This is a genomic window from Paenibacillus soyae, assembly GCF_024623455.1.
Taxonomy (GTDB): domain Bacteria; phylum Bacillota; class Bacilli; order Paenibacillales; family Paenibacillaceae; genus Pristimantibacillus; species Pristimantibacillus soyae.
This window is the reverse complement of sequence record NZ_JANIPJ010000005.1, coordinates 288,358-330,791: the sequence shown is the minus strand read 5'-3', so window position 1 is coordinate 330,791 and position 42,434 is coordinate 288,358. Positions and strand designations below refer to the sequence as shown.

Sequence of the window (42,434 nt, the reverse complement as noted above, 5' to 3'; positions counted from 1 at the left end):
GACCTGCCGGACCGACTGGCGCGGACGGCGCGACTGGCGCGACTGGACCTGCCGGACCGACTGGAGCCGACGGTGCGACTGGCGCGACTGGACCTGCCGGACCGACTGGCGCTGACGGTGCGACTGGACCTGCTGGACCGACTGGCGCTGACGGCGCAACCGGACCTGCTGGACCGACTGGCGCTGACGGCGCAACCGGACCTGCTGGACCGACTGGACCTGCTGGACCGACTGGTGCGGACGGTGCGACCGGACCTGCCGGACCTACGGGGCCTGCTGGCGCAACTGGTCCTGCCGGACCGACTGGCGCGGACGGCGCAACCGGACCTGCTGGACCAACTGGACCGATTGGCGAGACCGGACCTATTGGACCGACTGGCCCTACCGGCCCGAACTTCGCGGATGAAGGCTTCTCAGCCGTAACTACGGCTGCAGGAGTCGTAGGTTCTACCCAAATCGTTGGCTGGTCCGTTGCAGCACCATACTATGGCAGCCCTAACTTCGACCCAGCTACCGGCATTTACACGGCGCCGGAAACAGGCAGATACGCGATTTCCGCTACCATCAACTATCAAACGACTGCCACAATTACAGTCGACCTCGGTGCCGGCGTAGACCCCGCCTTTGTTGTAAGAAGAACTACACCAGTTGTTACTGATTTAATTACGGGACTATTCCCTGTGCTAAATGTCGATATCCTCCTTCTTCTTACTTTAAGAGCGGTGTTAGGAAACGGCACCGTCACCCTGTCCGGCGAAGTCGAGCTCACAGCAGGAGATACCGTTGGTTTGTTCTACGAAGCCGACGGCTTGATCATCGCCCTGGATCTTGGCGGAGCCGCGGGAGAAGGCATCTACTGGTCGATCCATCAAATCGCATAACACTAAGAAAGAGGCTTGGCGCTTGCGCCCAGCCTCTTTCTTCTTATCTGGCCATTAGAACGGCATATTTATCTTAAACAGTACCCTCACCTGATCCCCCTCGAAACGAACCTCTTTCACGGATATCATATCACCCGTCGGTAAATCCAGCGGCACGATGATCGTTTCTAGCGAGCTGAACGGAAGCTCGAGCCCCTTTACGAACAATCCTCTCGGATGCAGCGTCAAATTCGGATCCTGCCATTCCATCCGGTATTCGGCCTTAACCTGAGCTGGAATACGCTCCATGTAGGTCACGTTGAGATCGGCGATGAGCCGGTTGCCCTGAAGGCTGAACCTCGCTCCGTCGAGCCTGACGTTTTCCGCGATGTCTCGTTCCAGGTGTTTTTTGATCAGATCGTTAATATCCTGCTCCGTCAGGATCAGCTCCGGCTTCAAGCTCGTCGCCATATCCAGCGCCTTCTGCTTCAGATCGATAGGCTCATAGTTGAGATCTAGCGTCTCTTCGGGCGCGATATAAGACATCAGACCCCATGCAGCTCCCGCCAACAACACGGCCAACACGACAAGCGTGAGAAACAACCTTTTGACAAATCTCCCCATCAAGCAACCTCCTCCCTCTCTTTCCCACTCTTACACCATACTATATTTTCTGACTCGTCCCTACATTCTCTCTGACTTAATGGTATAATGAATCATCAAAAATTCAAAGCTTTAACGTTCCCGGAAGGATGGTTGCAGTATGGGAGTAGGTTCGCAATCCTATCATCGAATTGGTCTGGAAGAAATCGTGCAGGCGCAGATGCATCTGAAGGATGTCATTTCCCGCACGCCGCTTCAATATAACCGCGTTTTGTCGGAGCGCTACAACTGCCAGGTCTGGCTCAAGCGAGAGGATCTGCAGGTCGTGCGTTCTTTTAAAATAAGAGGAGCCTACCACCTCATGCGCTCCCTCACCCCGGAGGAAATGGCCAAAGGCGTCGTGTGCGCGAGCGCGGGCAATCACGCCCAAGGCGTTGCTTATTCCTGCCAGACGCTCGGCATTCCGGGCAAAATTTATATGCCCAGCACGACGCCTAGGCAAAAAGTGAAGCAGGTGTCCTTCTTCGGCGGGGACATGGTCGAAGTCATCTTGACCGGCGATACGTTTGACGACGCCTATGCGGAGGCCGTTGCGGAGAGCAAACGGAGCGACATGCCGTTCATCCATCCGTTCGATGACCGCAAAATCATTGCGGGCAACGGTACCGTCGGCCAAGAGCTGATGGAGAAAGCGGAGGCGGCTCCCGACTTTATTTTCCTGACGGTCGGCGGCGGCGGGCTGGCGGCCGGCGTCGCTTCTTACGTCAAAACCGTCGCTCCGGAGACGCAGATCATCGGCGTGGAGCCGGAAGGCGCTCCCTCACTGCGCGTATCGATCGATGCGGGCGAAGTCGTGCCGCTTGAGCATATCGACAAATTCGTGGATGGCGCGGCCGTCAAACGAATTGGCGATCTCACTTTCGCCATATGCCAAGAGCTGCTCGACGACGTTGTTGTGGTGCCCGAAGGCAAAGTGTGCACGACGCTGCTTGATCTCTACAACGAAAACGCGATCGTCGCCGAGCCGGCCGGCGCGCTGCCGATCGCCGCTCTCGATGCCTACCGCGATCAAATCGCGGGCAAACGCGTTGTCTGCGTCGTAAGCGGCGGCAACAATGACGTGGATCGGATGCAGGAAATCAAAGAGCGCTCGCTTATTTACGAGGGGTATAAGCATTATTTTATGGTCAGCTTCCCTCAGCGCGCCGGCGCGCTGAGGGAGTTTCTCGATCAGGTGCTCGGTCCGAACGACGATATTACGCGGTTCGAATATACGAAGAAATCGAACAAAGACAACGGTCCTGCGCTCGTCGGCATTGAGCTGAAGCATCGCGAGGATTACGCCCCGCTCGTCGATCGGATGCAGAAGAAGGGCTTTCAGTTCGTCGAGCTGAACAAAGACCCGGTACTCTTTAATTTGCTTATTTGATCCACCCTTCCCATATAAACAGCCCGAGCTGCTTGTCAGCTCGGGCTGTTTCGTTTTGCTGCTTAGTAGTATTTTTAATAGATTCATAGCGTTTTTCATAGTTCTTTCGCCGGGACAACCACTTGATCCGCTTCATATAATGCAGAGAAAACACTCAAAGGAGATGATCACTATGTCGGATTGCTGTGATTGCGTGAAAGGAATGGCGGAGCAGTTAAAAAGATTTGATAACTTTTTCAGTACGGTTTTTGAAGGGGAGAATAATCAAACTCAGGTATTTGGAACGATTAGAAGAGTCATAGACGACGAAATCCTTCATATGGAGAATGGCACCAAACAAATTGCTACGAATTTTGGATTTATTTCTTTTGGATTTACTGATATATATATAAGTATTTGCAAAATTAACGAGTTTATCCCTCAGTTTGAAGTAACGGCGGCAAATTCTGCACAAGTAACAGAAACACTTAATGCCGTAAGTCAGAATACCAATCCAACAGTCGTGCTATAAAGAGTTTCAGCCACTCCCTTAGAGTGGCTGTTTTATTTCTACACGCCATTGAAAAAAACTATAGCAGAGATCGTACGCCCAACTTGAGCCACCCCTCCCCGCTCACCCTACCAAGCATAAGCCTTCGGAGCGTCGCCTCCCGGTCCCGGGAAGATCTCGTCGATGCGCTCCAGCGTCGCTTCGTCCAGCTTCAGCTCGACGGCGCGGAGGGAGCGCTCGAATTGCTCCAGCGTCCGGACGCCGATGATCGGAGCCGTAACTGCCGGTTGATGCAGGAGCCACGCGAGCGACACCAGATCCTCCGGCTCGCCAAGCTCGTCGCACAGCTTGGCGTAAGCTTCGAGCTGGCCGCGATGCTTCTCGATGCGCTTCTCGTCCCCGCTTCGGCGGCCGCCGCCGCTGCGGCGATGATTGCCGGCGAGCAGTCCGCCGTCGAGCGGGCTCCACGGGATGACGCCGAGTCCGAGCGCCTCCGAAGCCGGCAGCACCTCGAGCTCCGGCAGTCTGCAGAGCAGATTATATTTATGCTGCTCCGACACGAGACCGATCGAGCCTCTCGCCTTCGCCTCGCCTTGAGCCACGGCAATGTCCCAGCCCGCGAAGTTGCTGGATCCTACATAACCGATCTTCCCTTGCGTCTGCGCGGTTTCGAAGGCGCTCCACAGCTCGTTCCAATGGACGTTGCGGTCCACGTGATGCATCTGGTACAGCTCGATGTGGTCCGTCTGAAGCCGCTTCAGCGAGCCCTCCAGATGACGGCGGATCTTGTAAGCGGACAGTCCCTGCTCCCTGTTCGGACCGTCATATGGATCGTGCATGTCGCCATACACTTTAGTAGCCAACACCGTTCTTTCGCGGCGCCCGCCGCCTTCCTTGAACCAATTGCCGATAATTTCTTCCGTGCGGCCGGCGTTCTCGCCCCAGCCGTAGATATTCGCCGTATCGAAGAAGTTGATGCCCGCGTCCAGCGCCGCATCCATGATGCGGAACGCCTCCTTCTCCTCGGTATCGACGCCGAAATTCATGGTGCCTAGGCAAAGCTTGCTTACTTTCAGGCCGGATCGGCCCAGAAACGCGTACTTCATTTCCTCATCTCTCCTTCATCGGAATATTACAATTCCTCCACAAAAATAATATAAAGGATTCAAATCAAAATCACATCCGTTTTACAAAACATAATTAAACTAGGGCCAGGAGGTGTGGCATGCTTCAACAACCCCATTACCGCTCGCCTAAGCTGCTGATCGTGTACGCTTCTTACGGCGAGGGGCACATTCAAGCCGCCAAAGCGCTGCAAGAAGCCTATTCGGACTTCGGTCATGACAAACAGCACATCGTCACGTACGATCTGATGGCCGAATCCCATCCCTGGATCAACGAGATGACGAGACGATTTTATCAGAAGAGCTACACGCATCTCCCTTATCTGTACGGGTGGATGTACGACATCACCAAGCCGATGAAGCATAACTCGCTGTTCGGAAGCTGGCTCCATTCCTTCGGCAGACAGAAGGTTCGGCAGCTCCTCGCGAAGGAGAAGCCCGATGCCGTCGTGTACACCTTCCCGCTATTCGCGCCGCAAGAGCTGCAGAGGCAAGGCCATCGTATCCCTTCCTATGTCGTGATGACGGATTTCGACCTGCACTGCCGATGGGTACACCCCGGCATCGACCGTTATTATGTCCCAACGCAGGATTTGCGGGCCGAATTGAAGCAGCTTGGCATTTCCCACAACAAGATCAAGGTCAGCGGCATCCCGCTCAAAAAAGGCTTTAAGGAGGCAAAGCCTTCGCCGGAGCTGTATGTCAAATACGGGCTCGACTCCAGTAAGCCGACGATCCTGATCATGGCGGGCGCTCAAGGTGTAATGCCTCATATCCAGGAGATGTGCGAGAACATACTTAGCAGGTCGTCCGTCGCCCAAATCACTTTGGTATGCGGTCACAACGATGAGCTGAAGACAGCCGTCGACGATTCGATCTCGGGCGAGCACTCCTCTCGGATTCGCACGTTCGGCTATGTGAACGAAATCCATGAGCTAATGGCTCTCTCCGACAGTCTTGTTACGAAGCCCGGAGGCATTACGCTCGCCGAGGCGATCTCGGCAGAGCTGCCTGCCTTCATCTACCGTCCCGTCCCTGGCCAAGAGAAGCGGAACGCGTTATATCTGCAGTCCAAAGGCGCCGCTTTCGTGGCCAGTCAGCTTGATACGCTCGTCGACCGCATGCTCGAGCTCGTTCACGACCCTTTGCGCTTGATGAACAGCCGACTGCACATCCGCAGGCTCCAGCCGAGCGCGAATCCGTCATCGGCCACGGCAGCTCAAACCATTATTTTGGATATTGTATCCAACTTGCGTATAATAAATCATGCATCACTCTTTTAAGTCCAGTCCGTTTCGACAAAGGAGTTTCATACGTGAGCATACGTCAGAAACATTGGATGGGAGCCGATATGAGGCTCCTATCGTTCATTCTGTTCATCGTCGAGTTTGTGCGAGGCGCCGTTCTAGCCAGCTTGCTGCCGATTTACGGTGCCAAGACGCTGGGCCTATCTCCGGATGTAATCGGCGTCGCGATCTCCGCGCATTACATTACCGATACCTTGCTGAAGATCGCGATCGGTTATTTGCTCGACCGCTTCTCTCCCCGGCTCATCGTGCAGAGCAGCCTGATCATCGCTCTCGCCGGCGTCTATGCCCTGCAGTTCGCCGACCTTCCTTGGATGTTCATCGGCGCGGCCGCCATCTATGGAATCGGCATGTCTCCGATCTGGATCGTCTGCCTGACCAAAGTTTCGGAGGAGCATCGCGCGACCCAGATGGGTTATCTGTACACGATCTGGCTGTTCGGTCTCGGAAGCGGCCCGATCCTATGCAATATTTTGCTCGATTACAGCTCGGACCTTACCTATCTGCTGCTCATCCTTCTCTCTGTGCTCGCCGTCGTGCTTTCCTTCTTCATGCGCAAAGGCCAAATGGCCTCCATTCAGCGAATTCCGTTCAGGGAGCAGCTGTCTGCCCTGAAGGATAGAATCGGCGCCATGAGGAAGCTGCTGCCGGGCATGATCCTGCAAACGACGGGGGCCAGCATGCTGATCCCGATATTGCCCACCTTCGCCAGCGAAGAGCTCGGCATGTCGGGCGCGCAGTACTCCATTCTGCTAACCGCGGGAGGAGTATTCGCCGTCGGAGGCATGATTCCGATGGGCAAGCTATCGGATCGATTCGGAGGCAGCCGTTTGTTCCTTGTGCTCGGATTTGTTTCTTTCGCCGCAGGTCTGTATCTACTGGCGTGGGGGCTTTCCTTTTGGTATTGTTTAGTTATTGCGGCAGCACTTGGTTTGTCTTATGCCGCGATTCTGCCAACCTGGAACGCCATGCTGGCTACATACGTACCACCTAAGCAAGAAGGCATCGGATGGGGGCTCCTGTCCACCTTCGAAGGAATCGGCGTTATGATCGGCCCCGTTATCGGGGGCGTCATCGCGCTATGGGGCGGCGAAACGTCGGTATTCTGGACGAGCGCCATTCTATTCGGCTTAATCGGCTTGTATTATTCGACACTTAAGCAGAGCGGGGTACACTAATTCATGAGTCAACTGCAAGACTGGATTACGAATTTGAAAGAAATGGATGTAGACAGCATTCAGCGGACGCTCGAGAGCTACTCGCAATTCGGACCGCTGCCCGGTCTCCTTCTTCCTTTTGTGGAATCGTTCCTGCCGTTCCTGCCGCTGATCCTCATTATTGCGGCGAACGCCAACATTTACGGACTGGGCTTCGGCTTTCTGTTCTCATGGATCGGAGTTACGGCCGGCGCCATCTGCGTCTTTCTCATCTGCCGATCGCTCGGCCGTAACTTCAAGACGCGTCTAATGAGAAGGTTCCCGAAGTCGGAGCGATTCTTCAATTGGATCGAGCGCAAAGGGTTCACGCCCTTGTTCCTGCTCGCCTGCTTCCCGTTCACGCCATCCGTCGTCATTACGGTCGTCTCGGGGTTAAGCAAAGTGCCTTTCCACACGTTCCTCCTCGCGACCGTCCTCGGCAAGGCGGTCATGATCTTCGTGATCGCCCTGATCAGCTTCGATATCGGCAATCTGGTCGACGAGCCTTGGCGCATCTTCGTCTCCATTACGGCGGTGCTCGTCATGTGGTTCGGAGGCAAGAAGCTCGAGAGCCGTTACCAGATTAACGGGTGAGGTGTTGACGGATGCCCCATCATTCCCTGATTGCCGCAGCCGTACCACTTAACGCCTGGGTCGATATCGGGGCGACGACGCTTGTCCTGCTGCTGGCCGCCGCGCTTATTGGCGTCATGTTCCTCTTCATCCGAGCGGCCTCCAGCGATAACGAAGAGTCCCGCATGCTGCGGGATATCGTGGAGACGATCTTCGGCACGCCGGCCCATCTTCGCGCCGGCGGCTCGCCGAATGAATCGACTCCAGCCTCGTCACATAACGACGCCTCATCGGCGAGCAAGCCTCCGGCCGCCTTCCGCGAGCCTTGTCCCGGCTGCGGCGCCGAGGTCACGGAGCAAGACGCGAATTGTCCTTCCTGCGAGCTTCGTTTACTGTAACGCAACGCACTCATAACTTCCTTCCTCGCGTGGCACACTAATGCCGATCTTCCAAGCGCAAGATCATCATTATTCCCGCAAAAAAAGGAGCGATAGCCCATGTCCGGCAAACATGCATCCGATCGCCAGAGGGCGGCAAGCAAGGCTCAATCGCTGGCCGATCAGCATCTCGCGAGCAAAGAGAAAGCCAGCGCGCTGCAATCGGAGGCCGATCGCGCAGCGGTACCGAAGCACGGCTTGTGACGGCAACCGCTTTTCCGAAGACAGTGTGAGGAGGAAATTGGCATCATGAGCGAAGATAAACGAATGGAACCTATCTCAGGCGAGCGCGTCGAAGCGGATGGCGTCTACCGCAACGAGTGGGGCCGCGACGAACGGCTGGAGCGCGGAGACGTATTCCCGGCGGACCCTATTCTCGGGAATACCGAGTGGAAGCAAGTCGAGCTTGAATTCGATAATCACCACGAGGGACACACGGACCCTCGCCTTACGCCGCATGACGATGACGACGATCCGGAAGCTCATATGCAGCATCCGCGGCGTCATAAAGGCAGCAATAAAGAGTAACAAGCAAGAAGGGGCTGGCCTTCAGTCATCGTTCGATGACTGAAGGACGCCCCTTCTTCCATTTAACAAACAAATAGCTAGCTTTCCGTGCCCGCGCGGACGAGTGTCAACTCTGTTCTCGCAACCTCTACGCCGTTAACCCATATCGTAACGGCATGTCGTCCCTCGTAATGCTTCCTTGTCGTCAAGTCCGCAAAACGGTGAATCCGGGTCCCCTTCACGAGCTCTCTGATCGCGAATTCGCGGTCCGACAGGAGAAATCGTTTTAACGACGTTTTGCCCCCGGCCTTCACGAAATCGATGCCGTATTCAATACGGAGCTTCAGCTTCTTATCTCCGATTAAACCTGGCTCTCCAGCCAACTGAATACGATACTGGAGCTCGGCTTCGCCGCCCATCGGCAATTCATGGGCGGACAGCAGCAAATCCGCGCTATCGACCAAAGCTTGGCCTTGCTTGTCATCGGGCAGCGCCTCCGAATATCCGAACAATGCCATCACGCGGGGATCCGCCCTCTTGATCAACGTTCGGCACGCATGCCGGACAATCCAATCCGTCAGCGGACTCGTTCCCTTCCACTTCTCCGCCAGCTCGACCACAAGATCGGGATGATCCTTGGCGATGTCGTTCAGATGGTTCGCCACGCTCTTGCGAACGTAAAGCGACGGATCCGCCTTCAGCTTCTCGAGCAGCGGAAGCATCGGCGACGGGTCGCGTTTGAATATCGGCAAAGCCTGTCCCCACGGAAGGCGCGGCCGGGAGCCTTCGCTCGCGAGTCTCCGCACATGCTCGTTAGGATGCTCCGCCCATTCGAGAAGCTGCGGAATCATCCGCTCGGGACGTTCCAGAATGAACGGCCTGACGGCGAATTCCGCCGAGGAGCGCTGCGTGAATCGGGCCAGCGCCTCCATGGAGCGCTCCCAATCCTGCTCCCCTCTCCCGTAGACTTCCACGAAATCCGGGAAAAACAAGTACGGAAAACCTATACACTCTTCATCGATCCGGTACAAGATATCGAGCGCTTCCCGGTAATTTGTCGGCAAGGACGCGCCAAGCGCCTCCGTAATTCTGCGGATGCGCGGCTTCAGCTCAAGCTGCTCCCAATCGTCCCTGCGCGCTCTCTCCACGAACGCTGCCGGATCGAACGGCGGCCAAGCTCCTTGCACCCGCGCGCCGAACTGCTCCAGAAACGTTCCGTCGTACATCAGCTTAAGCGGTTCTGCCATCTCTATTTCCTCCATGACGCCCATTATCAAGAACGTATGTTTGTATAATAGAGATATAACATAATGAATCGGACTTCGCAACTGAATGAGTTATCCGAGCAGCTTCCGGTTAAGGCTATGCGAGATGCCCTGCTCCCCCGTCGGCTTCCGATTAGGCAGCCTGATGCTGAATGTCGTGCCAATGCCCGGCTCGCTCTCCGCCGTAATCTGTCCATCGTGATTCTCGATGATCTTGTAAGTCACCATGAGGCCAAGCCCCGTCCCCTTCTCCTTGGTCGTATAGAACGGCTGGCCGATCCTCGCGAGCTGCTCCTGCGGAATGCCGATCCCTTCGTCCTGTATGCGGATGACGATCATGCCGTCGTTCTCCAAGAGCAGCCGAATGCGAACGATTCCTCCGCTATGCATCGATTCAATGGCGTTTTTTATGAGATTAGAGAGCACCTGACGGAGCTGGATGTCGACTCCCAGCACCCACAACGAAAGCTGCCCCCCATCCTGCGCATAGTCGATGCGAACGTGATGCTGCTTGGCGAGCATGACTAAGCCTGCTACGGATTCCTTCATCAGCTTGCGGAGATCGATGTACGCATAGTCGTAAGCTTGCGGCTTGGAGAGCATGAGCAGCTCGCTGACAATCGTTTCGATCCGGGCAAGCTCGGCGTTCATGATGCCGAAGTAGCGGTTATTTTGGACGCGCCCGGTCGCTATTAACTGCATAAAGCCTTTGAGCGACGTCAGCGGATTCCGGATTTCGTGAGCGATGCCCGCGGCCAGTTCTCCCGCTATGGACAGCTTCTCGGCTTGGATCAGCAGCTCTTCGTTTTTCTTGCGCTCGGAGATATCCCGGATAATGACCTGCTCGATCGGCGAGCCGCTTAACGCGGTGAGCGTCCTCACCGTTTCCGTAAAAATGCGCTTCCCGCCCAATGTCGTCCATTCCAGCTCCACGGGCTTTACCGCCTCGATTTCCGGCATGTCAGCCTGACACAAGCGGCTGAACGTCCCGCGATGCTTCTCCTCCAACCGCTCGAACACGCAGCGTCCCAGCAGGTCGCTTTCTCCGGCCGCCTCGAACATGCGGATGCCCGACGGGTTCACGTATTCCCATTTGCCATCCTTGATCAGGGCAATCGTATCCATCGAGTTCTCGACAAGCAGCTTGTATCTGCCGTCCATGTCCGCCAGCTTCTTGGCGCTAAACCAGGACGTCAGGCTAAAGCTAATAATCAATAGCGTCGCTAGTCCCAGCACGAAAGCCAGCAGCAGCAAATATTCGTTGAAACGCTCCGTTGTCATTAATTCGCGATACTGAATCGTAATCGAGTGAATGCTAATCTGGTGCATGACTAAATTGGATACGCCAAATATAATGCTGCCGAGAATTTTAGAATAAGCGAGTTTTTTGCGAAGCAGGACAATGACGGCAAAAGCTCCCGCGATGCTTACTGCAAATGAAAGAATGGCCCCTTGCGTCTGGACGTCATAATATTGGATTTGGCCAGACAGAATGGTTATATGGTGCATGGATAGAGAAGCGCTAGCGTATAAAACGGCGGTGATTCCTTCGTTGATTAAGGTTTTTCGAGGAGCTAGATGAAAGACGCATAGTGCCCCGAACGTCATCAGAACGCCGGCGACAAACGCGGCGACCGTCGTCCAATCCAAGGTTAATATACGATCCGACGCGAGCAGCGAGACGACATGCATCGTCCAAAGTCCCAGACTGAACACCGAAGCGGCACTCAGCATAGAAAGTTTGGCATGGCGTGGTACTTTAGCACTCAGAGGCTCGACCATGCTCAGCGCCGTATAGGAAGCAAAGCACATAACCGCTAGGGATAGCAGCAGATAGTAGGGGTTGCCGTATACGCTATGATCCATTTTCTTCTGACCCCTCCCCCACTTAATAGTCCAACGTATAAGGGAGTTCGACAATTTACCAAAAAATCCTTTTTTATTCGAGCTGGATTCTGTTGTTTTTTGTAAAAACATGAAGTAGTTCCAAAGTCCTTGAGACTTGCGATTCTCGTATATCCGTGCTAGATTGGGTTCATAATAGAGATCATAGGGTAAGGATTGAAAAACGGAGGCCTCATACGATGAAAATGCTGCAAGAGTTCAAAGAGTTTGCCGTGAAAGGAAACGTTGTCGATCTGGCCGTCGGCGTCATTATCGGCGGCGCATTCGGAAAGATCGTCACTTCGCTTGTCAACGACGTGATTATGCCGCCGATTGGGGCTTTGCTTGGCGAGGTGAACTTTAAAGATTTGAAGTTTTACTTGGTGGATATAAGCACATTATCAGATGCTGACAAAGAAACCGCAGCCGCGATCAAATACGGCCAATTCATTAACGTCGTATTGGATTTCATGATCGTCGCGTTCTGTATTTTCATGCTCGTTAAGGTGCTTAACTCTTTGCGCCGCAAGAAAGAAGACAAGGATGAGACGCCTGCCGAGCCGACGGAAAAAGAGTGCCCGTACTGCTTGTCCCAAATTCCGATCAAAGCAACCCGCTGCAAGCATTGCACCTCTCAGCTAGAGGCCGCGGCCGATGTCTGACGAAGAGCTGTTCGACATCTACGACGAGGAGCTGCGCCATCTCGGCACCGCGACGCGGGCGGAGACGCACGCCAAGGGCTACTGGCATCGTTCGTTCCACTGCTGGCTGGCGCATCGCGATGGCGATCGCCAGCTGGTGCGGTTCCAGCTGCGCCAGCTCGTCAAGGACACGAATCCCGGTTGCTTCGACATCACGGTCGCCGGGCATCTGACCGCGGGAGAGACGCTCCGTGACGCCATCCGCGAGCTGGAAGAAGAGATTGGCGTGACGGCGGACTTCGACGAGCTGCTTCCGCTCGGACAGATAAGGGAGGAAGACGAAGGCACCGTAAACGGTAAGCTCTTCATCGACCGGGAGGTCAGCGACGTGTTCGCCCTCGTCCGCGATGTGCCTTTAACAGCCTTACGCTTGCAGCCGGAGGAAGTGGCCGGCGTGTACGAGGCGGAGATCGCGGAGCTTCTCGCCTTATTCGATGGTAAGCAGGAAGAGCTGCTCGCTCACGGCATCGAGTTGACGGACGAGCCGATGGAGACGGGAGCCCCGGATTCATCGGGGGCGATCGGGCTTCGTCCGAGCACGCGCGTGGTGCGAGCCAGCCTGTTCGTGCCGCGGGATAACCGGTACTACATAGACGTCATGAAGAAGCTGCTCCAGCTTGTATGAGAAATACTCTACCCTCGGCCTTTCAGAGATGAGCGACCTGAAAGTTTGCTAAGCAAACTCGCTTCGTAAGCATGAGGTAGGATTTATCGCCAAATCGAATTTCGGTTTTCGAATACTTGAAAACTTATAAATTCGATTGTGGTGAGAAAAAACAGTCCGCGCTGTCGATAACAGCGCGGACTGTTTTTTTGATGAGCGGCTATTTTCTATTGATTAAAAACCGCAGCCGCAGCCGCATCCCCTGTTCAAGCTTCTCACGCAAATGTCGAACGTCACAACCGCAGCGCCTCTGTCGAAGCTGCAGCTTAGCTTCACGCAATCGTAGCCTGGTCTTTTGAAGAAACAAACCACTCTGCAATGATGGCCGAACAAATCATGGATGGTTCTGGCGTCGCAATGGCGAATCGCGGCTACGAGTCTGCGAGCTTTGCAGCGCTTCCGAAGATCGTTGAACCTCGCTCCGAGCACGCGACCCGCATCTTGAATCCCTTCTACGGCGAAATCGTCTCTTCTATGATGGTGATGATGATGATGCTTGCGGCGGCCGTTCATGGCTCCGGCTACGTTGTTCCCTCTGCGTCTGTTATGGCTGACTTGTAAGTTGGCGGACATGTGGATCCTCCTCTCTATCTTGCATACTCTAGTTTATGCACGTCTAGGAGAGAAGTATGGGTAGATGCAGAGCGTCAAACGCTGAAAATATAGACCAGCTGTGGGGATCAGGCCAGAACGTAATTCGCCAATTCCCCTTACCGCGGAAGGCTCCCAGCTCTGTCAAAACCGGTTTTTCGGCTATCATTTCCCAGGTAATTTTGTCGAAACGCCTATTAATAAAGCTCTTCGCCAAGAATATCCTCTCTTCTGGTCGTCAACCTTCGATTGCGTAATTTCCCTCCTTGTCTTTTTCGACAATGTCGAATATCTTTTAGGTTACACCATTAATTATAAGCTGGTTTAACGTCGCTAGCCCCCTTTCAGAATAAACGAGATGATGGCCGCTACTACCCCGCCGATCACAACGCGCCATAACCACTTTTGGTTGTCCTGCACATCAAGCAGCATTTGCTGTGCGGCCTTTACGCTCTGCAAAGCTTCCGCCGCTTCTCTTGCTGCCAATTTGGCTATCTCTTTGGTTTCGGTTATGTCATCCATTTTCGTTTCTACCCGGACAACCCGTTCACGGATTTCCGAAAGTACAGGTCCCGCATTTCCTGACATGTTTCCACCCTCTCTCTTGTCGCTGTAAATTCGTATAAACTTGGAATGACTCCACCTGCTCTTGAAATTGTTGTACAAGATTCTTGTACTCTTGATCCTCATTTTAGGGACATGCTCCGAACATGTCAAGAAGAAAATACAAAGAACTTGTACATACTTGGCAATATCGCGATCGTAAAGTACAATAAACTTGTACTAGCAACGAAGCCTACGCTTTCGAAGTAAGTTTTGCTTACGCAAAACTTAAGCCTATGCTTTCGAAGTGTTTTACTTCGTAAAACTAAGCCTATGCTTTCGAAGTGTTTTACTTCGTAAAACTTAAGGAGAGATCAACGTGTTCAGAGCCGATCGGTTAACGGAACGCCGAAAGCATCATAAGCTCACCCAAGAGCAGCTCGCGCTGAAGGTTAACCTGACGAAGGCCGCGATCAGCAATTACGAGCAAGGGCGAAGCGCTCCGCCGCACGAGACGCTGGCGGCGCTCGTCGACGCGCTGCATACGAACGCCGATTATTTGCTGGATCTCTCGGATAACCCCGAGCAAGCGGGCAGCCAACCGGCGGCCGGCGAGCATGGCCTCCCTGCCGAATCCCGCTCATCCGCATCGGCGCCGCGCGATCCCGAAGCCGGCGTTTATATCGCTTATCTCGGCGGACCGCCGGAGGAAATCGACGAGGAAGAGGCGGAGCACTTGAAGCGCGAGCTCGAGATGTTCCGCGCTTTCAAGGAGAAACGGCGCAAGGAGCGCGAAGCGCTCAAGGAGAAGGAATAAAACCCTCGAAGGGTTTTATTTTTCAGCATAAACACGAACGTACATTCGACAAATGGAGGTCGAGGATGGAGCCCTTAAACTTCGAGCTGTATCGGCCATCGGATTTGGAGCTATGGATTCAGGATAAATTCCAGGGGGATGGGCTTAATCTGCCTGGGGACTTGGAGGATTGGGACCGCATCGCCGCCCTATTCGGCGCGCATATCGCTTATACGGAAGGCGAGACGAAGGTGATGTACGATGAAGATGGCGACTGCTTGATTTTCTTGAACATCCATATGGACAAGCTTCAGCAGAAGCTGGCGTTTTTCCACGAGCTCAGCCATCCCGCTCTTCACGCCGGCAATCAGCTGCAGATGCCTTCGTCCTTCGTCGCACTGCAGGAAACGCAAGCCGGGCTGTTCCAGCTGTACAGCGCCATGCCGCTCCATATGCTGCGTGCCTTCGCCCATCTTCAGCAGCAGCCGCATGATTTGCGGCTAGTCGCCGAAGCCTTCGATGTTCCGCTTTCCTTCGCTCGGAGAAGGCTTGATCGCATTGCCGGACGAATCCGTCAAGAACATGAGGACCGCCGTCTCCGCGCAAGGCTTGCGGACCGCAGCTCCCTCGGGCAGGATTCGGCATACTCGGAGCTGACAAGCCGCTTGCTTCATCAGCTATACCAGCAGACCCGAAACGCATCACCCAAGAAAGGATCGATCCGCCCGTGAACAAAATATCCGTCTACTATTCGCAGAATGACGAGACCGGTGAATTATTCCCTGACTGGCTCCTATTGACGGGAATCCAAGGCGCCGACTGGAGCAAGACCCTGTTCCTCCAGCTGGACGCCCCGTTCGAACGTTATTTGGCGGACGAGCTCGAAGAGGACGCGATGACGCTGGCCGTGCCGGATTCCGTCTATGTGCGCGATCGAACCGGCAAGACGCTTCTGGGCTTGCATTTGCCTTCTTTGAAGACTTACGTCGAGCGGATCGCGAGCGTGTCCGGCACCCCCTTCTCCTATCTGGAGCTCACAAGGCTGCTGCTCCGCTTCTCGGATATCGAGGACACGCTGCAAGCCGCGGTCCGGCACCGGTACCCTTGGGTCCGCGAGGCCAACGAATCGGATTGAACGCCATCGCGGCGCACATTTCTACGACATGGGCGCTTTTTCGAATAGTTTTCCTTTTTTAGGGAAGAAAAGAAAGGATAAACAATTGCGGAAGGAGCATACGCATGGCCAACATTCCATCATTACCTACATATCCCGAGCCCTATTGGACGCAATCCATTGGGGGACTTCCCTCCTATCCGAAGCTCGAGGAGGATGCGGATACCGATATCGTAGTGGTCGGGGGAGGCATCTCCGGCATCACGGCAGGTTACTTGTTAACGAAGGCCGGTTATCGCGTCACGCTGCTGGAGGCCGGCACGCTGTTTAACGGGACCACTGCCCATACGACCGCCAAAATTACCGCGCAGCATGACCTTATCTACGACCAGCTCATGAAACAGGAAGGCTACGAAAAAGCCGGTCTGTATTACCAAGCCAACCGGGACGCGCTTCAGTTCATCCGGAGCACGGCCAGTGAGCATGCGATCGAATGCGGCTTCTCCGTGCAGGATGCATACGTGTACACGAATGACGACTCGTACTTGCAGAAGCTGCAGGACGAAATGTCGGCTTACGAGAGACTGGGCATTCCCGGAGCGTACGTTGACCGCATTCCTCTGAGTAATATTCCGGCCAAAGCGGCCGTCGTCATGAAGGAGCAGGCGCAATTTCACCCGCTGCAATATTTGAGCGCCCTTCTTCGGAAGTTCGTCGAGGCCGGCGGCAAAGTCTACGAGCATACGACCGCGACGGATATTCGACACGACGCACGGCCTGTCGTCACGACGGCTAACAGCCGCCAAATTACCTGCAACAGCGTCGTCATCTGCTCGCACTTTCCTTTCTACGACGGATACGGCTTCTTCTTCGCGAGAATGCATGCGGAGCGCTCCTACGCTCTCGGCGTGAAAGGCGCGATCGATTATCCGGGAGGCATGTATATTAGCGCGGAAGAACCGAGTCGCTCCATTCGCAGCGCGACTGGCGCGGACGGCTCTCAGCTATTGATCATTGGCGGACAGACCCACAAGACGGGACAAGGCGTCTGCACGATCAACCATTACGAAGCGCTGCAGCACTTCGCGGCGCAGCACTTCGAGCTCCAGGAAATATCGTATCGATGGTCGGCGCAAGATTTGGTGACCGGGGATAAGCTCCCTTATATCGGCCGCATAACGGAGAGCACGCCGGATGTTTATATCGCGACCGGCTTCAAGAAGTGGGGCATGACCACCAGCACGGCCGCTGCGCTGATCATTCGCGACCTGATCCAAGAGCGCGACAACCCTTACGCGGAGCTGTTTGCCCCTTCGCGTTCCTTGTCGGTTAAGACGCTGAAAAACCTGGTCGTCGACAATTTCGACGTGGCGAAGCATCTTATCAGCGGCAAAGTGGAGATGGTGCATCGCAAGCCCGAAGATTTGGCCCAGGACGAAGGGGCTGCCGTCAGTCTGCACGGACGGCGGGCAGGTGCTTATCGGGATCCGGAGGGCAAGCTGCATATCGTCGATACGACATGCACCCATATGGGCTGCGAGGTTGAATGGAACGACGGAGAGAGAACCTGGGACTGCCCTTGTCACGGCTCCCGCTTCTCGATCACGGGCGAGGTGCTGGAAGGGCCTGCCGAGAGACCGCTCAAGACCCTTTCCGCGGATTAACCAGCCTGCTCACGCAAGCACCCCCTGCTCCTCTATCGAGGAAGCAGGGGGTGCTGTTTTGCGTTATGTGTTATTGGCGGTAGCTGCCGTATCCCGTTGTATTGACGTTGTTTTGGTTCTGCATATACGCGGAAGACTGCGTCAACGCGGATTGGGAAATTTGGTTGCAGAGATTCTGGATGTTGTGCATCTGTTGAACCGCTGTTTGATGTCCTTGCAGCGCCGTTTGGATAATTTGGGCCGCTTGCTGCTCGCGCTGCGCGATTTGCTGAAGGAGCGCCGCGTTCTCTTGCTCCTGCTGCAGCAGCTGTTGATATTGGGCGGAAGCTTGCTGCGTTTGCTGGATCAGCTGCTGAACGAGGCTTTCGATTTGGCCTGTCGCGCTGTTCGATTGGAACTGATTCATGGTAGGGCCTCCTTGAGGTTCATTATTTTTGAAACCTGCATTATTATGAGGCATTCCCCTCCCTCCTATTCACCGCGCGCAAGCTCTGCTATAGGAACGCCGAATGCTCATCCGGTCTGCCGAACGCTCCTCCCGCATACCTATCTATGTAGAAGCATAGCCATGGGAGACCTGCGTCTTGACCAAGAAACGAGGTGAAGCGATCGATGTTTCAAAGGCAAAACAGACTGCTGATCGAGCTGCCAGAATCCCCTTACGCCGACGCCAACGCGGCAGCCGCGGTTCAGGAGCTGATGGGCGGCAAATTCGGCGAGATGTCCACGCTTAACAATTATCTCTTCCAGTCCTTCAACTTCAGGGGGAAGAAGAAGCTGAAGCCCTTCTACGACCTGGTCGCGAGCATTACCGCCGAGGAGCTTGGGCATGTCGAGCTCGTCGCCACGACGATCAACATGGTGCTGACCGGCACGACCAAGCCCGGAGACCCGGACTCGGCGCCGCTTCGGGAAGGCGTCAACAAACGGAACAGCTACTTCTTCATACAGAACGCGCAAACCGCTCTGGCCGGCGACTCCATGGGCAAACCGTGGGCTGGAGACTACGTGTTCAGCAGCGGCAACCTGGTGCTCGACCTGCTCCACAATTTCTTCCTGGAATGCGGAGCGCGCACCCATAAGATGCGCGTATACGAAATGACCGACCATCCGACCGCGCGCGCCTTGATCGGCTTCCTGCTCGTGCGCGGCGGCGTCCACGTGCTCGCGTATGCCAAGGCTCTGGAGATGGCGACCGGAGTCGATATCAAGAAGCTGATTCCGATTCCGAACCTAAGCAACGAGCAGTTCGAGGCCGCGCGCAAATACGAGGCCATGGGTCTCGGCAACAAGCTGTATACGTTCAGCCCTCATGATTACAAGGACGTGGTGCTCATCTGGAGCGGACAGAATCCGCAGACGGGGGCGAAGCTGGAGGTCATTCAAGGCTCGCCGGAAGGCGCGCCGATGCCGGATTTGGCGGAGCTTCCGGAGGAATTCGCGCCTGGCATCTCGCAGGAAGAATTTATGGAGATCGCAGCGAGGCTCAAGAAAAACGCGGGATTGTAGCGCGTCCGGCATTCTCCGGCAAGACAAGGCATGTGTTATACTGTAGGCAATCCATAAGCTAACAAAGCGCAGGTGATTGCCATCCAGTTTCTCGCCATGCTCACGATGCTCATCGACCATATCGGAGCCGTATGGTTTCCCGACGATCCCATCTGGCGGATTATCGGACGTTTCGCTTTACCATTTTATGTGTATGCTATTGTTATAGGGTACTTCCGAACGCGCGACGCGACCAAATATTTGACGAGACTCGGGCTGCTTGCGGTTATCTCCCAAATTCCGTATATGCTCGCGTTTCATGTCACGGAGCTCAATGTCGTCGCTACTTTGTTTTTCTGTTTGCTGACCTTTATTCTGCTGGACCGTTTTTCAACCAAGCCGGCTGTCGGCTTCGCCATTACGGCAGCGATGCTCGTGCTGCTGGAAGCCATTCCGTTCGACTACGGCGCCTATGCGCTGCTGCTCGCTTTGATCTTCCGCTATGCGCAGCCGCAGCTGTACGTTGTTCTGCATTTGATTCTGAATATCGCCAGCGTCTTCTACAAAGGCTGGGTGCTGCAGCTGTTCAGTCTGCTCGCGACGATCTGGATCGTCTATCTGCCGGACCTCATGAGGAGCATGGATCGCGTCCGCGTTCCTCGGTTCATATGGAGGAGCTTCTATCCGCTGCATCTGGCGTTGATCGCGCTCGTGCACTACGTCTGGATCCCGCCAGCAGGACCGTAACAACGCCTGCTGGCCATCATCCCTTGCCTAATAGGGTCTAGAGCCGATCAAGCAGCGCGGAAAGCTCTTGCCTGCACTGCTCCGTCGTCGTCCAGGCCGCTTCGTCTTGAAGCAGCTTCCCTACAAAATGTTCGATCTCGGGCCGCAGCCGCAGCTCCTCCATCCACGATTTTTCTTCGGCTCCTTCGGGAGGCTCATAGCCCGAATACATCACGAACAAGAACAGATGCCCCAGACCGAACCAATCGCTGGAAGGATGAGCGCCTCTCATTCGCCGTTTGACGGCGGCCGCGCTGTCTCTCGCCAAGCCGCTGCCTTCGCCGAGGGCATCGCGAAGCCCTGGAGGCAGCTGCTCGCCAATCCGGCAGGCCAATCCGAAGTCGACAAGATGAAGCGCGCCACCCCTTAGCAGCACGTTCGGAATGCGTACATCCCGGTGCACATAGCCTTGTTCATGCAAATAGCGAAGCGGCTCCATCAACTGCATCAGCATCCTTAGCGCTTCTTCCGCCGTGAACGCCGTTTTCTTCTCATATATCGCAAACTCCAGGTTATAGCCTTCCACATATTCCATAATGAGCGCTTCGTCCCTGCGCCGCTTGCTGTACGCGATACGCCTTGGGATCTGCGGGTGCTTAAGCTGCTCCATGATCGCGCTCTCCCTGCGCAGCAGCTCGATTCCGACGCCGCCCTTGCTAGGCTTGTTGCGCTTCAGCAGTACGAATTCGTTCGATTGCAGGTCCAGACAGACATAAGCCTGGCCGTAGCTTCCCATTCCGAGCAGCCGTTCGATTCGGTACCGGCCATCCCAAACGGCGCCTTGCTGCAACGGATAATCGCGCCAAGCTTCCACCATGCCGCGCCATTTCGACGCTAACCGATTCATCACGCATCACCTCTCATCCTAGCTTACATCCGTACTAGACCTATGTCGAGTTTATTGGCATACGGCGAGTGCAGAGAAACCTCATGCCGCAAACAACGTATTAATAGTTAACACCGTTCATCTTCACCCATTCCAAAGGAGGTTTCAACTATGCTTAAACGCATTTTGCATTCCATTGCGGGACCCAAATACGGACATTACCTCATGAGCAGCAGCGACTTCAAGAAAGGCTATTACCCGCCGCCTCATTATCCGCAGCACCCGCCTTACCCGAATCAGCATCACGGTCAATATCCGGGACAGCCGCCTTATCCGCAAGGTCAGCCGCCCTACCCGCAAGGACATTACCCGAACCAGCACGCGGGGCAGCCGCCTTATCCGCAGCAGCCGCCTTACCCGCCGACTGGTCAACAGCCTTATTACCCGCCACATCCGCCGCACCGTTACAATCATCATTACGGACACGGCTACTACAAAAAGAAATGGGCGTACAGCAGCTCTTAAGGTCCACTTTTGATCACGAAGCATATCAGGAAGCCTTCTCGACATCGAATATCGGATTCAGCCGGAACTTCCGGTGCTCACGTAGCGCTGCTACGCTCCGCTCCTCAGTTCCTAGCTTCATCCGATCTTCTCGGTGTTGAAAACTGGACAATTTGAATGTGAACTATTAGGAATGTATTAGCAAAGGTAACATTATCCTGACGACAGTTTCATACGAGGCTAAAATGTTCTAGGTATAATGGGAAAAACGCAACCGGAGGTGCATGGTACTATGATGCGAATCATTACCTTCAAAAATCGTTCCGTCCCTGTCTATTACCCTAACGAACAATCAGCATCTGTAGAACTGCTGGGTCATAAATTGCATGAAATGGAATTGGACTTCGATTTCAGGAAAAAGTGGAAACGTATCAAATCCGTAGAGATGGTACGCGACGTCGCCATCTTCCAATATAACGACGGAACAAAGCTATATCTGGAAGTCAGCTGAATAACGTGGCCGAAGCAAAGGGCTGTCCCCGAGGACAGCCCTTTGCTTCTATATGCATACAAGACTCGCGGAACAAAAAACGCCCGAGCCTTCCTCCGTTAGCCGGATCGGAATGCTCGGACGAGCTCCTATTGATTAATTCACCTTCGAGACCGCGCTGCTCAGCGCTTCCGTTTCCATCATGGCCGGCTCCATCTGGCGACCCAGCAGATGTCCCTGCACGTAATGGCATCCCCAGCTCTTCAGCATGTCATACTGCTCCTTGTATTCAACGCCATCCGCTACGACCTCCACCCCCAGCTTATGGGCAAGACCGACGATCGCTTCGACGATATGCTTCTCCGGTCCTTGAAGATCGATTCTGCGCACGAATGACGGATCGATCCTCACGCAATGGATCGGCAGCTGGCTTAAGTTATGGAAGGAGGCTCCTCCAGTCCCGAAATCGACAATAGAGGTTCGGACGCCGGCCGCGCGCAAGCGGCTTAAGGAAGCTAGACAAGTTTCCGAGGCTTGCATCCGCCCGGGTTCTCTCACCTCGAGCTCGATAGCGTCCGGCGTCAGTCCATGTTCCTGAATGAGAGTCTGGATGACATGCGGGAAGGAGGGATCCTCCAGCTGCAGCGCCGATAACCGAACCGACATCATGAGTCCGCGAAGCCCGAATGGCGTAAGAGCTTGAAGCCTTCTGCACGCCTCGCGGAGCATCCATTCGCCGATCGGGACGATGAGCCCGTTCTGCTCGGCAATCGGAAGAAACTCATCCGTATCCAGCTCGCCAAGCTCCGGATGCTCCCATCGGATAAAGGTTTGGAAGCCTCTTAGCCTGCCATCGGACAAGCGATAGATCGGCTGATAGCGGAGCTGGAATTGTTGCATGTACAGCGCCGGCCTCAGCCCGCATTCGATCGACAGCTTCCTGTTCTGCCGTTCCGTATCCTCGGGATTGTAGAAGAATACCCGGTTGCCCCCCTGCTCCTTGGCCCGATGAAGAGCGGATTCCGTCCTGCAGATCAGCTGCTCGCTAGTCAGCCCGTCTTGCGGATAGTAGGCGGCCCCGATGCTCGCGGTCAAATATAGCTCGGCCCGTTCGTCTTCGATGGGCTGCTCCACCGCGTATTTGACGGCCTCGACTTGGCGCAGGCCACCTTCGTCCTCATGCAGAATCACAAGGAACGTATTGCCTTCCAGCTTGCTGACCGTCGCATTCGCATGCTTCAGGGTCTTGCCGCAAAGTCTCTTGCTCACGGTCTCGAGCACGCGGTTGCCGAAATCCGTGCCCTTCGCCGCATTAACCCGGAAGAAACGATCCACATTCACCAGCGCCACCAACAATCGCTTCCCCGATACGCGCGCCCCGCTGATCGCGATGTCCAGCCGCATAATGGCTTCTTGCCGCCCAGGAAAGCCGATGGATTCCGCCATGCCTAACACTCCCTCGCACTCCGTTGTTTTCCGTTCTTTCGTCTTATAGACATCGTGCCACACAATTATTAGGAAAGTGCCGGAACGAATTTTAGATGGATGTTAGAAGTGTTAAGAAGCGTACCCGCCCGCATTAAAAAAAGGCGCTTCGCCGCTTGGACGAAACACCTTTGACTTATAATGAATATTCGTTACGTTACCGTCGTCATAGCCGTGTATTTGTAGCCAAATCCCCATACGGTGCGGATCAGCTTCGGCTCCTTCGGATTCTGTTCAATCTTCTTCCTAAGATTGACGATATGAACGTCGATGGCGCGATCCGTTACGAACGAGTCGAACCCCCGAATGGCGTTAATCAATTCCTCCCGGCTGAAAACCTTGCCCGGATGCGTAAGGAACAGCTTCATGAGCTCGTACTCCGAGAAGGTCGTCTCCACGAATTGTCCGCGCACCAGCAGCAATCGTCTCTCGATATCGAGTTGAATGCCTTCTCCATCCTCTGCGGGCGCAGCCGCCGCGGCCGTCTGCATAGCGGCATCGGACTGTACTTTATGGGATCTCCGAATAAGCGCCTCTACCCTGGCCGTTAATTCATGCATGCTGAAAGGCTTGCATAAATAATCATCGGCCCCCGTCTTGAGCGCTTGGACGCGGTCGGACACTTCACTCTTCATTGATAAAATCATAATCGGCACAGAAGAGACGCTGCGAATCTGGGCGCACACCTCGAGACCGCCCATATCGGGCAGCATCAGGTCGAGAAGGATGAGATGCGGCTGGAATTCCCCAGCCAGCTGAAGCCCTTCATCTCCGCGATAAGCCTGTTTCACCGAGTATCCTTCTTCCGTTAGATACATCGACAGCATATTGCTCATCATGACGTCATCTTCAATAACCAAAACTTTATACATCGGCGTCACCCTTTAAGAATTGAAGATTCCTGTCGATCATTTAAATAGTACCTTTACTATACAACACGGATACCCCAGGGACAACCGAATGTTAGAAAATTGTTAGATTTTATTGTCGAACTTTTGCCGAGCCGCCTCGATTCCCGCCAGCAAGGTCGCCAGCTCCTTCTCGAGATGCGCGATGGCTAACTGGACCGCCTTCCAGTCTGCCTCGTCTTGCTTCAGATGCTCGCTTACCTGGATGGCCGCCAAGGTTAATTCGGCAGCTGACAGGTAGCCGGATGCCCCCTTGAGCGTATGAAGCATGCGCAGGGCCGTATCCTTATCCCCTTGCTTCAGCATCATCCGGAGACGATCCATGAAGTCGGCATAATCGAGCCGGAATTGATCCATCATGTGAACGAGAATTTGCGATTTGCCGTTCACCCTCTCCAGCGCGCTCTCGATATCCATGCCGGCCACGGGAGGCAGCTGGGCTAACGGCTTCTTGGCGAATTGCCGGAGCTCCCGATCGTTGTCCATTTTCGTCTTATGGCTATCCTGGTCCGTGAGCTGCCGCTTCTCGCCCAGCCAGAAGTCAAGCTTCTCGAGCAGCCGTTCCTCCGACAGCGGTTTCGTCAGCACGTCATTCATGCCTAATTCCAAATAATGATCATGGTCCTTCTTTACGACGTTGGCCGTTACCGCTATGATCGGAATGGCGTCGTATAACGTCCGAGACCGAATATGGCGAACAGCCTCGGTGCCATCCATGACGGGCATGTGAATATCCATCAGCACCAAATCCCACGGCTCATTCTCCAGCATTTGCAGCGCTTCTTCGCCGTTCACGGCAAGACCGACCTCATATCCGTTGTTTTGAAGCATTTCCATCGCGACCAATTGGTTAATTTTGTTGTCTTCCGCTAACAGAATTCTAACATTTAACCCCCTCGCTTCTTGCCCGGCCGGCTCCTTATCCCGCTGTTTCTTCCTCTGCCGGTCAGCCGACAAATTCCGGAACGCTTCTCCAAGCACCCGAATGATGGCGCCTCGCGTAGCCGGCTTTGTCAAAATCGCGATCGGCCTCTCTTCCGGCGACAGCTTCTGCAGCTCGTCTCTGCCGAACGTTGTGGTCAAGGCGATGATTCGTGCACCGGCTTTCTCCGCTTCCGTCCGGAACTCGTTCCATGTCTCAGTCCCATACATATCCGGCATCTCCATGTCCATGAGCAGGAGCTGCGGCAGCATGCCTTTGCCTGCCCGCTTCAGCCTCTCAAGAGCCTCATGCCAGCTGTCGAACGCGACGACGGACAAGCCGATCGACTCGAACATATAGCTCCAGTGATCCCGCATCTTCTGGTCGTCCTCGACGACCCAAATCGTCCAGGATGAGCCGAACGGGCTGACCTTAAGCTCGTCGCCCTGCTCCGCGACGGGCAGCGGAAGCGTGAAGTAGAAGCGGCTGCCCCCGCCTTCCCTGCTGCTCACTTGCAGCTTGCCGCCCATCAGCTCGACCAGGCTCTGGGAGATGACGAGACCGAGCCCCGTTCCGCCGAATTTGCGAGTGGTCGAGCTGTCTGCCTGCGTGAACGGCTTGAACAGCTTCTCGACGACCTCCTGGCTCATCCCGATGCCCGTGTCCGCGACGATGAAGCTTAAGTAAACCGTTTCCTCTGTTTCCTCGATGATATCGAGCTCCAGCTTCACCATGCCCTGCGAAGTGAATTTGATCGCGTTCATGCAGAGATTAAGCAGCACCTGCTCCAGCCGGAGCGAATCCCCCTTGACAAGTGCAGGCAGCTTATCCGGCGTCTTGATCATGAATTCGAACTGCTCCTTGCCGCCCAAGAAGAAGCTGAGACCGTTCGACAGACGGTGCAGAAGCTCTTCCAGACTGAACGGCCGCTGCTCCACCTCGATTTTGTCCGCTTCGATCTTCGAGAAATCCAGCACATCGTTAATGATGCGTAGGAGCGATTCCGAGGACATGTTCATTTTGTTCAAATAATCCTTCTGCAAGGACGAAAGCTCCGTCTTGCGCAGCAGCTGAGTCAGCCCGATAATGCCGTTCAGCGGCGTACGAATTTCGTGGCTCATCAGCGCGAGGAATCGGCTCTTAGCCTTGTTGGCCTCCTCCGCCTCCAGCGTCGCCCGGACAAGCTCTTCCTGCACTAGCTTCTGCTCGGATATATCCCTGGCGATGCTGGAGAAGAACATGTCGCCGGTCGCGGCATCCACGTGGGCAACCACGACCATGGAGACGAACAGAGGCTCCCCGTTTGCCTTGACCAATTGCGCGCCGCTCTCCCAGAAGCCATATTCCCGGGCCAGCTCGGCGCCTTTGATCAGCTGCTCGTACATTTGGGGATCCACGTAATTCTCGATGGCCGCATTGCTGTCATCCGCGTTCCAGAGCCCGAGCATTTCTTTGCCGGCTCGGTTCATATAGATGATTCGGCCCTCCATATCGACGGACGCGATCAAATCCTTGGCGGATTCCACGATATCAAGCAACCGGTTCCTCGCCCTCTCCACGTGCTTGCGGTCGGATATATCCCTTACCATTCCCACAACCCCGGAAAATTTGCCATTGCGGTCTCGCAATCCGTTCGAGCTGTGAAGCGTAGGAATGCGAGTTCCGTCCTTGTGGATGAACGTCCATTCGCGTTCATAGGAAAACTTGCTGTTCCTCAGCTCCTTGAACACGGCAAGGCCTGGAAGCACCTCTCTGCCGAGCTCCTCCGACAGACGAATGGCCTCCGCCCTGATCTCGTCGGGATCGATAAATAAGAGAGGCGTCGCATGGCCGGCCAGCTCCGCCGTTTTGTAGCCGAGCATCTCCTCGGCGGCTTTGTTCAAATACGTCACCCGGTATTCGTCGTCCAGCACGATGAAGCCGTACTGGTTCTGGTTCACAATCGCTCCTAGCTGATCGAACATTTCCTGCAGATGCTCCATCATTCCGTTGACGGAGTGAGCGAGCTGGCCGATCTCGTCATAATGGGACGTATCCAGATGCTCCGCCTGGAACTGCCCCGCCGCCGCTTGCTCCGTTACCTTCAATATCCGCTCCAGCCGCTTCACGATGCTCTCGAAATAAATGAAGAAAAAGACGGCTATAACGATCTCCGAGATCGCGATCGTCGAGACAATTCGCCAAAATATCGGGGTCAGCATCTCCTCCATCTTACTGGTCGGCTCCTGAAGAGCAATGCGCCAAGGCGTTCCTTTGACTTTCGCGTAGAAGACCATATAGCTCTCCGAGTCCGTCTTCACTTCCGCATGCCCCTGGTCCCGGGTAATCATTTCCTCCGCGACCGTGCTCAGCACCTCGTCCGTTCGCAGCTCGGCACCCGGCATATTGGGAGAATTCGAGGTATAGATAATGTCGCCCTTGTCGTTGTAGAAGCGAAGGGGCGAATCGTCGTCCGCGTAATCGAAGAAGCGATTAAACGCCGTGAACGGAATCGTCCCGTAGATCACCCCTTCGATCTCGGTGCCGATGCCATAGACGGGAACGACAATAAAGGCCTGCTCCACGAGAGAGAAAGCCGGTTTGTACGGATCCGTTATGACCAGATCGCCTTGCATCGCCTTCAGAAAAAACGGCTCGTCGCTCATATCGCGCGGGGAACCGTCGCTTCTATGCGCGATCCCGTCCCGCCCGACGAAGCCCAGTGCGTGATAGGTAAACCCGCTGCGAACGAGCTCCCGCTGAAAATAATTCAGACGCTCTTCATTGGTGCCGAACCGGACCGCGCTCGTTCTGCTCATCACTTGAACTTCCGCGCGGCGTATATCCATCCAGGCGGATATATTGTCCGCCTGGCTCGACTGCATGCCGCCGAGCTTCTCGATCTCCGATTGCAGCATCGCTTCCTTGACGGCGGAATAATTGCCGACACCGGCCAGCAGAAGGGGAATAAACGAGATTAAGAAGATGAATATCAAGCCTTTGGTGCGAAGCGACATCTTATTCATTCGCCATTTCCTCCTGCGTGAACATCATAAATTTAACGCGCCAGCTTAGGCTCCAGTCTCAGATGAGGACTCGTCTGCAGCGTCTCCTGGAAAAACTGCCGCTGGTCGGTCACAAGCTTCTCCCAAGCGCTGATGCATCTTGGATCGAAATGCTTGCCGCTTTCCTTGATTAAAATCTGCATGGCTTCCTCATGGGACATCGCGGAGCGGTAAGAGCGCGAGGAAGTAAGCGCATCGTATACGTCGGCGACGGCCGTAATGCGCGCGACCAGCGGGATGGATTCGCCGGACAGTCCGTCCGGGTAACCGCTTCCGTTCCAACGCTCGTGGTGAGAACGAATGACCGCCAGCTCTTCCGTCATGAAGCCCAGCCGTTTGCATACGTCGAAGCCCGATACCGGATGGGCTTCGATGACGGAACGCTCCTCGTCCGTCAGCTTCCCGGGCTTGTTCAGGATGCCGTCCGGGATATACAGCTTGCCGACGTCGTGGACCAGTCCTCCTTGCGCGATCGCGCGCAGCTGCGAGGATGATAGTCCCATTTCCTCGCCAAGCTTGAGAGCGTACAGAGCAACGCGGTAATTATGTCCCGCCGTATAGGAATCCTTGGCTTCCGTAGCCAGCACAAGATGCCGCACGCTCGGCGATATGTACGAGTTGATCCAATCCTGCGGCTTGGCGCGGAACAGGAGCTTAATGGATTCGCTCAGAGAGCCGCTGCTCAAATATTCCCGAACGATTCCCCCCGCCATCACGATGACGGAAGCGAGAAGCAAATAATGATAAAGCCACCAGCTGATCATCCAGACCTTGCCCGTTACCATAATGATCTGCGCGATGAACATCCAGCCCGTGCTGTAGACGATCGCGAGCTGCAGCGGGAATCGCGACACCAGATAAGTCTGCATATTCCGGTAGATCGACCAGGCGTTCATGATTAATATCATGGCCGTCGTCACCCATTTGCCGACGTCGCCCTTCAAGCCCATGATATAAACAAAGTCGGGATATAACCACAGATACAAACCGAAGGCTGCCAATCCGCAGGTCCATACGGGCAGCAGCAGCTTCTGCCTGCCGGCCAGCCATCTGACGAGCCTCCTGTCGCCTGAGACCGAGCAGAGCCAGAGCCAGAACGCCGACAGCAGCACGCTTAGCTGGGCCACATTGCCCGAAATGGCCGAATGATCCGTAAGGAAGCCGGGTGTGGAAATCCCGTGCAGGATGAACATGGCCGCAAGCGAAACGTATGACAAAGACAGAAAGCTGACCTTAATGTTGCGCGCCTGCGTAGCCACGATCCCGACGGCTGCGGCAACCCCCAGCGCAATGGCGGAGACGAGGCTGACGATGTAGAAGTGGCCTTCCGGCTCATAAACTCTAGCGTCGTAGGGAGTGAACGGAAGCGCGATATATGCAAGCATAGGCAGCAGCAGCAAGGCTGCGAATTTTCCGATGACGTGTGTAGCTTTTCTCAAAGCCGTTCCCTCCATAACCTATCGTCTCCCTTACGCGCTAAGTCCGGCCAGCCATTCGTCCAGCTCGTCGCGCGGCATCGGCTTCTTGAAATAGTAGCCCTGCATGACGCTGCAGCCCGCCTGGCGCAAGAACTGGAGCTGCCGCTCGGTCTCCACGCCTTCGGCGACAAGCTGAATCTTCAACTGATCGGCAAGAGAAATAATCGCATTCACGATCGCTTTCATAGGCGGCGATTCATATTCCCGCATGTACAACCGGTCGAGCTTGAGCGTCTGCAGGGACAGCTTGTCTATGGAGCCGAGGAAGGAGAAGCCGGATCCGAAATTGTCCATCGATATGCGAACCCCCGATCTCTGAAGGCGGGCAAGCTGCTCTTTCGCATGGTCGAAATGATTCATGACCGCCGCTTCCGTTACTTCCAGCTCCAGCATGCCGGGAGGCAGGCCGGTACGCTCCAGCGCCCGAGACACCATGTCCTGCAAGCCTAGACTGCCGAACAGACGGCTCGATAAATTCACGGATACGCCAAGTCCTCCCGCCGTCATCGCGTTCCAAGCCGAGCAGTCTCTGCAGGCCTGCTCCAGCACCCATTCCGTAATGGGCGCGATGTGGCCGGTCTCTTCCGCGATTGATATGAATTCATCCGGCCCGATCGCTCCAAGCTTCGGATGCCTCCACCGGAGAAGCGCCTCGAACCCGACGGGCTGGTTCATCTCCGTGTCCCATTTAGGCTGATAGTAAACGGCGAGCTGTCCCTTCGTCAGCGCCGAACGCAGCCCTTTCTCGATGATCATCCGTCTCGATAGCTGCTTGTCCATCTCGGGGTCATAGACGCTATAGCGGTTTTGGCCTTGGCTCTTGGCGTAATACAAGGCCGAATGAGCCGTTTTGACCAGCTCTGCGCCCCTGTTCCCGTTCCGCGGCGCGCAGCCGATGCCGATGCTTCCGGTCATCTGGATCTCTAGGCCAGCGATCCAGCATGGCCTTCGCAGCTCCTCCAATATGTGCTCGGCCAGCTCATCCGCGGTCCAACCGGCCTCGTCGCGCGCCGCCACCAGAAATTGGTCTCCCTCGAGTCGGAACACCTTGCGCCCAGTGCCCGCGAATTGATTGATCCGGCTGCCGGCCTCTTGAATCATAAGGTCGCCGATATCATAGCCGAATCTATCGTTAACCCGTTTGAATTGATCCAGATCTATCATCAGCACCGCTCGAAGCTCCGTTCCGTGCTTACCGCCGCCGAAGAAACGCTGCAAGGCGTTCCGGTTCGGCAGCCCCGTAAGCGGGTCGGTATAAGCAAGCCTCTTCAGCGCGGCTCTCTCCCACTGCTTCGCCAGCCAAGAGACAGCAGCAAGAACAACGAGCATAGCCGTAATATAAACCAGAACATGCGCCGCATCCGCATGGGCGGGTTCGTCGGGCAGCGGCGTAATCCCCGAGTAATGGCGCCTCGCAGCCGCCATGCCTATAACGTTCATGCCGCATATTCCAGCTGCCATAAGTCCCGCGGCAGCCGCTTGGAAATGCCTCCCCCGGCCTGACGTCCGGGAAGCCTTCATCAGACGGAGCGCCCCGTAGGAAGCTGCCGCGGCAAGCAAGCCCGAAGCCGCCGCGAGCAATGGCGGATAGGGAAGCTGGAGGACAGAAGACTCCAGCGAAGCCATCTCCAAATGATAAGCAGCCGCCATGCCCGAGCCCATGGCAAGACTGCCGGCCACGAGCTTCGGTTTTGTCGTTTTCTGAGACGAGGTTACATAAAAAGCCAGCAAGGATGCCATCATACCGGAAAGGATGGAAAATATAGCGACGGACGGCCCGCCGCCGCCGGACGGGTAGTCGAGACGAAGCGGCAGCATGCCGGAGCTGTGCGCCGCCCATATCCCGCAGCCCATGACGAGACCGGAGAGTAGCAGCCACGCGGCCTTCCGCTTGCCTTGCGCCCTCGATAGCCGATCCGAAAATTTAAGCGCGGAGTAAGATGTGAAGAAAGCCATGCCGAACGACAGCAGCATGATCAAGCCGTCGTAGTTCCCCTGTAAACGAATCAAGCGTCTCCCTCCGCGTCCTATAAGGCTTAAAGCAAGATTCTTACAATACTATTCCTAGTATAACTCTACCGGGCGTAAGATTCGACAGCATCGGCGACCTTTTTTATTTTAGATTAAGGTTTTTTTGACTACGTTTTGATATAGTAGGTTGAGAATTGCAATTTGAAGGGAGTTTATGGAATGAACAACAAGGAATCGCAGTCCGCTGACCAACCGCTAAACAACGACACTGCGAAAGAAAAAGAAGAACGTTATACGTACGGTGAAGAAGCAACCGGAGCAGAAGCGGCGGAAACTGCGGTTTCATCCGACCATGACGGCGACAAAGAAGCCGGCCGAATCGCGGAAGCCGAAACGGCGGCATCGACGGCTGCGGCTTACTCCGCTCCCGCGGAGCACCGCGTAGAGGACGCTGCCGCGAAAAAAAGCGGCCCTATCGGATGGATCGTCCTGTCCGCCCTGCTGGCAGCCGCCCTTATCGTCGTGCTGGTCGTGAATCCGTTCGGCGGCGGAAGCGGCTCGGCCGTTGCGACCGTCAACGGCGAGAACATTACGAAGGACGAGCTGTACGACCTTCTCGTGGACGCTAACGGAGAAGCGGCGCTCGACAATCTCATTACGGAAACTCTCGTGCAGCAGGAAGCGGATGCGGCAAGCATCTCCATCACGGATCAAGACGTGACGGACGAAATCGCGATCATCAAGATGGATTTCGCGAACGATGAAGAATTCAACAGCGTATTGATCCAGAACGGCTTGACCGAAGAAGATCTGCGCGATCAGATGCGCGTCAGCGCCATGGTTCGCAAGGTGCTGGAGTCCAAGACGGAAGTGACGGACGAAGAAATGCAGACGTACTTCGACGAGAATAAGGCCAAGCTCGGCGAAGCGCCGGAGCAAGTTCGCGCCTCCCACATTCTTGTCGCAACGAAGGAAGAAGCAGACGCTATCCTCGCAGAGCTTAAAGGCGGCGCAGACTTCGCCGAGACGGCCAAAGCGAAATCGACGGACGGCTCCGCGGCAAGCGGCGGCGACCTGGGCTTCTTCTCGAAGGAAGACATGGTCGAGCCATTCTCCGAAGCGGCATTCGCTCTCGAAGTGGACGCGATCAGCGAAGTCGTGCAAAGCGAGTTCGGCTACCACATCATCAAGAAGACGGACTACAAGGCGGCTACAACGGCTAACTTCGAAGAGAAGAAGGAATTGATCCGCCTGAAGCTGACCAGCGACGAGACGAACCAGCTGGCAAGCGCTTGGATTCAAGAAATTCGCGACAAAGCGAAAATTACGAACACGTTGACGGACGCCAAGGAAGAAGAAGCGGCCGCAAGCGAAGCGCCTGCAGCAGAAACGACGACTACGGAATAGTCATAGGAAGGGCCGGTTCCATGGCAGCAGCCATTGGGCCGGCCCTTTACTCATGCAGGCGAATCAGGCACAATGAGAAAAACGTACATATTCGGAGGTTATGAAAATGAAGTCGTTCACCGTTAGCGCTTTTGAAGATTCTTATACGATGTATGAACTGAGCGAAGCCGCGACATCGTCGCGCGTGCTCGTCTGCCCGGAGAGAGGCGGTATCGTCACAAGCTGCACTCTGCACGGGACCGAGATATTCTACTTGGACCGCGCGACGCTTGATAATCCGGCCGCCAATATCCGGGGCGGCAATCCCGTCCTCTTCCCCATCTGCGGTCCGGTTCAGGATTCCGTCTATATGTGGAACGGCCAAGAGTATCGCATGGGTCAGCATGGCGTGGCTCGCATCTCGTCCTGGGAGGTCGTTGGCAACTCCGAAGAAGGAGAAGCGTCCATTACGCTGCGTCTTCGCGCGAACGAGGCGACGAAGCAAGCGTATCCGTTCGACTTCGAGCTGCTCTTCACTTACGCTCTTGTGAACGGCGAGCTCCATACGAGACAGCGGTATCGCAACCTGGAAAGCAATGAAGTCCTTCCTTTCTACGCGGGCTTCCATCCTTACTTCGCGCTCGGGAGCGGCAAGGACATTCCCTATGAGACGGACGCCACCAAGTATATCGACTTCAACGATAACGAGGAGAAGCCCTATAACGGCCGCATCGATCTCGAGGATCTGGTCGAATCCGTCTGCCTGCTGGACGCGAAGCGCGGCGAAATCGCGTTCCCCGTCAGCCCGGACGTCCGGGTTCGCCTCCGATACGACGACGTATTCAAGTACGTCGTCATCTGGTCGCAGAAGGATCGCCCCTTCGTCTGCGTCGAGCCTTGGATGGCCATGCCGCTTGAGATGAACCGCCGCGAAGAGCTCGTCATGCTGGAGCCCGGCGGGGAGCTGCAGGCGGTGTTGACCATTAGCTGCGAGAAGCAGACGCGTTAATAGGTTTTGTGCAATAAAAAAGAGGGCTTAATAGCCCTCCCCCTTACCTCCGGTTACGATTGCAACGCTCGAGCTTGCTCCGATACGGCTGGCTCCCGCCTGCAGCATCGCCAGCGCGGTCTCGTAATCCCGTACGCCTCCGGACGCTTTCACGCCGATATTCGGTCCCACGGTACGGCGCATAAGCGCGATATCCTCGGCCGTCGCGCCTCCTTTGCCGAAGCCGGTGGACGTCTTGACGAAGTCGGCGCCCGCGGCGGCGCAGAGCTCGCATGCCAGCACCTTCTCTTCGTCGGTCAGCATGCCCGTCTCCAGAATAACCTTGAGCGCCGCTTTCCCTTTGCAGGCCGCGACTACGCCCTCCACGTCCCGCCGAACCGCTTCCTTGTCTCCCGATTTCAACAAGCCGATGTTAAGCACCATGTCGATTTCCGTGGCGCCGTCCTCGATCGCCTGCTTGGCTTCGAAGGCTTTGGAGGCCGTGCTGGTCGCTCCGAGCGGGAATCCGACAACCGTCGTAATTCCGACTCCGGAGCCCGCAAGCTCGGCCGCGGCAAGCGGCACCCAGCCCGCATTAACGCATACGGTCGCGAATTTGTACTCGCTGGCCTCTTGGCATACCTTGATAATGTCCGCTTTGGTCGCGTCGGCTTTCAATATCGTATGATCGATCATGCCGGCCACTTCGGCCGAAGACCATGTTTGCTGGTTCGTCATCTGGATCGTCCTCCATTCGTTCTGTCACGTCCTATTATACGAAGCTTTGGGTCAAACAACAACAGAGCACGGACCTCCGCCGCCTAACGGATCGGTCTTATCGCTTACCGGTTACTTTGCCCTATCGCTTCCGCTATTATGGGTTTGCTTGGCAGCCCGACCACCGATCACGCGCGGGCGCTGTTGTCGCTATTCGGCGACAATGATGCTCTTTTTTTACAAAACCTTTGTTTTTTCGATACAGGATTTAAGTTCCAGATGGGCGAATATCTACCTGTTCGATTCTTCACACTATACAAATAGGTATGGAGGGATGATCAGTACATGGTTAGATAAGCGAAATGGTTGTTGCCCGCGGCGCTTAGCATGACGATGGCATTCGGACTTGCGAGCGGAGCGGCGGCGGAGGACGCATCGCCTCCGGCGGACGCGAAGCACTTCACGCTGCTTCACACGAACGACATGCACGCCCGCGCCACGGCGAACGGCGGCGACATGGGCTTCGCCAAGCTGGCGGGCATCTTCGACGCCTACAGAAGCGAAAATCCGAATACGCTCGTTCTCGATGCCGGGGATGCGGTACACGGAACGACGTTCGCCACGCTCATGAACGGCTCGAGCGTCGCGGAAGTGATGAATCTCATGGGCTATGACGCGATGACGCCCGGCAATCATGAATTCAATTATGGAACGGAACGGCTGCTCGAGCTGGCGGATAGCATGAAATTCCCCGTTCTAAGCGCCAATGTCAAGAACAAGGACACCGACGAGCTGCTGTTCGACCCTTATATCATTAAAGAAATAGACGGCGTCAAAATCGGCATTTTCGGTCTTACGACTCCGGAGACGGCTTACAAGACGCATCCCAAAAACGTGGAAAACGTCGTTTTCACCGACCCGGCCGACGAAGCCCAGGAGATCGTGGACGAGCTGGAGGATCAGACGGATGTCATTATCGCCCTTGGCCACATCGGCATGGACGAGTCCAGCGTCGACACAAGCCTGAGCATTCTGGAAGAGGTAGACGGCATCGATATTTTCGTGGACGGCCACAGCCATACGGTTCTGGAGGAAGGGCAAGAAACGGATAACGGCACGCTGATCGTCAGCACCGGCGAATACACGCAGCATGTCGGCGTCGTGGACTTCTGGATGAAAGACGGCGAAATCGTCGCCCGCGAAGCCAAGCTTCTGAACGCGGAGGATGCCGCTGAGATCGAAGCCGACCAAGCGGTCGATGCCAAAGTGACGGAATTCCTCGAGGAGCAGAAGGTCATCCTCGCGGAGGAAGTCGGCGAAACGGCCGTCCATCTGGAAGGCGCTCGCGAGAAGGTTCGCGCCGGCGAAACGAATCTCGGCAACCTGATCGCGGACTCCCTTCTCTTCGTTACGGGCGCTGACGTTGCCTTGACCAACGGAGGCGGCATTCGCGATTCCATCGGCGAAGGCGTAATCACCAAAGGCGAAGTCATTACGGTCCTGCCCTTCGGCAACCAGGTCGTTACCTTGAAAGTGAAAGGCGCGGACATTAAGGCGGCGCTCGAGAACGGCGTCTCCGATTATCCGAACGCCAAAGGCGCCTTCCCTCATGTCGGCGGCATGAGCTTCAAGATCGACCCGGCGGCAAAGGCCGGAGAGCGAGTCCACTCCATTCTTGTCGGCGGCAAGCCGCTCAAAGCGGACGCCGAATACACGCTTGCGACCAATGATTTCGTGGCAGCCGGCGGAGACGAATATATCATGTTCGGCAAATATCCGCAGGCCGGCATGTTCGGCTCGCTCGACGAAGCGCTGATCGCGTACATCGATGAGCTCGGCGCGGCCAATCCGAAGGTCGAAGGACGCATTACGGAAGCGGCGCTGCCCGGCACGGTGAAGCCCGAGCCGAAGCCGGAACCGAAGCCTGAACCGAAGCCGGAGCCTAAACCGGAGCCGAAGCCTGAGCCTACTCAGCCGGTGTATATCGTGAAGAAGGGCGACACGCTCTGGGCGATCGCCCGCAAGCACGGCACGACCTGGCAGGTGCTCCGCGATCTGAACAAGCTGAAAAATCCGGATTTGATTTTCCCGGGCCAGAAAATTATTTTGCCAGCTAAATAATTCGTCAGGCAAAGAACCTACCGGCGCGGTGCGCCCGGTAGGTTTTTTTTGGTTTCGGAGCTCGCCTGCGGCTCCGTTTCCATTCCCCGCGATTCCCGCCAGTACCTCCTTCCCCTCGGAGTAAGATATGGGAACGGAACTGAGCGCCCTTAATCATCGAAAAAAGGGGGCTTTTCGGGTTCTTGTGGAACTGAGCGCCCTTATTTCTGCTGATTTGGGTAGAATCAGCTTGAAATCAGGCTAATAAAGGCGCTCAGTTCCTTTACCATTTAAAAATTGCGAATAAATCCGAAATAGAGTCCCTCAGTTCCGCTGCATTCACAACGTTGGGGCGCTCGAAGCCACGACCTTCCCTGCTTTGCAGCTTCCCCATTCGTTGGTTGGCCAATTTTACAAGCCTTGCTTTGCAGCTCCCACGTCCGTTGGGTGGCCAATTTTACAAGCCCTGCTTTTTTGCCGGTTAGGTTTATGTTCACATGGATTTAAGCTATAATGATAACAGTGACAATAAGCCATATTTCGAGGAAGGAGGAGAGTGTGATCGCGCCAGTGAACGACAATCAAGAGAGGCAAGGCTGGAGAGGGCGTTTATTGGCGTTCGCCCTCCTCCTTCCTCTTCTTATTACTTCCCTGTTCGCCTACCAGGCGGGCAACAACTTCGAGCTGACGGCGGGCACCCGCAAGAGCCAAGCGAGGACCGTCACGGTCTACGTACAGGTCGACAAGCATCCGTCCGAGACCAAGGCGCTTCTCCCGGACAGCCCGGATGTGGCCGCCGCCGCAGTCAGTCTGCTGCTCGTCTATTTACTCCGTCTTCCTCTAGCCCGTCTGTTTGCGCCATATCGTTCCCGGCTTCTGCGCAAGCTGCTGTGCACGATTCAATTTTCGGGGCGTTTCGTGGATGATATCCGGTCTTGATTTGGCAAACTATCTCAAGATACCGATCATATCATCCCGAGGAGGAACTTCCATGAACATTAGAGAATCGGATTTGCCGGGCATCGGCAAAAAATACCAGATCATGACGCGAAGCGGCGACAAGCTGGTGGTCATTATCCATGACGACGGCCGCCGCGAGCTGTACCACTTCGACTACGAGGATCCGGACGACAGCATCTCCATGGTCACGCTGGAGGATGACGAAGCTCGCCAGATCGCCGCGATCGTGGGCGGCATGACTTACAAGCCGAAGGCGCTCGAGACGATCGAAGTCGCGCTCGACGACCTGACGATCGAATGGTACAAGATCGAAGCCGGAGCCGCCTGCATCGGTCTTAGCATCGGCGAAGCCGACATCCGCCAGACGACGGGCGCGACGATCATCGCGGCCGTCGAGAAGGACGCCAAGCATATTAACCCCGGCCCCGAATACCGCTTCAAATCGGATACAACGCTGATCGTGGCGGGAGAACGCCACCAGCTTAAGCTCCTGAAAGCCATGCTGCAGAACGGGAGCCGATAATCATGGACCACATGGTGCTTGAAATTGGTCTCGCCGTCATCCTCGTCGCTCTCGTTGGATTGCTGGCAGCGAAGATTCGTTTCTCTGTCATCCCCTTTTTCATTCTGATCGGAATGGCAGTAGGGCCCCATGCTCCCGTTATCGGCGTGCTGGACTTCACGTTCGTTCACAGCGCGGAGACGATCCAATTCCTTGGGCGTCTCGGGGTCCTGTTCCTTCTGTTCTATCTGGGTCTTGAATTTTCCGTCGGCCGGCTGATCAAATCCGGACGCAACATCGCGGTCGGCGGAACCATCTATATCCTAATCAACTTCTCGCTGGGACTGATTTTCGGCTTCGCCACAGGCTTCTCCTTCGCGGAGACGATGGTTCTCGCCGGCATTACGACCATCTCCTCCAGCGCTATCGTCGCTAAAGTATTGGTCGACCTGAAGCGGACGGCCAATCCCGAAACCGAAATGATACTGGGCATTATCATGTACGAGGATATTTTCCTCGCCGTGTACCTCTCCGTTCTATCGGGCCTCGTGCTCAGCACCGAATCGTCGCTTGGCGGCGTGCTGTTGTCCGCCTCTTACGCGCTTGGCTTTATGCTTCTCTTCCTCGTTCTCGGGAGGAAAGCCGCCCCGCTGCTGAACAAGCTGCTCGACATTCGCTCGAATGAGCTATTCATTCTGCTCATTTTCGGCCTGTTGTTTTTCGTGGCCGGCATCGGCGAGACCATCCACGTCGCCGAAGCGATCGGCGCGCTGCTGTTCGGGCTCGTGCTCGCCGAGACGAAACACATGAAGCGGATCGAGCATCTCATTCTGCCGTTCCGGGACTTCTTCGGCGCGATGTTCTTCTTCAGCTTCGGCCTAACGATCGAACCGGCGAAGCTCGGCGGTGCCGTATGGCTGACGCTCGGAGCGGTAGCGGTCACCCTGCTCGGCAACTTTATCGCCGGCATGCTGGCGGGCAAGAGCGCGGGATTGTCGCCGAAAGCCTCATCCAACATTGGACTGACGATCGTATCCCGCGGCGAATTTTCGATCATCGTCGCGAACGTCGGGATAGCCGCCAACCTGGATGAGAAGCTCCAGCCGTTCGCCGCGCTCTACGTACTCATACTAGCCATTCTTGGGCCTCTTCTCACGAAGGAATCCAAGCTCATTTACAAAGGATTGAACCGCCTCTTCCGCTGGGAAAAGCCAAAGCAGAAGCAGGAACGCGGCACGGCCGTGTAGCCTTCCGGCGCGAGGTTCGCGCCGCAGCACATTCACGGGAACAGCAAAGGGCGAAGCAGATCAAACCTGCTTCGCCCTTTCTCTCTGCGCTTATAATTGCAGCGTGGCCTTGCTCGCCATGCGGCGAATTTAGGCGCGCCCGAACTGCGCCTCGTGCAGGCGGCTGTAGATGCCGCCGGCTGCGACAAGCTCGTCATGCCTTCCTTGCTCCGTGATGCCGTTCTCCGTCACGACGACGATGCGGTCGGCGTTCTTGATCGTGGCGAGACGATGCGCGATGACGAGCGTCGTGCGCCCTTCCGACAGCTCCGCCAGCGACTGCTGAATCGCCGCTTCGGTCTCGGTGTCGAGGGCGGAGGTCGCTTCGTCCAGAATGAGGATCGGCGGGTTCTTGAGGAACATGCGCGCGATCGCGAGACGCTGCTTCTGGCCGCCGGACAGCTTCACGCCGCGCTCGCCGACGATCGTGTCCAGACCATCCGGAAGCGACGCGATGAACTCCTCCAGCCTCGCCCGGCGAGCCGCCTCCATAATAGCCGAATCGTGCGCGCCCAGACGGCCGTACGCGATGTTCTCGCGGATCGTGCCCGCGAACAGGAAGACGTCCTGCTGCACGATGCCGATGCTCTTGCGGAGCGACTCCAGCTTGAGCGAGCGGATATCGTGACCGTCGATCGAGATGCTTCCGCTCTCGATCTCGTAGAAGCGCGGCAGCAGGCTGCAAAGCGTTGTTTTGCCAGCGCCGGACGGACCGACGAAAGCGACGGTCTCGCCCGCGCGGATCGAAAGGTTAATGCCCTGAAGCACCTTCGCTGCTCCTTCGTAGCCGAACGTGACGTTCTCGTACCGGATATCGCCCCGCAGACGGTCGACTTCGATCGCCCCCGGCGTATCCGCCACGTCGGGCTCCGTATCCATAAGCTCCGCGTAACGTTTGAAGCCCGCGATCCCTTTGGGATAGCTTTCGATAACGGCGTTAATCTTCTCGATCGGCTTGAAGAAGATGTTCGTCAGCAGCACGAACGTAATGAAATCGCCGTATGGCATGCCTTTGCGAAGAACGTAATAAGCGCCGGCGATCAGCACGAACAAAGACACGACTCTCATGAACATGTAGGAGATGGACGCGTTGAGGCCGATCAGCTTGTAGGCGATCAGCTTGGCTTCGCGGAATCTCAGGTTGTTGGCTTTGAACAGCTTGCCTTCATGCTTCTCGTTGGCGAACGCCTGAACGACGCGAATGCCTCCGACCGTATCTTCGACGCGGGCGTTGAAGTCGGCCATGTCCGTGAAGAGCCGATTCGCGGCTTTTGTCATTCGTCCGTTGAAATACAGCACCAGCCAAATGATGATCGGCACGATAATAAACGTCATAATAGCCAGATCCGGCTGGATGTACAGCATAATGCCGAACGAGCCGATCAGCGTCATGACCGCGATGAACATATCCTCCGGCCCGTGATGCGCCACCTCGCCGATCTCGAACAAGTCGTTCGTCAGACGGGAAATCAAGTGCCCCGTCTTCGTGTTGTCGAAGAACCGGAAGCTCAGCTTCTGCACGTGGTCGAACAGCCTTCTCCGCATGTCCGTCTCGATGTTAATGCCGAGCATGTGGCCCCAATAGGTAACGACGTAAGATAAAATGGTATTTACGACATAAATAACAAGCAGCACCGCGCAAGCGGAAACGATCAGGCCCCAATTGCCGTCGGGCAGCAAATCGTTGACGACGAAGCCGACCGCAAGCGGGAACGCGAGCTCCAGCGCCGCCAAAATAACCGCGCAAGAAAAGTCGAGAAAAAACAGCTTCTTGTACGGCTTGTAGTACGAGAAAAAACGACGCAGCATGATAAACTCCTATTCTGTCCTGCAATGTGGAGACGGGACTGGGACTGAGTGATAATGATTTTCAACAGAAAAATCATACCCAATCCCCCGTTTCCCGTCAAGGTAACGAACGGTTCATAACGATTCGTTCCGGATGGGTGTAGACGGTCATTTTGCTCCCCCGGATAAAGCCCGCGCACGTGATGCCGAGATCCTCCGCGAGCCGCAGCGCGAGATCGGTCGGCGCGGATTTGCTGAGCAGGAGCCCGCAGCCCATCTTGGCCGCCTTCAGCACGACCTCCGACGACAGCCTGCCGCTGAACACGATCGTTTTGTCCGAAGCGCTCTCTCCTCTCAGCAGGCGATAGCCGAACAGCTTATCCAGCGCGTTATGCCTCCCGATATCCGTCATAACGGCGAGCAAATCCTCTCCCTCCGCAAGCGCGGCATTGTGAACGCCTCCCGTCAGATGGAAGTCCGCCGATATCGCCTGCAGCCGCTCCATCAGCCTCAAGCATGTGTCCGCTTCCGTCTGCGCTCTGCTCATGATCGTCCGGGCCGTCAGCATGTCGTTGTGAAAATAAAACTGCCGGCTCTTCCCGCAGCAGCTCCCGATCACCCGCTTCGCCACCTTGTCGCGGCTCATGGACGGGCTTCCGGCCAGCCTCGCATACGCGTAACCCCTGTCCTCGTCCAACTCGAGCGACGCCACTTGCCCCGCTTCCCGGATGATGCCCTCGGAGGCCAGGAAGCCGTATACCAGCTCGCGCAGATGGGACGGCGAGCAGACGATCGTCGCGAACTCTTCCCCGTCCAGCTGAATGGTCAAAGCAAATTCCTTCGCGATCGTTTCTTCGCTTGTCTCCATCCGGATCTCTCCCGAATGGTACCGCCCGGCGCGCCAAGATGTCAGATTGCCGCTTTCCATTCGCGCTCCTCCTCTCAATCCGGGGGATTCATATCCCATTCCGCATCCGCCTCGGCTAAAGCTATTTCATGACGTGAATCTTTCGCCGCGTAAAAAATATCCGCCCGTTCCACGATAACCGCGGCGTTA

General features: G+C 55.7%; 41 protein-coding genes and 1 pseudogene (1 of these 42 running past the window's edge). 25 read left to right on the top strand and 17 right to left on the bottom strand.

Going from position 1 to position 42,434, the window contains the following annotated elements; all coding sequences use genetic code 11:
* A pseudogene (locus NQZ67_RS10065) lies at positions 1-881 on the top strand (collagen-like protein); the annotation flags it as partial.
* A 54-nt stretch (positions 882-935) separates the two neighbouring features.
* On the opposite strand, the gene NQZ67_RS10060 reads toward NQZ67_RS10065, so the two are convergent.
* On the bottom strand, positions 936-1,484 hold the full coding sequence (locus NQZ67_RS10060) for a hypothetical protein (protein WP_257445073.1): 549 nt from the start codon (positions 1,482-1,484) through the stop codon (positions 936-938).
* 139 nt (positions 1,485-1,623) lie between these two features.
* Between NQZ67_RS10060 and ilvA the strand changes: the two genes are divergently transcribed.
* Entirely contained in the window at positions 1,624-2,892 is a 1,269-nt protein-coding gene (gene ilvA / locus NQZ67_RS10055; protein WP_257445071.1) for a threonine ammonia-lyase IlvA, read from the top strand.
* 172 nt (positions 2,893-3,064) lie between these two features.
* Positions 3,065-3,403: a hypothetical protein gene (locus NQZ67_RS10050; RefSeq protein WP_257445069.1), complete on the top strand. Its 339-nt coding sequence runs from the start codon at positions 3,065-3,067 to the stop codon at positions 3,401-3,403.
* A 107-nt stretch (positions 3,404-3,510) separates the two neighbouring features.
* On the opposite strand, the gene NQZ67_RS10045 is transcribed toward NQZ67_RS10050, so the two are convergent.
* Positions 3,511-4,488, bottom strand: a complete 978-nt coding sequence (locus NQZ67_RS10045; protein ID WP_257445068.1) for an aldo/keto reductase — start codon at positions 4,486-4,488, stop codon at positions 3,511-3,513.
* 119 nt (positions 4,489-4,607) lie between these two features.
* On the opposite strand from NQZ67_RS10045, the gene NQZ67_RS10040 reads away from it, so the two are divergent.
* The 6 genes from NQZ67_RS10040 (at position 4,608) to NQZ67_RS10015 (ending at position 8,547) form a co-directional block, all read left to right on the top strand.
* On the top strand, positions 4,608-5,789 hold the full coding sequence (locus NQZ67_RS10040) for an MGDG synthase family glycosyltransferase (protein WP_257445066.1): 1,182 nt from the start codon (positions 4,608-4,610) through the stop codon (positions 5,787-5,789).
* A gap of 32 nt (positions 5,790-5,821) precedes the next feature.
* Positions 5,822-6,991 (top strand): MFS transporter, encoded by a 1,170-nt coding sequence (locus NQZ67_RS10035; RefSeq protein WP_371825284.1) that lies wholly within the window; start codon positions 5,822-5,824, stop codon positions 6,989-6,991.
* A 3-nt stretch (positions 6,992-6,994) separates the two neighbouring features.
* Positions 6,995-7,603, top strand: coding sequence for a TVP38/TMEM64 family protein (locus NQZ67_RS10030; RefSeq protein ID WP_257445064.1), 609 nt, complete (start codon positions 6,995-6,997; stop codon positions 7,601-7,603).
* An 11-nt stretch (positions 7,604-7,614) separates the two neighbouring features.
* A complete protein-coding gene (locus NQZ67_RS10025; protein WP_257445062.1) occupies positions 7,615-7,980 on the top strand; it encodes a hypothetical protein in 366 nt (121 codons plus the stop codon).
* Positions 7,981-8,079: 99 nt separating this feature from the next.
* Complete coding sequence (locus NQZ67_RS10020) at positions 8,080-8,223, top strand: hypothetical protein (protein ID WP_257445060.1); 144 nt, start codon at positions 8,080-8,082, stop codon at positions 8,221-8,223.
* A 45-nt stretch (positions 8,224-8,268) separates the two neighbouring features.
* A complete protein-coding gene (locus NQZ67_RS10015; protein ID WP_257445058.1) occupies positions 8,269-8,547 on the top strand; it encodes a transposase in 279 nt (92 codons plus the stop codon).
* A 77-nt stretch (positions 8,548-8,624) separates the two neighbouring features.
* On the opposite strand, the gene NQZ67_RS10010 is transcribed toward NQZ67_RS10015, so the two are convergent.
* Both NQZ67_RS10010 and NQZ67_RS10005 read right to left on the bottom strand, forming a co-directional pair.
* The gene (locus NQZ67_RS10010; RefSeq protein ID WP_257445057.1) at positions 8,625-9,773 is read right to left on the bottom strand and encodes a DNA alkylation repair protein; all 1,149 of its coding nucleotides are present in this window, start codon (positions 9,771-9,773) and stop codon (positions 8,625-8,627) included.
* A gap of 90 nt (positions 9,774-9,863) precedes the next feature.
* Positions 9,864-11,657 carry an ATP-binding protein gene (locus tag NQZ67_RS10005; protein ID WP_257445056.1) on the bottom strand — a complete coding sequence of 598 codons (1,794 nt, stop codon included), beginning with the start codon at positions 11,655-11,657 and terminating at the stop codon, positions 9,864-9,866.
* Between the two features lie 218 nt (positions 11,658-11,875).
* On the opposite strand from NQZ67_RS10005, the gene mscL reads away from it, so the two are divergent.
* Complete coding sequence (mscL, locus tag NQZ67_RS10000) at positions 11,876-12,337, top strand: large-conductance mechanosensitive channel protein MscL (RefSeq protein ID WP_257445054.1); 462 nt, start codon at positions 11,876-11,878, stop codon at positions 12,335-12,337.
* Complete coding sequence (locus NQZ67_RS09995; protein WP_257445052.1) at positions 12,330-13,001, top strand: NUDIX hydrolase; 672 nt, start codon at positions 12,330-12,332, stop codon at positions 12,999-13,001. Before mscL ends, NQZ67_RS09995 begins: the two co-directional genes overlap by 8 nt.
* A gap of 213 nt (positions 13,002-13,214) precedes the next feature.
* On the opposite strand, the gene NQZ67_RS09990 is transcribed toward NQZ67_RS09995, so the two are convergent.
* Entirely contained in the window at positions 13,215-13,613 is a 399-nt protein-coding gene (locus tag NQZ67_RS09990) for a hypothetical protein (RefSeq protein WP_257445051.1), read from the bottom strand.
* A gap of 351 nt (positions 13,614-13,964) precedes the next feature.
* The gene (locus NQZ67_RS09985; protein WP_257445049.1) at positions 13,965-14,219 is read right to left on the bottom strand and encodes a hemolysin XhlA family protein; all 255 of its coding nucleotides are present in this window, start codon (positions 14,217-14,219) and stop codon (positions 13,965-13,967) included.
* A gap of 334 nt (positions 14,220-14,553) precedes the next feature.
* Here NQZ67_RS09985 and NQZ67_RS09980 point away from each other — a divergent pair, with 334 nt between their 5' ends.
* The 4 genes from NQZ67_RS09980 to NQZ67_RS09965 all read left to right on the top strand — a co-directional run bounded on the left by NQZ67_RS09980 (position 14,554) and on the right by NQZ67_RS09965 (position 17,748).
* The gene (locus tag NQZ67_RS09980; protein WP_257445048.1) at positions 14,554-14,991 is read left to right on the top strand and encodes a helix-turn-helix domain-containing protein; all 438 of its coding nucleotides are present in this window, start codon (positions 14,554-14,556) and stop codon (positions 14,989-14,991) included.
* 65 nt (positions 14,992-15,056) lie between these two features.
* Positions 15,057-15,701, top strand: coding sequence for an ImmA/IrrE family metallo-endopeptidase (locus NQZ67_RS09975; protein ID WP_257445046.1), 645 nt, complete (start codon positions 15,057-15,059; stop codon positions 15,699-15,701).
* A complete protein-coding gene (locus tag NQZ67_RS09970; protein ID WP_257445044.1) occupies positions 15,698-16,105 on the top strand; it encodes a hypothetical protein in 408 nt (135 codons plus the stop codon). Before NQZ67_RS09975 ends, NQZ67_RS09970 begins: the two co-directional genes overlap by 4 nt.
* Before the next feature lie 104 nt (positions 16,106-16,209).
* Positions 16,210-17,748 (top strand): FAD-dependent oxidoreductase, encoded by a 1,539-nt coding sequence (locus NQZ67_RS09965; RefSeq protein ID WP_257445042.1) that lies wholly within the window; start codon positions 16,210-16,212, stop codon positions 17,746-17,748.
* A 70-nt stretch (positions 17,749-17,818) separates the two neighbouring features.
* On the opposite strand, the gene NQZ67_RS09960 is transcribed toward NQZ67_RS09965, so the two are convergent.
* A complete protein-coding gene (locus NQZ67_RS09960; protein WP_257445040.1) occupies positions 17,819-18,154 on the bottom strand; it encodes a hypothetical protein in 336 nt (111 codons plus the stop codon).
* Between the two features lie 206 nt (positions 18,155-18,360).
* Between NQZ67_RS09960 and NQZ67_RS09955 the strand changes: the two genes are divergently transcribed.
* Both NQZ67_RS09955 and NQZ67_RS09950 read left to right on the top strand, forming a co-directional pair.
* Positions 18,361-19,257 (top strand): manganese catalase family protein, encoded by an 897-nt coding sequence (locus NQZ67_RS09955; protein ID WP_257445038.1) that lies wholly within the window; start codon positions 18,361-18,363, stop codon positions 19,255-19,257.
* A 72-nt stretch (positions 19,258-19,329) separates the two neighbouring features.
* Positions 19,330-19,983 (top strand): TraX family protein, encoded by a 654-nt coding sequence (locus tag NQZ67_RS09950; protein ID WP_257445036.1) that lies wholly within the window; start codon positions 19,330-19,332, stop codon positions 19,981-19,983.
* A gap of 37 nt (positions 19,984-20,020) precedes the next feature.
* Here NQZ67_RS09950 and NQZ67_RS09945 read toward each other — a convergent pair whose 3' ends face one another.
* A complete protein-coding gene (locus NQZ67_RS09945) occupies positions 20,021-20,869 on the bottom strand; it encodes a serine/threonine protein kinase (protein ID WP_257445093.1) in 849 nt (282 codons plus the stop codon).
* 150 nt (positions 20,870-21,019) lie between these two features.
* On the opposite strand from NQZ67_RS09945, the gene NQZ67_RS09940 reads away from it, so the two are divergent.
* Positions 21,020-21,373, top strand: coding sequence for a hypothetical protein (locus tag NQZ67_RS09940; protein WP_257445034.1), 354 nt, complete (start codon positions 21,020-21,022; stop codon positions 21,371-21,373).
* A 271-nt stretch (positions 21,374-21,644) separates the two neighbouring features.
* Complete coding sequence (locus NQZ67_RS09935) at positions 21,645-21,863, top strand: hypothetical protein (protein ID WP_257445032.1); 219 nt, start codon at positions 21,645-21,647, stop codon at positions 21,861-21,863.
* Between the two features lie 135 nt (positions 21,864-21,998).
* On the opposite strand, the gene NQZ67_RS09930 is transcribed toward NQZ67_RS09935, so the two are convergent.
* The 5 genes from NQZ67_RS09930 to NQZ67_RS09910 all read right to left on the bottom strand — a co-directional run bounded on the left by NQZ67_RS09930 (position 21,999) and on the right by NQZ67_RS09910 (position 31,689).
* Entirely contained in the window at positions 21,999-23,288 is a 1,290-nt protein-coding gene (locus NQZ67_RS09930) for a putative bifunctional diguanylate cyclase/phosphodiesterase (RefSeq protein WP_257445030.1), read from the bottom strand.
* A gap of 191 nt (positions 23,289-23,479) precedes the next feature.
* On the bottom strand, positions 23,480-24,199 hold the full coding sequence (locus NQZ67_RS09925; RefSeq protein WP_257445029.1) for a response regulator transcription factor: 720 nt from the start codon (positions 24,197-24,199) through the stop codon (positions 23,480-23,482).
* Between the two features lie 102 nt (positions 24,200-24,301).
* Positions 24,302-28,162 carry a response regulator gene (locus NQZ67_RS09920; RefSeq protein WP_257445028.1) on the bottom strand — a complete coding sequence of 1,287 codons (3,861 nt, stop codon included), beginning with the start codon at positions 28,160-28,162 and terminating at the stop codon, positions 24,302-24,304.
* Between the two features lie 32 nt (positions 28,163-28,194).
* The gene (locus NQZ67_RS09915) at positions 28,195-29,640 is read right to left on the bottom strand and encodes an HD-GYP domain-containing protein (protein ID WP_257445027.1); all 1,446 of its coding nucleotides are present in this window, start codon (positions 29,638-29,640) and stop codon (positions 28,195-28,197) included.
* A 30-nt stretch (positions 29,641-29,670) separates the two neighbouring features.
* Positions 29,671-31,689, bottom strand: coding sequence for an EAL domain-containing protein (locus tag NQZ67_RS09910; protein ID WP_257445026.1), 2,019 nt, complete (start codon positions 31,687-31,689; stop codon positions 29,671-29,673).
* Positions 31,690-31,869: 180 nt separating this feature from the next.
* Between NQZ67_RS09910 and NQZ67_RS09905 the strand changes: the two genes are divergently transcribed.
* Positions 31,870-33,057, top strand: a complete 1,188-nt coding sequence (locus tag NQZ67_RS09905) for a peptidylprolyl isomerase (RefSeq protein WP_257445025.1) — start codon at positions 31,870-31,872, stop codon at positions 33,055-33,057.
* A gap of 106 nt (positions 33,058-33,163) precedes the next feature.
* A complete protein-coding gene (locus tag NQZ67_RS09900; RefSeq protein WP_257445024.1) occupies positions 33,164-34,045 on the top strand; it encodes an aldose epimerase family protein in 882 nt (293 codons plus the stop codon).
* A 27-nt stretch (positions 34,046-34,072) separates the two neighbouring features.
* On the opposite strand, the gene deoC is transcribed toward NQZ67_RS09900, so the two are convergent.
* Entirely contained in the window at positions 34,073-34,762 is a 690-nt protein-coding gene (gene deoC / locus NQZ67_RS09895; RefSeq protein ID WP_257445023.1) for a deoxyribose-phosphate aldolase, read from the bottom strand.
* A gap of 366 nt (positions 34,763-35,128) precedes the next feature.
* On the opposite strand from deoC, the gene NQZ67_RS09890 reads away from it, so the two are divergent.
* From NQZ67_RS09890 to NQZ67_RS09875, 4 genes are all read left to right on the top strand, one after another.
* The gene (locus tag NQZ67_RS09890; protein ID WP_371825283.1) at positions 35,129-36,862 is read left to right on the top strand and encodes a 5'-nucleotidase C-terminal domain-containing protein; all 1,734 of its coding nucleotides are present in this window, start codon (positions 35,129-35,131) and stop codon (positions 36,860-36,862) included.
* 537 nt (positions 36,863-37,399) lie between these two features.
* Positions 37,400-37,780 (top strand): hypothetical protein, encoded by a 381-nt coding sequence (locus NQZ67_RS09885; RefSeq protein WP_257445022.1) that lies wholly within the window; start codon positions 37,400-37,402, stop codon positions 37,778-37,780.
* 52 nt (positions 37,781-37,832) lie between these two features.
* Positions 37,833-38,324, top strand: a complete 492-nt coding sequence (locus NQZ67_RS09880; RefSeq protein WP_257445021.1) for a cation:proton antiporter regulatory subunit — start codon at positions 37,833-37,835, stop codon at positions 38,322-38,324.
* A 2-nt stretch (positions 38,325-38,326) separates the two neighbouring features.
* Positions 38,327-39,550, top strand: coding sequence for a cation:proton antiporter (locus NQZ67_RS09875; protein WP_257445020.1), 1,224 nt, complete (start codon positions 38,327-38,329; stop codon positions 39,548-39,550).
* A 129-nt stretch (positions 39,551-39,679) separates the two neighbouring features.
* Here NQZ67_RS09875 and NQZ67_RS09870 read toward each other — a convergent pair whose 3' ends face one another.
* The 3 genes from NQZ67_RS09870 to NQZ67_RS09860 form a co-directional block, all read right to left on the bottom strand.
* Positions 39,680-41,398, bottom strand: coding sequence for an ABC transporter ATP-binding protein (locus NQZ67_RS09870; protein ID WP_257445019.1), 1,719 nt, complete (start codon positions 41,396-41,398; stop codon positions 39,680-39,682).
* Between the two features lie 97 nt (positions 41,399-41,495).
* Positions 41,496-42,305: a formate dehydrogenase accessory sulfurtransferase FdhD gene (fdhD, locus tag NQZ67_RS09865; protein ID WP_257445018.1), complete on the bottom strand. Its 810-nt coding sequence runs from the start codon at positions 42,303-42,305 to the stop codon at positions 41,496-41,498.
* A 14-nt stretch (positions 42,306-42,319) separates the two neighbouring features.
* Positions 42,320-42,434, bottom strand: partial view of an FdhF/YdeP family oxidoreductase gene (locus NQZ67_RS09860; RefSeq protein WP_257445017.1) — the 3' end only. The gene runs 2,306 nt beyond the window's last position; only the last 115 of its 2,421 coding nucleotides appear in the window; the start codon falls outside the window, past its right edge; its stop codon occupies positions 42,320-42,322.

What these genes read in the sequence shown, in the direction of transcription:
- NQZ67_RS09920 (WP_257445028.1), bottom strand. Translation starts at nt 28,162, where the DNA reads ATGAATAAGATGTCGCTTCGCACCAAAGGCTTGATATTCATCTTCTTA.
- NQZ67_RS09985 (WP_257445049.1), bottom strand. Translation starts at nt 14,219, where the DNA reads ATGTCAGGAAATGCGGGACCTGTACTTTCGGAAATCCGTGAACGGGTT.
- NQZ67_RS10040 (WP_257445066.1), top strand. Translation starts at nt 4,608, where the DNA reads ATGCTTCAACAACCCCATTACCGCTCGCCTAAGCTGCTGATCGTGTAC.
- NQZ67_RS10045 (WP_257445068.1), bottom strand. Translation starts at nt 4,488, where the DNA reads ATGAAGTACGCGTTTCTGGGCCGATCCGGCCTGAAAGTAAGCAAGCTT.
- NQZ67_RS09925 (WP_257445029.1), bottom strand. Translation starts at nt 24,199, where the DNA reads ATGTATAAAGTTTTGGTTATTGAAGATGACGTCATGATGAGCAATATG.
- NQZ67_RS09945 (WP_257445093.1), bottom strand. Translation starts at nt 20,869, where the DNA reads ATGAATCGGTTAGCGTCGAAATGGCGCGGCATGGTGGAAGCTTGGCGC.
- NQZ67_RS09890 (WP_371825283.1), top strand. Translation starts at nt 35,129, where the DNA reads ATGACGATGGCATTCGGACTTGCGAGCGGAGCGGCGGCGGAGGACGCA.
- NQZ67_RS09875 (WP_257445020.1), top strand. Translation starts at nt 38,327, where the DNA reads ATGGACCACATGGTGCTTGAAATTGGTCTCGCCGTCATCCTCGTCGCT.
- NQZ67_RS10005 (WP_257445056.1), bottom strand. Translation starts at nt 11,657, where the DNA reads ATGGATCATAGCGTATACGGCAACCCCTACTATCTGCTGCTATCCCTA.
- deoC (WP_257445023.1), bottom strand. Translation starts at nt 34,762, where the DNA reads ATGACGAACCAGCAAACATGGTCTTCGGCCGAAGTGGCCGGCATGATC.
- NQZ67_RS10020 (WP_257445060.1), top strand. Translation starts at nt 8,080, where the DNA reads ATGTCCGGCAAACATGCATCCGATCGCCAGAGGGCGGCAAGCAAGGCT.
- NQZ67_RS09975 (WP_257445046.1), top strand. Translation starts at nt 15,057, where the DNA reads ATGGAGCCCTTAAACTTCGAGCTGTATCGGCCATCGGATTTGGAGCTA.
- NQZ67_RS09940 (WP_257445034.1), top strand. Translation starts at nt 21,020, where the DNA reads ATGCTTAAACGCATTTTGCATTCCATTGCGGGACCCAAATACGGACAT.
- NQZ67_RS09995 (WP_257445052.1), top strand. Translation starts at nt 12,330, where the DNA reads ATGTCTGACGAAGAGCTGTTCGACATCTACGACGAGGAGCTGCGCCAT.
- NQZ67_RS10010 (WP_257445057.1), bottom strand. Translation starts at nt 9,773, where the DNA reads ATGGCAGAACCGCTTAAGCTGATGTACGACGGAACGTTTCTGGAGCAG.
- NQZ67_RS09935 (WP_257445032.1), top strand. Translation starts at nt 21,645, where the DNA reads ATGATGCGAATCATTACCTTCAAAAATCGTTCCGTCCCTGTCTATTAC.
- NQZ67_RS09930 (WP_257445030.1), bottom strand. Translation starts at nt 23,288, where the DNA reads ATGGCGGAATCCATCGGCTTTCCTGGGCGGCAAGAAGCCATTATGCGG.
- mscL (WP_257445054.1), top strand. Translation starts at nt 11,876, where the DNA reads ATGAAAATGCTGCAAGAGTTCAAAGAGTTTGCCGTGAAAGGAAACGTT.
- NQZ67_RS09900 (WP_257445024.1), top strand. Translation starts at nt 33,164, where the DNA reads ATGAAGTCGTTCACCGTTAGCGCTTTTGAAGATTCTTATACGATGTAT.
- NQZ67_RS09955 (WP_257445038.1), top strand. Translation starts at nt 18,361, where the DNA reads ATGTTTCAAAGGCAAAACAGACTGCTGATCGAGCTGCCAGAATCCCCT.
- NQZ67_RS10060 (WP_257445073.1), bottom strand. Translation starts at nt 1,484, where the DNA reads ATGGGGAGATTTGTCAAAAGGTTGTTTCTCACGCTTGTCGTGTTGGCC.
- NQZ67_RS09960 (WP_257445040.1), bottom strand. Translation starts at nt 18,154, where the DNA reads ATGAATCAGTTCCAATCGAACAGCGCGACAGGCCAAATCGAAAGCCTC.
- NQZ67_RS09905 (WP_257445025.1), top strand. Translation starts at nt 31,870, where the DNA reads ATGAACAACAAGGAATCGCAGTCCGCTGACCAACCGCTAAACAACGAC.
- NQZ67_RS10015 (WP_257445058.1), top strand. Translation starts at nt 8,269, where the DNA reads ATGAGCGAAGATAAACGAATGGAACCTATCTCAGGCGAGCGCGTCGAA.
- NQZ67_RS09870 (WP_257445019.1), bottom strand. Translation starts at nt 41,398, where the DNA reads ATGCTGCGTCGTTTTTTCTCGTACTACAAGCCGTACAAGAAGCTGTTT.
- NQZ67_RS10025 (WP_257445062.1), top strand. Translation starts at nt 7,615, where the DNA reads ATGCCCCATCATTCCCTGATTGCCGCAGCCGTACCACTTAACGCCTGG.
- ilvA (WP_257445071.1), top strand. Translation starts at nt 1,624, where the DNA reads ATGGGAGTAGGTTCGCAATCCTATCATCGAATTGGTCTGGAAGAAATC.
- NQZ67_RS09990 (WP_257445051.1), bottom strand. Translation starts at nt 13,613, where the DNA reads ATGTCCGCCAACTTACAAGTCAGCCATAACAGACGCAGAGGGAACAAC.
- NQZ67_RS09880 (WP_257445021.1), top strand. Translation starts at nt 37,833, where the DNA reads ATGAACATTAGAGAATCGGATTTGCCGGGCATCGGCAAAAAATACCAG.
- NQZ67_RS10050 (WP_257445069.1), top strand. Translation starts at nt 3,065, where the DNA reads ATGTCGGATTGCTGTGATTGCGTGAAAGGAATGGCGGAGCAGTTAAAA.
- fdhD (WP_257445018.1), bottom strand. Translation starts at nt 42,305, where the DNA reads ATGGAAAGCGGCAATCTGACATCTTGGCGCGCCGGGCGGTACCATTCG.
- NQZ67_RS09965 (WP_257445042.1), top strand. Translation starts at nt 16,210, where the DNA reads ATGGCCAACATTCCATCATTACCTACATATCCCGAGCCCTATTGGACG.
- NQZ67_RS10030 (WP_257445064.1), top strand. Translation starts at nt 6,995, where the DNA reads ATGAGTCAACTGCAAGACTGGATTACGAATTTGAAAGAAATGGATGTA.